Origin of the sequence: Chryseobacterium takakiae, from assembly GCF_900129385.1 — a bacterium.
In the GTDB taxonomy this organism is placed as follows: Bacteria; Bacteroidota; Bacteroidia; order Flavobacteriales; family Weeksellaceae; genus Chryseobacterium; species Chryseobacterium takakiae.
In genome coordinates, this window is the sequence record NZ_FQVO01000003.1 from 230687 (window position 1) to 285261 (window position 54575).

At 35.5% G+C, this 54575-nt stretch carries 69 protein-coding genes and 1 pseudogene (2 of these 70 running past the window's edge); 53 read left to right on the forward strand and 17 right to left on the reverse strand.

The window, feature by feature from the left end:
• Positions 1-1083, reverse strand: the 5' portion of a protein-coding gene (locus BUA76_RS06010; protein ID WP_072883896.1) for an N-acetylmuramoyl-L-alanine amidase family protein. The gene continues 204 nt to the left of window position 1, outside the view; only the first 1083 of its 1287 coding nucleotides appear in the window; the start codon lies at positions 1081-1083; its stop codon lies beyond the left edge, outside the window.
• 66 nt (positions 1084-1149) lie between these two features.
• Here BUA76_RS06010 and BUA76_RS06015 point away from each other — a divergent pair, with 66 nt between their 5' ends.
• The 3 genes from BUA76_RS06015 (at position 1150) to BUA76_RS06025 (ending at position 4639) form a co-directional block, all read left to right on the forward strand.
• Positions 1150-3738 (forward strand): putative LPS assembly protein LptD, encoded by a 2589-nt coding sequence (locus BUA76_RS06015; protein WP_143149868.1) that lies wholly within the window; start codon positions 1150-1152, stop codon positions 3736-3738.
• A gap of 68 nt (positions 3739-3806) precedes the next feature.
• Positions 3807-4187 carry a RidA family protein gene (locus BUA76_RS06020; protein ID WP_072883897.1) on the forward strand — a complete coding sequence of 127 codons (381 nt, stop codon included), beginning with the start codon at positions 3807-3809 and terminating at the stop codon, positions 4185-4187.
• The gene (locus BUA76_RS06025; protein WP_072883898.1) at positions 4187-4639 is read left to right on the forward strand and encodes a hypothetical protein; all 453 of its coding nucleotides are present in this window, start codon (positions 4187-4189) and stop codon (positions 4637-4639) included. The genes BUA76_RS06020 and BUA76_RS06025 overlap by 1 nt, the downstream gene beginning before the upstream one ends.
• Before the next feature lie 52 nt (positions 4640-4691).
• Here BUA76_RS06025 and BUA76_RS06030 read toward each other — a convergent pair whose 3' ends face one another.
• Positions 4692-6221, reverse strand: a complete 1530-nt coding sequence (locus tag BUA76_RS06030; RefSeq protein ID WP_072883899.1) for a trypsin-like peptidase domain-containing protein — start codon at positions 6219-6221, stop codon at positions 4692-4694.
• 339 nt (positions 6222-6560) lie between these two features.
• Here BUA76_RS06030 and trhO point away from each other — a divergent pair, with 339 nt between their 5' ends.
• On the forward strand, positions 6561-7925 hold the full coding sequence (gene trhO / locus BUA76_RS06035; protein ID WP_072883900.1) for an oxygen-dependent tRNA uridine(34) hydroxylase TrhO: 1365 nt from the start codon (positions 6561-6563) through the stop codon (positions 7923-7925).
• Between the two features lie 109 nt (positions 7926-8034).
• On the forward strand, positions 8035-8613 hold the full coding sequence (locus BUA76_RS06040) for a 5-formyltetrahydrofolate cyclo-ligase (protein WP_072883901.1): 579 nt from the start codon (positions 8035-8037) through the stop codon (positions 8611-8613).
• Here the strand turns inward: BUA76_RS06040 and BUA76_RS06045 are convergent.
• Both BUA76_RS06045 and BUA76_RS06050 read right to left on the reverse strand, forming a co-directional pair.
• A complete protein-coding gene (locus BUA76_RS06045) occupies positions 8559-9143 on the reverse strand; it encodes a hypothetical protein (protein ID WP_072883902.1) in 585 nt (194 codons plus the stop codon). The two genes, BUA76_RS06040 and BUA76_RS06045, sit on opposite strands and share 55 nt — an antisense overlap.
• Positions 9127-10290: a hypothetical protein gene (locus tag BUA76_RS06050; RefSeq protein ID WP_072883903.1), complete on the reverse strand. Its 1164-nt coding sequence runs from the start codon at positions 10288-10290 to the stop codon at positions 9127-9129. Before BUA76_RS06050 ends, BUA76_RS06045 begins: the two co-directional genes overlap by 17 nt.
• 185 nt (positions 10291-10475) lie before the next feature.
• Here BUA76_RS06050 and BUA76_RS06055 point away from each other — a divergent pair, with 185 nt between their 5' ends.
• A complete protein-coding gene (locus tag BUA76_RS06055) occupies positions 10476-10742 on the forward strand; it encodes a hypothetical protein (protein WP_072883904.1) in 267 nt (88 codons plus the stop codon).
• 94 nt (positions 10743-10836) lie between these two features.
• On the opposite strand, the gene BUA76_RS06060 is transcribed toward BUA76_RS06055, so the two are convergent.
• Together BUA76_RS06060 and rmuC are read right to left on the reverse strand one after the other, a co-directional pair.
• A complete protein-coding gene (locus BUA76_RS06060; protein ID WP_072883905.1) occupies positions 10837-11604 on the reverse strand; it encodes a TrmH family RNA methyltransferase in 768 nt (255 codons plus the stop codon).
• 108 nt (positions 11605-11712) lie between these two features.
• Positions 11713-13221 carry a DNA recombination protein RmuC gene (gene rmuC, locus BUA76_RS06065; RefSeq protein ID WP_072883906.1) on the reverse strand — a complete coding sequence of 503 codons (1509 nt, stop codon included), beginning with the start codon at positions 13219-13221 and terminating at the stop codon, positions 11713-11715.
• A gap of 169 nt (positions 13222-13390) precedes the next feature.
• On the opposite strand from rmuC, the gene BUA76_RS06070 reads away from it, so the two are divergent.
• Positions 13391-14050, forward strand: a complete 660-nt coding sequence (locus BUA76_RS06070; RefSeq protein ID WP_072883907.1) for an SGNH/GDSL hydrolase family protein — start codon at positions 13391-13393, stop codon at positions 14048-14050.
• A gap of 6 nt (positions 14051-14056) precedes the next feature.
• Here BUA76_RS06070 and BUA76_RS19530 read toward each other — a convergent pair.
• The 6 genes and pseudogenes from BUA76_RS19530 to BUA76_RS06100 form a co-directional block, all read right to left on the reverse strand.
• Positions 14057-14812 (reverse strand): annotated as a pseudogene (locus BUA76_RS19530) (DUF5995 family protein).
• A 29-nt stretch (positions 14813-14841) separates the two neighbouring features.
• Positions 14842-16563, reverse strand: coding sequence for a hypothetical protein (locus BUA76_RS06080; protein WP_072883908.1), 1722 nt, complete (start codon positions 16561-16563; stop codon positions 14842-14844).
• A complete protein-coding gene (locus BUA76_RS06085) occupies positions 16560-17390 on the reverse strand; it encodes a hypothetical protein (protein ID WP_143149869.1) in 831 nt (276 codons plus the stop codon). Before BUA76_RS06085 ends, BUA76_RS06080 begins: the two co-directional genes overlap by 4 nt.
• A 268-nt stretch (positions 17391-17658) precedes the next feature.
• Positions 17659-18171: a YciI family protein gene (locus BUA76_RS06090; RefSeq protein WP_072883910.1), complete on the reverse strand. Its 513-nt coding sequence runs from the start codon at positions 18169-18171 to the stop codon at positions 17659-17661.
• A 4-nt stretch (positions 18172-18175) separates the two neighbouring features.
• Complete coding sequence (pncB, locus tag BUA76_RS06095; protein ID WP_072883911.1) at positions 18176-19354, reverse strand: nicotinate phosphoribosyltransferase; 1179 nt, start codon at positions 19352-19354, stop codon at positions 18176-18178.
• An 89-nt stretch (positions 19355-19443) separates the two neighbouring features.
• A complete protein-coding gene (locus tag BUA76_RS06100) occupies positions 19444-19920 on the reverse strand; it encodes a Dps family protein (RefSeq protein WP_072883912.1) in 477 nt (158 codons plus the stop codon).
• Between the two features lie 152 nt (positions 19921-20072).
• Between BUA76_RS06100 and BUA76_RS06105 the strand changes: the two genes are divergently transcribed.
• The 8 genes from BUA76_RS06105 (at position 20073) to BUA76_RS06140 (ending at position 27578) form a co-directional block, all read left to right on the forward strand.
• A complete protein-coding gene (locus BUA76_RS06105) occupies positions 20073-21623 on the forward strand; it encodes a hypothetical protein (RefSeq protein ID WP_143149870.1) in 1551 nt (516 codons plus the stop codon).
• Between the two features lie 103 nt (positions 21624-21726).
• Positions 21727-22140: a 30S ribosomal protein S12 gene (gene rpsL, locus BUA76_RS06110; RefSeq protein ID WP_002983146.1), complete on the forward strand. Its 414-nt coding sequence runs from the start codon at positions 21727-21729 to the stop codon at positions 22138-22140.
• Between the two features lie 22 nt (positions 22141-22162).
• A complete protein-coding gene (gene rpsG / locus BUA76_RS06115) occupies positions 22163-22639 on the forward strand; it encodes a 30S ribosomal protein S7 (RefSeq protein WP_072883914.1) in 477 nt (158 codons plus the stop codon).
• Between the two features lie 6 nt (positions 22640-22645).
• Complete coding sequence (gene fusA, locus BUA76_RS06120; protein WP_072883915.1) at positions 22646-24763, forward strand: elongation factor G; 2118 nt, start codon at positions 22646-22648, stop codon at positions 24761-24763.
• Positions 24764-24780: 17 nt separating this feature from the next.
• Complete coding sequence (rpsJ, locus tag BUA76_RS06125; protein ID WP_002661363.1) at positions 24781-25086, forward strand: 30S ribosomal protein S10; 306 nt, start codon at positions 24781-24783, stop codon at positions 25084-25086.
• Positions 25087-25309: 223 nt separating this feature from the next.
• Positions 25310-26146, forward strand: a complete 837-nt coding sequence (locus BUA76_RS06130) for a GLPGLI family protein (RefSeq protein WP_072883916.1) — start codon at positions 25310-25312, stop codon at positions 26144-26146.
• A gap of 26 nt (positions 26147-26172) precedes the next feature.
• Positions 26173-27000, forward strand: a complete 828-nt coding sequence (locus tag BUA76_RS06135; RefSeq protein ID WP_072883917.1) for a GLPGLI family protein — start codon at positions 26173-26175, stop codon at positions 26998-27000.
• An 80-nt stretch (positions 27001-27080) separates the two neighbouring features.
• Positions 27081-27578, forward strand: coding sequence for a low affinity iron permease family protein (locus tag BUA76_RS06140; RefSeq protein ID WP_072883918.1), 498 nt, complete (start codon positions 27081-27083; stop codon positions 27576-27578).
• Positions 27579-27590: 12 nt separating this feature from the next.
• Here BUA76_RS06140 and BUA76_RS06145 read toward each other — a convergent pair whose 3' ends face one another.
• Genes BUA76_RS06145 through BUA76_RS19185 form a run of 3 tightly spaced genes read right to left on the reverse strand, consistent with a single transcriptional unit; the run spans position 27591 to position 31463 of the window.
• On the reverse strand, positions 27591-30293 hold the full coding sequence (locus tag BUA76_RS06145; RefSeq protein ID WP_072883919.1) for a hypothetical protein: 2703 nt from the start codon (positions 30291-30293) through the stop codon (positions 27591-27593).
• Positions 30294-30342: 49 nt separating this feature from the next.
• Complete coding sequence (locus tag BUA76_RS06150) at positions 30343-31320, reverse strand: hypothetical protein (protein WP_072883920.1); 978 nt, start codon at positions 31318-31320, stop codon at positions 30343-30345.
• A complete protein-coding gene (locus BUA76_RS19185) occupies positions 31320-31463 on the reverse strand; it encodes a hypothetical protein (RefSeq protein WP_178337306.1) in 144 nt (47 codons plus the stop codon). Before BUA76_RS19185 ends, BUA76_RS06150 begins: the two co-directional genes overlap by 1 nt.
• A gap of 313 nt (positions 31464-31776) precedes the next feature.
• Here BUA76_RS19185 and rplC point away from each other — a divergent pair, with 313 nt between their 5' ends.
• The 28 genes from rplC to rplQ all read left to right on the forward strand — a co-directional run bounded on the left by rplC (position 31777) and on the right by rplQ (position 45594).
• On the forward strand, positions 31777-32403 hold the full coding sequence (rplC, locus tag BUA76_RS06160; RefSeq protein ID WP_072883922.1) for a 50S ribosomal protein L3: 627 nt from the start codon (positions 31777-31779) through the stop codon (positions 32401-32403).
• The gene (rplD, locus tag BUA76_RS06165) at positions 32394-33023 is read left to right on the forward strand and encodes a 50S ribosomal protein L4 (RefSeq protein WP_072883923.1); all 630 of its coding nucleotides are present in this window, start codon (positions 32394-32396) and stop codon (positions 33021-33023) included. The genes rplC and rplD overlap by 10 nt, the downstream gene beginning before the upstream one ends.
• A gap of 3 nt (positions 33024-33026) precedes the next feature.
• A complete protein-coding gene (gene rplW, locus BUA76_RS06170) occupies positions 33027-33317 on the forward strand; it encodes a 50S ribosomal protein L23 (RefSeq protein WP_029297784.1) in 291 nt (96 codons plus the stop codon).
• Between the two features lie 21 nt (positions 33318-33338).
• Positions 33339-34160 carry a 50S ribosomal protein L2 gene (gene rplB / locus BUA76_RS06175; protein WP_072883924.1) on the forward strand — a complete coding sequence of 274 codons (822 nt, stop codon included), beginning with the start codon at positions 33339-33341 and terminating at the stop codon, positions 34158-34160.
• 2 nt (positions 34161-34162) lie between these two features.
• The gene (rpsS, locus tag BUA76_RS06180; RefSeq protein ID WP_002983209.1) at positions 34163-34441 is read left to right on the forward strand and encodes a 30S ribosomal protein S19; all 279 of its coding nucleotides are present in this window, start codon (positions 34163-34165) and stop codon (positions 34439-34441) included.
• Positions 34442-34443: 2 nt separating this feature from the next.
• Positions 34444-34842, forward strand: a complete 399-nt coding sequence (rplV, locus tag BUA76_RS06185) for a 50S ribosomal protein L22 (RefSeq protein ID WP_029297778.1) — start codon at positions 34444-34446, stop codon at positions 34840-34842.
• Positions 34843-34849: 7 nt separating this feature from the next.
• Positions 34850-35605 (forward strand): 30S ribosomal protein S3, encoded by a 756-nt coding sequence (gene rpsC / locus BUA76_RS06190; protein ID WP_072883925.1) that lies wholly within the window; start codon positions 34850-34852, stop codon positions 35603-35605.
• A 99-nt stretch (positions 35606-35704) separates the two neighbouring features.
• The gene (rplP, locus tag BUA76_RS06195) at positions 35705-36130 is read left to right on the forward strand and encodes a 50S ribosomal protein L16 (RefSeq protein WP_072883926.1); all 426 of its coding nucleotides are present in this window, start codon (positions 35705-35707) and stop codon (positions 36128-36130) included.
• Between the two features lie 12 nt (positions 36131-36142).
• On the forward strand, positions 36143-36328 hold the full coding sequence (gene rpmC / locus BUA76_RS06200) for a 50S ribosomal protein L29 (protein ID WP_027381309.1): 186 nt from the start codon (positions 36143-36145) through the stop codon (positions 36326-36328).
• Between the two features lie 12 nt (positions 36329-36340).
• Positions 36341-36595 (forward strand): 30S ribosomal protein S17, encoded by a 255-nt coding sequence (gene rpsQ, locus BUA76_RS06205; protein ID WP_029297775.1) that lies wholly within the window; start codon positions 36341-36343, stop codon positions 36593-36595.
• Positions 36596-36597: 2 nt separating this feature from the next.
• Positions 36598-36966 (forward strand): 50S ribosomal protein L14, encoded by a 369-nt coding sequence (gene rplN / locus BUA76_RS06210; RefSeq protein WP_007839504.1) that lies wholly within the window; start codon positions 36598-36600, stop codon positions 36964-36966.
• A gap of 20 nt (positions 36967-36986) precedes the next feature.
• The gene (gene rplX, locus BUA76_RS06215; protein ID WP_072883927.1) at positions 36987-37313 is read left to right on the forward strand and encodes a 50S ribosomal protein L24; all 327 of its coding nucleotides are present in this window, start codon (positions 36987-36989) and stop codon (positions 37311-37313) included.
• 13 nt (positions 37314-37326) lie between these two features.
• On the forward strand, positions 37327-37878 hold the full coding sequence (gene rplE, locus BUA76_RS06220) for a 50S ribosomal protein L5 (protein WP_072883928.1): 552 nt from the start codon (positions 37327-37329) through the stop codon (positions 37876-37878).
• 3 nt (positions 37879-37881) lie between these two features.
• The gene (gene rpsN, locus BUA76_RS06225; RefSeq protein ID WP_029297771.1) at positions 37882-38151 is read left to right on the forward strand and encodes a 30S ribosomal protein S14; all 270 of its coding nucleotides are present in this window, start codon (positions 37882-37884) and stop codon (positions 38149-38151) included.
• 147 nt (positions 38152-38298) lie between these two features.
• Positions 38299-38697 (forward strand): 30S ribosomal protein S8, encoded by a 399-nt coding sequence (gene rpsH / locus BUA76_RS06230; RefSeq protein ID WP_029297768.1) that lies wholly within the window; start codon positions 38299-38301, stop codon positions 38695-38697.
• A gap of 17 nt (positions 38698-38714) precedes the next feature.
• On the forward strand, positions 38715-39260 hold the full coding sequence (gene rplF / locus BUA76_RS06235) for a 50S ribosomal protein L6 (protein WP_072883929.1): 546 nt from the start codon (positions 38715-38717) through the stop codon (positions 39258-39260).
• Positions 39261-39275: 15 nt separating this feature from the next.
• Positions 39276-39629 (forward strand): 50S ribosomal protein L18, encoded by a 354-nt coding sequence (rplR, locus tag BUA76_RS06240; protein ID WP_072883930.1) that lies wholly within the window; start codon positions 39276-39278, stop codon positions 39627-39629.
• A gap of 18 nt (positions 39630-39647) precedes the next feature.
• A complete protein-coding gene (gene rpsE, locus BUA76_RS06245) occupies positions 39648-40169 on the forward strand; it encodes a 30S ribosomal protein S5 (protein ID WP_034712988.1) in 522 nt (173 codons plus the stop codon).
• Positions 40170-40180: 11 nt separating this feature from the next.
• The gene (gene rpmD / locus BUA76_RS06250; protein ID WP_029297759.1) at positions 40181-40357 is read left to right on the forward strand and encodes a 50S ribosomal protein L30; all 177 of its coding nucleotides are present in this window, start codon (positions 40181-40183) and stop codon (positions 40355-40357) included.
• Between the two features lie 19 nt (positions 40358-40376).
• Positions 40377-40826, forward strand: a complete 450-nt coding sequence (rplO, locus tag BUA76_RS06255; RefSeq protein ID WP_066434450.1) for a 50S ribosomal protein L15 — start codon at positions 40377-40379, stop codon at positions 40824-40826.
• A gap of 9 nt (positions 40827-40835) precedes the next feature.
• Entirely contained in the window at positions 40836-42215 is a 1380-nt protein-coding gene (secY, locus tag BUA76_RS06260) for a preprotein translocase subunit SecY (RefSeq protein ID WP_072883931.1), read from the forward strand.
• 3 nt (positions 42216-42218) lie between these two features.
• The gene (gene infA / locus BUA76_RS06265) at positions 42219-42434 is read left to right on the forward strand and encodes a translation initiation factor IF-1 (protein WP_029297754.1); all 216 of its coding nucleotides are present in this window, start codon (positions 42219-42221) and stop codon (positions 42432-42434) included.
• Positions 42435-42500: 66 nt separating this feature from the next.
• Positions 42501-42617, forward strand: a complete 117-nt coding sequence (gene rpmJ / locus BUA76_RS06270) for a 50S ribosomal protein L36 (protein WP_007839480.1) — start codon at positions 42501-42503, stop codon at positions 42615-42617.
• Between the two features lie 9 nt (positions 42618-42626).
• A complete protein-coding gene (rpsM, locus tag BUA76_RS06275) occupies positions 42627-43004 on the forward strand; it encodes a 30S ribosomal protein S13 (RefSeq protein WP_027381318.1) in 378 nt (125 codons plus the stop codon).
• A 12-nt stretch (positions 43005-43016) separates the two neighbouring features.
• The gene (rpsK, locus tag BUA76_RS06280; RefSeq protein ID WP_002983263.1) at positions 43017-43406 is read left to right on the forward strand and encodes a 30S ribosomal protein S11; all 390 of its coding nucleotides are present in this window, start codon (positions 43017-43019) and stop codon (positions 43404-43406) included.
• Positions 43407-43425: 19 nt separating this feature from the next.
• Positions 43426-44034: a 30S ribosomal protein S4 gene (rpsD, locus tag BUA76_RS06285; protein WP_029297746.1), complete on the forward strand. Its 609-nt coding sequence runs from the start codon at positions 43426-43428 to the stop codon at positions 44032-44034.
• Positions 44035-44067: 33 nt separating this feature from the next.
• On the forward strand, positions 44068-45063 hold the full coding sequence (locus tag BUA76_RS06290; protein WP_066434456.1) for a DNA-directed RNA polymerase subunit alpha: 996 nt from the start codon (positions 44068-44070) through the stop codon (positions 45061-45063).
• Positions 45064-45069: 6 nt separating this feature from the next.
• Positions 45070-45594 (forward strand): 50S ribosomal protein L17, encoded by a 525-nt coding sequence (gene rplQ / locus BUA76_RS06295; RefSeq protein WP_072883932.1) that lies wholly within the window; start codon positions 45070-45072, stop codon positions 45592-45594.
• A gap of 55 nt (positions 45595-45649) precedes the next feature.
• On the opposite strand, the gene BUA76_RS06300 is transcribed toward rplQ, so the two are convergent.
• Positions 45650-46069: a hypothetical protein gene (locus BUA76_RS06300; protein WP_072883933.1), complete on the reverse strand. Its 420-nt coding sequence runs from the start codon at positions 46067-46069 to the stop codon at positions 45650-45652.
• Between the two features lie 225 nt (positions 46070-46294).
• On the opposite strand from BUA76_RS06300, the gene BUA76_RS06305 reads away from it, so the two are divergent.
• The 10 genes from BUA76_RS06305 (at position 46295) to BUA76_RS06355 (ending at position 54345) form a co-directional block, all read left to right on the forward strand.
• On the forward strand, positions 46295-46483 hold the full coding sequence (locus tag BUA76_RS06305; protein ID WP_072883934.1) for a hypothetical protein: 189 nt from the start codon (positions 46295-46297) through the stop codon (positions 46481-46483).
• An 83-nt stretch (positions 46484-46566) separates the two neighbouring features.
• Positions 46567-47199: a response regulator gene (locus tag BUA76_RS06310; RefSeq protein ID WP_072883935.1), complete on the forward strand. Its 633-nt coding sequence runs from the start codon at positions 46567-46569 to the stop codon at positions 47197-47199.
• A gap of 6 nt (positions 47200-47205) precedes the next feature.
• Positions 47206-48051 (forward strand): hypothetical protein, encoded by an 846-nt coding sequence (locus BUA76_RS06315; RefSeq protein ID WP_072883936.1) that lies wholly within the window; start codon positions 47206-47208, stop codon positions 48049-48051.
• A 637-nt stretch (positions 48052-48688) separates the two neighbouring features.
• Positions 48689-49474, forward strand: a complete 786-nt coding sequence (locus tag BUA76_RS06325; protein WP_072883938.1) for a sensor histidine kinase — start codon at positions 48689-48691, stop codon at positions 49472-49474.
• A 103-nt stretch (positions 49475-49577) separates the two neighbouring features.
• Positions 49578-50138 (forward strand): hypothetical protein, encoded by a 561-nt coding sequence (locus tag BUA76_RS06330; RefSeq protein WP_072883939.1) that lies wholly within the window; start codon positions 49578-49580, stop codon positions 50136-50138.
• Between the two features lie 77 nt (positions 50139-50215).
• Complete coding sequence (locus BUA76_RS06335; RefSeq protein ID WP_072883940.1) at positions 50216-50416, forward strand: hypothetical protein; 201 nt, start codon at positions 50216-50218, stop codon at positions 50414-50416.
• The gene (locus BUA76_RS06340; RefSeq protein WP_072883941.1) at positions 50413-50970 is read left to right on the forward strand and encodes a hypothetical protein; all 558 of its coding nucleotides are present in this window, start codon (positions 50413-50415) and stop codon (positions 50968-50970) included. Before BUA76_RS06335 ends, BUA76_RS06340 begins: the two co-directional genes overlap by 4 nt.
• 167 nt (positions 50971-51137) lie before the next feature.
• Entirely contained in the window at positions 51138-52430 is a 1293-nt protein-coding gene (eno, locus tag BUA76_RS06345) for a phosphopyruvate hydratase (protein WP_066434478.1), read from the forward strand.
• Positions 52431-52516: 86 nt separating this feature from the next.
• Entirely contained in the window at positions 52517-53803 is a 1287-nt protein-coding gene (locus tag BUA76_RS06350; protein ID WP_072883942.1) for a citrate synthase, read from the forward strand.
• A gap of 113 nt (positions 53804-53916) precedes the next feature.
• Positions 53917-54345, forward strand: a complete 429-nt coding sequence (locus tag BUA76_RS06355; RefSeq protein WP_143149871.1) for a hypothetical protein — start codon at positions 53917-53919, stop codon at positions 54343-54345.
• Positions 54346-54367: 22 nt separating this feature from the next.
• On the opposite strand, the gene BUA76_RS06360 is transcribed toward BUA76_RS06355, so the two are convergent.
• A protein-coding gene (locus BUA76_RS06360) for a hypothetical protein (RefSeq protein ID WP_072883944.1) crosses the window boundary here: on the reverse strand, positions 54368-54575 show its 3' portion. It continues 251 nt past the right edge of the window; only the last 208 of its 459 coding nucleotides appear in the window; its start codon lies off the right edge, out of view; the stop codon is at positions 54368-54370.

Here is a 54575-nt window from a genome sequence, read left to right on the forward strand (position 1 = left end):
ATAATACCCTGTATTCAGTTTCTGATTCGGCATAAAACCTACCGCATATGCATTCCGGAATCCTGCATCTTTAGCAGTTTTAATGTTGATATCCCGCACGGAAGCCAGATTTGTAACACCGTAATAATATTTATACAGTCCGTTTTCTTTAATAGGAAGAATGTAGTTTAATCCTTTTAATGCAGGATCTCCGTCATTGTATTTTGTTGGAGAGCTCAGAAGTAAAATTCTGAAGTCATTTTTCAGGGCAACTTCCACAGGCTTTTCCGGTTCCGGCTTTTTCGTTGACGCAGCATATCCCGATTTACGGTCGACCGCTTTTTTGTAATCTATAACCGCTCTGTAAATACTTTCTGCAATTTCGGTCTGTCCTTTATCTGAAGCCAGGTAATGGCTTTCTTCAGGATGGTTGATAAAACCCGTCTCAATAAGAACGGAAGGCATCGCGTTCATACGAAGGACATGGAGGTTTTTCTGGAAAACACCGCGGGAAGTTCTTTTGTCTTTATTCACAAAATTGTCTTCCACAAGACCGCCTAGAAGTAGGCTGGATTCCAGGTATTTGCTTTGCTGAAGTTTTAATGCGATAAGGGATTCCGGAGAACTCGGATCGTAGGAACCGAAGGTCTGTTTATCTTTTTCATCCAAAAAAATCACATCGTTTTCCCTTTTGGCAACTTCAAGATTAGTGTCATTCTGATCCGGCCCCTGTACAAAAGTCTCCGTTCCGTAGGCGGTAGGTTTTTTGGAAGAATTGCAATGTATGGAAATAAAAAGATCCGCTTTGCTTCTGTTGGCCAGGTTGGTTCTGTCTGATAAGGAAGGGTATTCGTCTATTTTTCGGGTATAAATAACTTTGAAATCTTTATTTTTTTCGAGCATTGCCCCAACTTTTAAGGTAATGGCTAGTGTGATGTCTTTTTCAGCAATCCTGCCTATATCATCATAGGTTCTGTTGGCTCCGTGATCATTTCCCCCGTGTCCTGCATCCAGAACAATGGTGAATTTCTTTTGCGAAAAAATAAAGTTGATCGAAAGAAGAAGGAGAAATGATAAAATTATTTTAAAATTTACTTTGTGCATCCTACAGTTTTAAAAATTATATTAATTTTGAGCCTTAATTGTATATCAATAAATATAACAAATAAATTGGTCAAAACCGTCTCCAAAAATATATTACAAATTTTAATTATCCTAATTTTTAACAATTTTTTAGCACAGGAAGCTCCTGGAAAATTGACTAAAAATACGGTTAATGATACTATTCCCAAACAAGATACTGTTGTTCTGAAGAAAGAGCCGCTTGAAAGTGTTCTTCAGACTAAAGCAGATTATAACCGCAGGGATTTTCAGAAAAAAATGATTTATCTGAACAAAAATGCACAGGTGAAATATCAGGATGTTCAGATCGATGCAGATTATATTTCCATCGATGAAACCAAAAGTCTCATGTACGCGCGCGGGAAGCAGGATTCTTTAGGAAGATATATTGAGCCCGCTGTTATTACGCAGGCCGGAAAGAAATATGAAACCGACGAATTTCAGTACAATACAAAAACAAAAAAGGCAATTGCATTTAATGCAAGAACCGAAGAAAGTGAGGGCGTAATTGTTGCTGAAAAAACGAAAAAATACAATGATTCGGTCTTCGCCATGAGACGGGCGGATTATACAACCGATGATTATTTTATTAAAAAGAAAGATACTGCGGCAGACTATTTTTTGCGGGCATCCAATATCAAACTGGTAAAAACTAAGAATAAGTCTTCTATTATCTCCGGACCTATTCAGATGTATATCGAACAGGTTCCTACTCCGTTAATCATGCCATTTGCAATTTTGCCGTTTTCAGATAAAAGATCTGCAGGGATCCTGATTCCGAGTTTCGGGGAGAGACAGGATGTCGGCTTTTTCCTGAACGGACTGGGATATTATCAGCCGATTGGAGAGCATTTTGACCTTAAGATTCTGGCAGATATTTACACAAAAGGAAGCTGGAACTTACGTCCGGAAATGAATTATGTCAAAAAATACAGGTATTCCGGAAATTTCTCTGCGGATGTCGGAACTGCAGTAAGAGGTATTAAAGGATTGGATGATTACGGAAAAACAAGTACCTACAGAATTGCGTGGAGACATACTCAGGATACGAAATCAAATCCGTTCCTGAATTTTTCCGCATCGGTGGATATTGTAAGTACAAAATTCTACAACAATACCCTGAACAACAATTATATTTTAAATCAAAACGTATTAAATACCCAGCAAAACTCAACCGTAACGGTTACTAAGAGATTTTTAAGATTACCGGCAACCATTACGGCAACGGCATCTTATTCCCAGAACTTTGCTACCGGATTGTCGGATCTTCGTCTCCCGCAGATGAATGTGGCAATTAACCAGTTTTATCTTTTCGGCTCCAAAACCGGAACAAGAACAGGATTGCTGGAAAATATCACCGTAAATACCGGGATTAACCTTACCAATTTTGTTCAGACAGATGAAGGAGAGCTTTTTAAAGCGGCAATGTGGGATAAATTACAGACCGGACTGAAAAATAATATTGCTTTAGGAACCAATACCACCGTCGCAAAATATTTCACATTCAGTTTAGGAGCTAATATCGATAATGCTTTAACGACTAAAACCGTTAGAAAATATTACGATCCTATAGCAAACAAAGCCATCACAGCAACGGATAAAGGAGTGGCGGGATATTCTACATTTTCAACAACGGCGAGTATTCAGACGACTTTATACGGACAGGCCAATTTCAAAAAAGGTTCTGCAATTGAGGCTATCAGGCATATGATGACGCCAAGCATCGGGTTTACCTATTCTCCTGATTTCGGAGGTTCCGGTTTCGGTTATTACAGGAATTATTATGACGCCAACGGAGCGTTAACTCCTTATTCTATTTTTGAAGGCGGTATTGTGGGAACTCCAAGCAGTGGAATGGTGGGTGCGCTCGGATTCAATATCGGAAACAATATTGAAATGAAAGTGAAGTCTAAAAAAGATTCTACGGGAGTAAAAAAGATAAAAATTTTCGAATCTTTAAATCTTTCCGGAAATTATAATTTTGCTGCAAAAGACCATCCTTTTTCCATCATTACAATCAACGGGCAGTCTTCATTCTTTGATAATAAATTAAGTGTCAACACCAGTTTATCATTAGATCCTTATAAAATCATTTATCTTCCCGGTCAGGATGTCGGAATCAGAACCGAAGATTTGGGTGGCTTCAGCGTACAGGGGTTTAATGTGCAGCTGTCTTATCCTTTAAGCAGCGAAATTTTCGGCGAAAAAACAGATTATTCCAAAAAGTATCAGTCGAAGGGTGAAGTGAGAAATGAGAATTATTATTTTGATGACGATAATTATGCTCATTTTGATCAGGCCTGGACCCTGAATGTAAATGCAAATTATGCCTACACGAAAAGCTATGCTTCAAGAACGCCTACAAGACTTGCTTCGGTAGGTCTTGACGGGAGTATCAAGCTTACCCCATTCTGGAATATCAATGCCAGTACACACTACGATATGGTAACTAAAGAATTGGCATATACAAGGATTGGTTTTGCAAGGGACCAGCGAAGTTTTACCATTAATTTCAACTGGGTGCCTTTCGGGCAATATAAGGTGTATGATTTCTTTATAGGCATTAAAGCCAATATCTTAAGTGATGCCTTAAAATATAAAGACAGAAGTTTTACACAGCCGAATGCACCATTCTAGCATTAGATTTGATATTTGATTATAGAAATAGAATATAAATTTTATATTTGCACCCAAAATAAATTCTAATGAAAAAAATAATCAACACTGTAAATGCTCCTGCAGCAATCGGGCCTTATTCACAAGCCAATATGGCAAACGGAGTTTTGTATATTTCGGGTCAGATTCCTGTAGATTCTGCAACAGGTAAATTGGTGGAAGGGATTGAAAAGGAAACACATCAGGTAATGAAAAATCTTGAAGCTATTCTTACGGAAGCAGGAATGACATTTAAAAATGTGGTGAAGGCTACCATTTTCCTTAAAAGTATGGATGATTTTGCGGTAATGAATGATATTTATGCATCTTACCTTGATGCGGAAAGCTTCCCTGCCCGTGAAACGGTACAGGTGTCATGCCTGCCTAAAAATGTGGATATCGAAATTTCTATGATCGCTCATCAGGATTAATGAATTTTATAAGAAATACAATTGCGGTTATTGTAGGCCTCGGAATTGCAGGACTCATCATTACTCTTGGAATAAGAGTATTTCCGCAATGGATTACTTTTGAAGCTTTTGCTCCTTTTGAGCATTGGGAAAGATTTCTTCAAAGTATGCAGAATGATGACGCATTCTTTGGCTTTCTTTTATTTATTTCCGGACTGGGAACAACAGTAGGAGGCGTGGCTACGGCTATCATTGTAAAATATGCGAAGGTAGCTTATGCAATCCTTATCGGTTTTATTATGCTATTTCTGGCTATGCTGGATATTATTATTTTCCCGTACCATCCTACGTTCTATAAAATTTCCATTTTCTTAACTTTTTTCCCGTTTTCATGGATAGGAGGAAAAATTGTAGAGATTATTTATGAGCGAAAAAATAAAAGAAAAATCTCCGAAAAAGTAAATCAATCATAAAAAAAACGCTGCCGACGGCAGCGTTTTTTATGGTATAAATTGAAAATATTTATTAAGGCATTTTAAATCCTCTTGTATAAATCTGTCCATAAGCATCTACAAACTTCACAGATACATTCCCTGAATATTTATCAAGAATCTTTTCAACATCTTTTTGTGAATTCACAGGCTTGCCATTAATCTCAATAACAATGTAATTGTCTACAATTCCTATTTTGGCAATTTCACTTCCTTCCGTTACATTTTTGGCAACCACACCGCTGTTCAATCCGTAATCTGTTTTAAATCTTTCGCTCAGAGGATCGAATTCGGCTCCGATTTTTTCAGTAACACTAAGGTCTGCTTTAGTTCGCGTTGAAGTTCCGCCTTTCTGGTCTTTCAATGTTACGGTGGTCATGTTTTCTTTACCGTTTCTTACATACGTTACAGCCACTTTGTCACCAGGACGTTTGCTTCCGATTGCAATGGATAAGTCTGCAAAGTCTGTTACTGCAGTATTATCGATTTTCGTAATAACGTCGCCTACTTTTAATCCTGCATCTTCAGCGCCGCTGTTGTCCCCGAAACCGGTTACATATACTCCGGAACCGGCTTTAATATTGGTTTTTTTCTCTTTGTTATAAGCTGCTACCTGCAGATCATTGGATAAATCCAAAGACTGTACTCCAAGGAAACCTCGCTGTACAATACCAAATTTTTTGATATCCTCAACAATTTTTCTTGCTAAATTGGAAGGTACCGCAAAACCATATCCCTGGTAATATCCTGTTGTAGACTGGATCGCAGAGTTGATACCGATAAGGTCTCCATTCGTATTCACCAAAGCACCTCCTGAGTTTCCTGGGTTAATGGCGGCATCGGTCTGGATAAAGCTTTCAATTGGATTAGCTGCTTTCCCCTGTGAACTTAAAATTCCAATTCCTCTTCCTTTCGCTGAAACAATACCGGCAGTTACGGTAGAATTCAATCCAAGTGGGTTTCCTACGGCAAGCACCCATTGTCCTACTTCTATATTATCGGAATTTGCAAAATTCAGGTACGGCAGTCCTTTTTCTTCAATTTTCAGTAAGGAAATATCGGTATTCGGGTCTGTGCCTACTAAAGTCGCGATATACGATTTTTTGTTGCTTAAAACAACCTCCAGCTTATTAGCCCCTGCTACAACGTGGTTATTGGAAATAATATAACCGTCTGGAGAAATGATAACGCCTGAACCCATTCCTGAAGGCATGTTATCCGGAGCCTGTTGCTGTCGCTGTCGCTGCTGGCCTCTTCCGCCAAAAGGGTCTCCAAAGAAGAAATCAAAAAGATCCTGCTCAGAAGCACGGTTGGCAGTTCTGGACTGGTAATTTTTAATGGTTACTACGGCAGGAACAGTAGTCTTTGCTGCTTTTACAAAATCATCTCCAACAGCGGAAGAATTCATCCCCGCAAAGGTAACATCGGAAGCAGATTTGGTAAAGTATGATTTGTCTGCACTGTTGGAGTCATGATTAAAATATTGTAATGTTCCAACGGTAGTAGCTCCTGAGATCACTCCTACTACGGCAAATGGTAATAGTTTTTTTAAAGTACTCTTCATTATATATCTTTCTTATTTAATTATTATGAATTTTTTCTTTTTTATTGTGAACAAATTTAATGCTAAATAGGTATGCACTTAGTATGTAATGTTTCAATTTTAACTAAAATTTAACAGCAATTGTAATACTTTATATAGTTTCCCATAAATTTGAAATCTTAATTAACGAAACTTAAAAAAAACTTAATGACATTCTGACATATTGATGTCTTTATTGTCATAAAGTTAAATTTTTTTGATCTAATTAATACCACCAAAACAATACCATACCTCTATCTTTTTTTAGATATATAAATTCGTTATCTTTGCAAAAATTTTCTCACTTAAAACGTTTATAGCATGCAACTGTACAACACCTTAAGCGCAGAAGAAAGAGCTCGACTTATAGATGAGGCAGGAAAAGAGCGCCTTACATTATCTTTCTATGCGTATGCCAAAATTGAAGATCCCAAAAAGTTTCGCGACGATTTATTTATAGCTTGGAATGCCCTTGATGCATTAGGCCGTATTTATGTTGCCCACGAAGGAATCAATGCTCAGATGAGTGTTCCTGCGGATAATTTTGAGGCATTTCGTGAAACGCTTGAAGCTTATAATTTCATGAGAGGTATTCGTCTTAACGTGGCAGTAGAACAGGATAATCATTCATTTTTAAAATTAACGATCAAAGTCAGAAATAAAATCGTTGCCGATGGCTTGAACGATGAAACTTTTGATGTTACCAATAAAGGAGTTCATTTAAAGGCAAAAGAATTTAATGAATTGCTTGAAGATCCCAATACGATTGTCGTAGACTTCAGAAACCACTATGAAAGTGAAGTAGGTCATTTTGAAGGAGCCATTACTCCCGATGTTGAAAACTTCAGGGAAAGTCTGCCGATTATCAATGAGCAACTGCAGGATTTCAAAGAAGATAAGAACCTTTTGATGTATTGTACCGGGGGAATCCGTTGCGAAAAGGCAAGTGCTTATTTCAAACATCAGGGTTTCAAAAATGTGTTCCAGCTGGAAGGGGGAATTATTGAATACACCCGTCAAATCAAAGAAGAAGGGATTCAAAGTAAATTTATCGGTAAAAACTTTGTATTTGATCATAGGTTAGGAGAAAGAATTACCGACGATATTATCGCGCAGTGCCACCAGTGCGGAAAACCATGTGATAACCATACCAACTGTGCGAATGATGCCTGTCATTTGCTGTTTATTCAATGCGATGAGTGTAAAGAAGCTATGGAAAACTGCTGTTCAACAGAATGTCTTGAGACCATTCATTTGCCGTGGGAAGAGCAGGTGAAATTGAGAAAAGGACTGCAGGTGGGAAATAAAGTATTCAGAAAAGGAAAATCTGAAGCTTTGAAATTCAAAAAATCAGGGGACTTGCCGGGCAAACCATTGGCAAAGGCAGAAAAAATTGAAACGAAAGATATCCGCCAGAAGATTAAAGTCAAAAAAACATTAATCGGAAAAGCAGAGCATTATTATTCAAAATCTAAAATCGCTCAGTTCTTAATTGAGAATGGGGAGCTTGCTGTAGGGGATAGGGTTTTAATTTCCGGGCCTACAACAGGAGAGCAGGAAGTAACGATATCACAGATTTTTGTGAACGGAAGTTTTAGCGATATAGCAAAGACAGGTGACCAAATTACTTTCGAACTGCCTTTCAGAGTTCGTCTTTCTGATAAATTGTATAAAATTGTGGAGTAATGTTTAAAAACATTAAAGCTCCATAAGAGTTGTGTCTGTGTAGAACAATAATTTTAAAATAATAAAAATGGCGCTCCGTAGGAGCGCTATCTTTTTTATAAATTTAAACATGAAAAAGTCTGAGCTTAGAAAAAAATACCTTGAAAAAAGAATGTCTTTGTCTGATGAAGAAATATTTCAGCAGTCTGAAGAAATTTTTAGAAATTTCATTGGATATTTTAAACCTTTACCGGAACAAAAAGTACATATTTTCATTCCGATTCATAAATTCAGGGAAATTAATACCCGGTTTTTCATCGATTATTTTTTTAGCCGTAATATCAAAGTATTTGTACCGAAAGTAGTAGATACCAAGTTGATTTCTGTGGAAATTTTTAAAGATACAATATTCGAATATAATCAATGGAATATTTCAGAGCCTGTTTCCAACGAAGACTCCGGAATTTCCGATTTCGATTATATTATTACGCCATTGCTTTACGGCGACGGATGTGGCAATAGAATAGGATATGGCAAAGGTTTTTATGACCGTTTTTTTGAAAATATTTCTGCAAAATCAAAAAAAATCGGAGTTAATTATTTTAACCCCGATGAAATTATCGATGATGTCCGGGAAGAGGACGTTCCTTTGGATTATCTGGTTACTCCTACCGAGGTGCTGTCTTTCTTCAACAATGGATTGGAATAAAAGTTAAGAAAGAAAAATTTAAACTCCTTTTTTGTATTCGGCGTGGAAACAAGGATGTATTGTGCATTTTTCTCAAACGTTCCCAATGTTTTATTCTTATTGTCGAAATATTCTACACTAAACTTGGCAAAATCCAGCGTATCCTGATTGTGGATGTCTTTATATACTTCCAGATTATTTACTTTAACGGTTTTTACTTTCAAGCTGTCTAACTCATGAAAGAGATTTTTGAAAGTTAGGCTGTCCGGTTTATGGAAATAGCTCTGCATCTGAGAATAAATCAGGGTGTCAATTTCCGTATTTTTATTTCCTGATAAATACAGCGTTGAAAGGTCCAGAAGTTCCTGAACTTTTTGTTTGGTAATATAATTAATAGCCTGTGCGCTGTCCATCTGTACCGCAGGATAAGTTTTGGTATTGTTGCTGTTTCGAAGCTTATCCAGATCACTTAGTTCATTTTTTTTGTTGTTACAGGAAACAAATGCAAGAAGCAAAACTGTAAATATTAAAAAGTTATTTATTCTTTTCATCTGTTGCAATTTTAAATTTGATGGAGATGATTTTTCCGTTATTGTCTTTTTTCATTTCAATAACACTTAAATTTTTCAGGGAGGTTGTCGGTGTTGTTACCAGCGTAATGTATTTCTGTTTGTCTAGCCTTTCTATTCCATAAATGTTATTGTCATAAATCTGGTAAATAACAGCATTACTGCTGATTAAACTTTCCAGCTGGTTTCTTTTTCTTTTAAGTTCTTCCGGATCGCCGTTGGCGTCTTTAATGGAGAAATAATAGGCTGCCATCTTGTAATCATCCGGTTTTAATTCTATAATTTCTTCATCCGGTGCATTTTCGAGACTTCTGTTGATTTCCAGATATTCATAGAATGGGGAACTGATCTGCATTTTCAGGTTTTTGTCTTTTGTTGAATAATAAAAACATTCTCCCGGTTTGATTTTATAAAGAATCGGGGATTCGTTTTCCTTGATCACTTTAATTTCTATCGTGTTTACAACACCAACTCCTCTGTCTGCGTCAGTGAAACAATATTTATATGTTTTCGAAAAAATAACATCTTTAAATCCTAAAAGGCCAGTAAGAATGACAAGAAGAGATGTTACAAGTGCCCAAACGTTTTTTCTAATAAAACTTTTCTTTGGTTTTAGCGCATCGGTATTAATGGCGGTTTGTAACTCCTGATTTTGATTAATTGTTTGATTTTCAGTATTCGATTTTTGTAAATCTATATTGTCAGTTGCTTTTTGATCCTGTTTTTGACCGGAAATTTCGTTTGTTGAGTGAATAAGAGATTCTGAAACTGTTTTTTCTATTTCAATAAGATCTTCATCGGTAATTTCTTCCTCATCCTTTAGTAATTCTCCGGCAAAAAGATGTTGCTTTTTAAATTCATACCAAGACTCATAACCCGCATAAATACTTAATAAATTGAGCATGTCAATTCTGGGTAATTTGTTTACAGGAGAGTTTTTAAAATAGGTATAAAAAGATTTTTCGCTGATGTTTCCTTTCGCTTTTTTGCGAAGGTCTTCCTGAAAATAGATGATATCAATACCCTTCCATTTAGAAATATCATCATAGGAAGGGGTATGTTCTTTCAGATATTGAGCCTGTACATCCCTTTTCAGCTGCTCAAAGTGTAATAAATCTAAATCAGTCAATTTATTTTTAAATAATTAAATTATTGATTATCAGTTGTATTTATTTGTAAAACTATTTTACAAAGGTATTACAATTATTTTTCTTAAACAAATTTTCTATCTGCTATACCTTTGTCTCGTTCAAATAACCGAACAGAGAAAAAGATTTTATAAAACAATATTAACAAAATTAAATTTAATTTATTATGAAAAAGTCATTATTCGTAGCTGCTATCGCTGCTATCTCTTTAGTTGCTTGTAAAAAAACTGAAACTAATTCAACTGACGCTGCTAAAGATTCAGTAAACGCTACTGCTGATTCAGCTACTACAGCTATCGATTCTACAGCTGAAGCTACTAAAGATTCAGTAAACGCTAACGCTGAAGCTGCTAAAGATTCAGTTAAAGCTGATGCAAAAGTAGCTAAAGAAGAAGTTAAAGCTGAAGCTAAGAAAGAAGAAGCTGCTAAATAATTAAAGCACGCTTTTAAAATAAAAGAACCGCTCACTCAGTGATGCGGTTTTTTTATCTTTATACATCGTCAGCAGCCGATATTGTCTATACTATCTATGATCTTTTTTGTCTCAGTGCTTCATAGCAGGTAATGGCTACCGCATTGCTCAAATTTAAAGAGTCTATACTTCCGGCCATGGGAATAAGCGTGTTCTTTCCTTTTCCTATCCAGAATTCACTCAAGCCGGAGTGCTCCGTTCCAAAGATTACGGCTGTTTTTTGCCTGAAATTTCTTGTGTATAGATCTTTTGAACTTTCATCCATAATCGTGGTATAAATTTCATAACCGTTTTTATTCAGGAACTCTAAAGTCTCCTCATTGGCTGCCTGGAAAACATTCATCCCGAAAAGACACCCTACACTAGATCGTATAACATTGGGATTGTAAAAGTCTGTTTTCCCGTCGGAGACGATAAGCCCATCAATCCCGAAAGCTTCACAACTTCTTAAAATGGCACCTAAATTTCCGGGCTTTTCAACACCTTCCACTACAATGACGGTAGAGTCTGCTTTAGGCTTAAATGAAAATAGATCGGTTTCTTTCGTTTTGTAAATACCGATTATTCCTTCCGAACTTCCACGATATGCAATCTTCTCATACACTTTTTCGCTTACCAGATGGATTTTACCTTTTGGAAATACTTTCTGAAAGATATTTTCACAGATGAAAAACTCAACAGGTTCAAAACCGAAGGTTTGTGCCCGCTCATTTTCCTGCAGTCCTTCAACAGCAAAAACGCCGGATTTTTTACGAAATCTGTTGTCGGTAAGGAGTTTGGTGATGTACTTTACTTTGTCGTTCTGAAAGCTTTCTATTAACATACTGCAAAATTATGTAAAATCTTTTTAAGATCCTTCTCATAATTGTACATAACGAATACGCTCCGGCCGGAGCGTATTCGTTATGTAATTCTTTATGCTTTGTGAAGTTTACTCCCCTGAAATATCAAGATGGATCTGCGAGCTGTCAATGAGACTCTGAGGAAGTTCTTTTTTGTTTTTTATGCCCAATTGCTTCAGTTTCTGGGTTTGTATAACCAGATTGTCATTTCCTGTAGAAAGCTGTTTGAAAGCATCATTATAAACATTCTTGGCCAAATCAAGATTCTTACCTACTTTTTCCAGGTTATCGATAAAGCCTACAAATTTGTCATACAAACGGGCTCCGCGGTCTGCAATTTCCATAGAGTTCCGGTTCTGATATTCACGTTTCCAGAGATCTGAAATTAATTTTAACGAGGTGATCAGATTGCTTGGATTCAATAGTAAAATACGTCTTTCATAGGCATAGTTCCAGAGATCCTGGTCTGCCTGCATCGCAGCAATATATGCCGGTTCACTCGGAATAAACATCATTACGAAATCCAGGGATTTCCCGTAATCGTCATAGGCTTTCTGGCTCAGTTGGGTGATGTGATTTTTTATGGATGACAGGTGCTGGTTAAGCTTTATGCGGTATATGTCCTGATCTGTTTCGTCAACAAGTTCGGTAAAGGCAGTAAGAGAGACTTTTGAATCGATAATCACATTTCTTTCATCGGGGTATTTTACTACAGCATCCGGGCGCATTTTTTTTCCTGAAAATTCTGAAAACAATGCTTTGTTGTCCTCGTCTCTTAGTTCATGTTCCAGAAAATATTCCCTGCCTTTTACCAATCCGGATTTTTCCAGAATACTTTCCAGGATCATTTCTCCCCAGTTTCCCTGTGTTTTGCTTTCGCCTTTCAAGGCGCGTGTCAGTTTTTTGGCATCTTCTGAAATCTGCTGATTCAGCTCGGCAAGCTCTTTTACCTTTTCTGCAAGTGAGAAGCGTTCTTTGTTCTCTTTTTCATAAGCTTCATTAACCCTGTTTTTAAGGTCTGTAATTTTTTCCTGAAAAGGTTCCAGAATAGTTTTGAGATTGTGCTGATTTAAAGTGGTGAATTTCTCTGCTTTTTCTTCTAAAATTTTATTGGCTAAATTCTCAAACTGAAGTTTAGATTCCTCCTGAATTTTGGTTATTTCCTGTTTTTGGGTTTCAAGAGATTTCTGTAGGCTTTCATTGATTGCTATAAGTTCGGAGTTTTTGGCAAATAACGATTGTTTCTCTGCCAGAAGATTTTCGATTTGAGAAGTCTGTTTTAGCTGTACTAGTTTTTGATCTGTAAACTGTGTGTTTAATGAGGTGTATTCCGCTGAAATTTTTGCAAATTCGTTTTTTAAATCATTTAACAAATCAGCCTGCTGAAGATTCAGTTCTTTATCTTCCAGAATATTTTGATTCAGTTCCTGAATTTTGAGATTTGAATTTTCCAGGTCGGAATTGCTTTTAATGTATAAATTATTGAGCTCGTCAAAAGATTTTCTTGAAATCATTGACGATTTTAAAGCAAAATAAAGAATGACCGCACCGATAACTCCGCCCATGATGCATCCGATTATTAAATATATGATCTCCATTTTTCAAAATTACAAAAAGGAAAGCTGAATTCTTTTGCGGGAAACCGTAAGTTTTAATTCAGGAATAAATTTCTTAAATATTGGTTCATGGAAAGGTGGTAAACGTTTCAAAACGTATATTTGTAAATATTATTCATGATTCCATTAATTTAAATTTAAAATATTTTTAATGAAATTTTTAACGATCGCAGCCATTATGTTTTCAGCCGTTGTATCAGCACAGGATTTTGCCAATTATGCTAAATATGAAAAGCAAAACCAAGAGATTTTATCTCAACACATAGTTCCGAATACAGTGTTTATGGGAGATTCCATTACGGAAGGCTGGTTTTCTACGGATCCTTCATTCTTTACGAAAAATAACTTTGTCGGAAGAGGAATCAGCGGACAGGTGACTTCGCAGATGCTTTTGAGATTCAGGGAAGATGTTATTAATCTGAAGCCGAAACGTGTGATTATTCTTGCGGGAACAAACGATATTGCTGAAAATCAGGGTCCGATTTCTCTGGATAAAGTATTCGGAAATATTGTTTCGATGGTTGAGCTGGCAAAGGCAAACAATATTAAAGTGGTTTTATGCTCACTTCTACCGGCCTATGATTTCGGATGGAGAAAAAATATGCATCCGGCGGAAAAGGTTATTGCCCTCAATACGATGATTGAGAGGTATGCAAAAAAGCACAATATTCCGTATGTGGATTATCATTCAGAAATGAAAGATTCAAGAAACGGACTGGATAAAATCTATACGGAAGACGAAATTCATCCTACTGCAAAAGGGTACGAAAAGATGGAATCTATCCTGATTAAAAAGTTAGGGGTAAAATAAATCTGCTTACACATTTTTTGTTGAAGCAAGAATTTCAATATTTTTTACAACATCATTGCTTTCGCATTTCTTTAATTCTTTAAGCAAAGCCGATGTTGTCATTTTAGGGTTTACAATCTGCGTAGCTACTTTTGCGGCGGCATAATCAATAATCCCGATGACGGACTCCCGTAAAAAACCGGGCGTGTTTGAAGTGATGACTGCCGATGCCCACGAAGTTTCCCTGGCTTTTGAAATGGCAAAATCCAGAACGGCGTTGTCTTTTCCGTTTGAAATTTTGTCAATGAGGTCTACCGGATAGCAGATTTTATTTAATTAGTCCTGAACTTCCTGGTTGATCGACGCAATCACGTTGTTGATGTTTTCAAAGTCTTTCTTTAAAGGATTGATTTTCCGGTACGGCATGATGGAAGCTGCGGAAACGCCGAGATCGAGATTGATATGAGCATTCATCCCGAGGAAGATATGCTGGAGAATCAACAGGTTTTTATTCTTTGCCGCTTCAAAAGCAATATACCAGGAATGGGTGCACTTTTTTCCTTTGGAATATGCTTCCCATGCCTGGAGATAACGATTTGCAAAAGCAATATCAAGGAGTATCATTCTTGGATTGTCCACAAATTTTTTCTGTTGGATTCCTTTCAAAACCTGCGCGGTCATGATGCGGTACGTACAGGCAAAATATCCAACCGGACTTTGATTTTTCTTTGCCCAAAGGATAATATCGTCTAATTTTTTCAGAACTTCTTCAATGGTTTTCATAGTGTTTTTGTTTATTTGTTGGAAAAGAATTATTCTGTTTTGAAAAATTTATAACCGTTTTCGTTGTTTATTGTAAATTCTGATTTAAACAGGATTTTTATTTTAACATCTGCTAATTTTAAATAGTTATCAGGATCTGGTTGAGGCTCAGTTATTTCAATAAGTAATTCTTTATTATACCATTCTTCTTTTTGATAAATCTTATAATTAATTGAATTTATATCTATTACGAGTATTTTTTTATTAAAATTATAAATATTAATTATTGGTATTGTTTTATAAAATGAATGACAATAGGGAATTTCAGTTGAATTATATTCAATGTGATCTCTCAAAATCTCTAGTGATTTCCAATTTCCAAAGATTAATGGATTTGAAGGTTTGTCAAGCTGTCTTAAAAACCTATCAATTTGTGAGACCAAATTTTCATTTGATGTTGTTAGTCTATTTTTATTTTGCTGACGATGTAATTGTGAAAAAAAATCCTGATTAATAAAATTAGCTACCCTTGCTCCAATATCAGAAAGGCCTATAATGCTTTGGTAATAATCTCCATCAATAAATGCGAACCTAGACTTTTGCATATTAATATGTTCACCTAGCCCATTTTTTTCAACAATATTATTAGCATAATTAACTCTTCCAAAATATTTTAAAATATTTGGAATAATTGCATTTTTATTAAATAAATCTCCAACAGCATTTGTAAAATCTTCAATTTTGGCTTTTGAAAGAGGTGTTTCGATAATTTTTGTTAGGAATTGTTTTTCTTGATAATTTTTTAATTGTAAATAAATATCTTTGACTATCTTTTTGTATTCGGTATATATTTTCTCTGTGTTTTCTATATTATGATAAAAGAATTTTAGCCAAAGATCTAGTTCTCTTTCTATATTAATGAACTCTTCTTCTATTGTATCTAATTCAAATCTAAAAGTATCTTTGATGTTAACTTTTTCAATATTAAAATTATATGATAGCAAATTGAATTTAATTAAAAATACGACAAAACTAAATGAAAGCCATGTTCGTGGAGTTAATGCAAAGTAAGCTTCTCCAATTGGTGGCTTTTCCAAATACCAATCTGCTATTCCCCAAAGTCCATTATCTACTTCATCAAGTAAATCGTAATATGTATTGAATATGTATTCTTTTTTTTCGTAAATATTGGTATTCAAAATATTTTCAAGAATGCTTAAGTCGTACTGAGAAATATCAATTTTCTTTTGATTGTATAGGTAAAGCAGCCAAAAATAAATTGTTAAACTAAAGTAATATCGGTATTTTTTAGCCTCATCAAAACTTGAATTAAACATGGTTTCTTTCAAGCTTTTCATCAAAATATTGAAGTGTTCAACATTTCTGTTTTGCAAAATAACCCTTAATAAATTTACAAGGCCATAATATGAAATTTCTACAAAATCATTTTTTGTTTCGTAATATTCATAACTTCTTATGTTTTCTGAAAATCTAATTGTAAATATTTCTATCAAATTTTTTTGATGAAATTCTGTTAGGTAACTGTATATATTCGATGGAATTAATACTAGATCGACATACAGTTTTTTTGTATTATCTGATGTTAAAAAAAATAATGTATCCCTAATATAGAAAAGTAAATTATTAAATATTTTTATATCATTTTTCTCGGCACTACTAATTAAACCATTTTCTAAAGTTTTTATAATGCTATTAAGTTCATCTGGTAAAGTATTACCATATTTTTGGTTATATTTAGATGTAAAAATCATATTTGCGTTTTTGTATACAATTCAATTATTTCATTTATATTTTCAAAATCATCACTCAGTGATTCTATATTTCCGCTTTCAATATTTTTATTTAATCTTTTAACAAACAGCTTGAAAATTTGATCGTCTGTTATTTTAAAGTTTGGTTTGTTTTTAAAAATGTATAATTCTTTTATAGTAGATATATCTTCATTAGAAGAAGCAAAAAGATAGTCATTGTCTATTTCAAACATTGAATCAATATGGTAAGTGTAAATTTTTTGATTTGCTATGCGTTTTAATGTTTTTTCGGCTTTATCAATTTTGAAGTCTGTAAGATATTTTGTTGATGTAAAATTGATATAAATCTTATTTTTGTTCTGATCTTCAAAAGTCAAGAATCTTGACGATTTTGTGAACATCATTTTTTCAAAAAAAAGATCTAATGAATTATTGAAGTCCTTTTTTACTTTTTGTATATAAAATTTTGTTTTTATTTCTCTTATTAATTCTTCATTCAATATTTTTTTTCTGTCATTGCTTAAAATGAAAGTAAATACATTGTTATATAAATTAATTATTAATAGAATAAAAAAGATGAAAGAGTATCCCAAAAAGAGAAGAATGTCATGTTTAGTTCGAGGAATAGATTCTCCCCAGATATTTAGTAGGACTAAATAAAAGATTATAGAAAATCCTAAATAAGTAATAAATTTATATTTAACTTTTTTTTGAATGATATGCTCGAAATGATCTCTATCATCTTTTAAATGAGTCAATAATAAGTTAGTTATTGTTAGGTTTAATGTTACGAATGTAATGGCGCTACTTGTTAATATTTTCAACACATCATCATAATTAAATTTTACAAATCCTAAAAAATTATTATCAAAATAATCATATAAGAATATTATTGTTATTGGTATTAGGAATAAAATGATAAGTTGCTTGAAATTTAGTTTAGTAATTGGTTCTAATATACTATCCCACCAGTTTTTTTATTAACAAAATCTGGCATATCATTATCAATTTGGATTTGGATTTGTTTTAGAAGAGTCATCTGGTTAGTTAGTTAGTTAGTTAGTTAGTTAGTTAGTTAGTTAGTTAGTTAGTTAGTTAGTGATTCTCTTTCGCTATTTCCTTATGATGCTTCAGATACATCGGCAATGCCGCTGATCCGTACCACGGGAAAATCTCGTAGCTGAAAACCCCGGCCTGAACAGCAGGATCAGTCTTTACCCATTGCTCCGCTTCTTCTTTTGATTGGGTATTGAAGATAAACATGCCGCGGTAGTTTTCCTTGTTTTTTTCCAGAAACGGACCTGCAACAACAATTTTCTCTTCATCAGCAAGCTTACCGATGTTGGCTAGATGACCTTTCATCAATTCTGTCATTTTGGCTTTGTCTTCAATTTTAGCAGGACCGGTGGTGAGCATGACAATAACATAAGGTTTCATCCCGTACTGATCGGCACCGAGTTTTGTTGCAAGATTCTGGTTAAATGTATTTTCTGAATTGTTTCCGGTAGCATTGGCTCCGGGTTTTCCGGGTTCTCCGTCTTTGCCTCTGGTAACGATACAGGAAGAAAGAAGGGAAGAAAGGAACAACAGGAACAGGATTTTTTTCATTGTATTAATTTTTTATTCTTAAAAATTCTTTGGCAAGCTCAATCATTTTAGGATCTCCTGTATATTTTCCATGTTCGTCGGAAAGTTTTACGGTAGGAATCCATTCTTTGTTCGGAGCCTGAACACCAATTAATTTCATCACAATATTCATTGGTTTTAAGCCTACATCATTGGTGAGATTAGTGCCAATTCCGAAAGATACACCAATTTTTCCTTTGCAATAGTTTGTGATTTCCTCCACTTTTTCAAGATTCAGCCCATCGGAGAAAATAATATATTTAAATAAAGGATTGATGCCGTGTCTTTGGTAATGAGCAATGGTTTTGTCTGCAAATTCAAGTGGATCGCCGCTATCGTGACGTACACCGTCAAATAATTTGGCGAATTTTTTATCAAACTGCTGAAAAAAAACATCAGTGGTATAAGTGTCTGAAAGAGCTACTCCAAGATCTCCGCGGTAAACATCTACCCAATGCTCCAGAGCCAATTCGTTGGCCATCTTAAAACCATATTCTGCAGCGTGGAACATAAACCATTCATGGGCATGGGTTCCGATTGGTTTTACTCCGTATTTCATGGCGAAATGAACATTGGAACTTCCAATAAATGTTGAATTTTTATTTTGGGTTAAAGCTTCCGTTACCAGGTTTTGTACCCTGTGTGAATGTCTTCTCCGTGTTCCAAATTCTGCGAAATTAACTCCGAGTTTTTCTAAGGTTTTAGCTTTTTCGAGAGTTCTGTTCATCACGATTTCATTGGAATCTCTTTCCATATGGTTCATTTCGTAATGAAGTTCGCTGATTAAAGCAAGCAGGGGAACTTCCCAAAGTATTGTTCTGTACCAGAGTCCTTCCACGGTTACGGAAAGTTCGCTTCCTTCCTGGTGTATTTTTACTTCAGAAGGATCGTAGTGATAGCCTTCAAGGAAATCAAGGTAGGGTAGATCAATATACGGACAGGTTCTCGCCATGTATTTTTTTTCTTCTTTGGTAAGCTTGAGCTCTGCCATTTTATTAACGGCTTCCCGTAAAGCGGCATCAAAACCTTCCGGGAACTGGTGTTTTCCGCGGTTGATAAATTCATATTTTACCACAGAGCCTGGAAAAAGTTTTACCACAGCATTCTGCATGGTAATTTTATAGAAATCGTTATCCAGAATGGAATTTAATCGGACGTCATGCATAATTGTGTAATTTATACGCAAATATAATTAATAAAAATAAAATCACCTAAATGTAAGGTGATTTTTTTAATTGAAGATGTAAAATTTTATTATTTACCTAAGTAAGAATTATACATCCAGACTTCTTTTTCCTGTTCTGTGATGTAGTCGCTCATTTGGGAATTGGTTCCTTCATCTCCGGCTTCATCTGTAATATCCAGGAGCTCTCTTTGCAGATCAATCACCACTTTAAATGAATTGAGGATGTTTTCTACACTTTTGTTCGCGTCATTTACTTCCTGGCTTTCTTTAATGGTTGCTACTTTAAGATAGTCGGAATAGTTGTGAGCCGGTGTTGCGCCGAGCGTTAGAATTCTTTCGGCGATTTCATCAATCTTTAAGACAAGATTATTATACAGTTCCTCAAATTTCGGGTGAAGGGTGAAGAACTGATCTCCTTTGATATTCCAGTGAGAACCTCTTGTATTCTGATAGAATATGGAGTAATTGGCTAAAAGTACGTTCAGTTTTTCCGCTATTTTTTGGCAGTCTTCTTCCTGAAGTCCTATAATGTTTGCATTTTTCATATGAATGATAGTTTATTTTTATATGACAAATTTAAGTAAATATTATGCCGAAATGTTTATTTGGTGATTGATGATACTTATCTTTGAAATTCTTAGAATTAATGTATATGTTCAGTAAATCGAAGCTTGCCTTAAAAAGCTTTTTAGTTTCAATGACTGTTTTTACAATGGTATGTGCCGGATATTATTTATTGTCTGTTTCTAAAACAGATGGGTACTACCTGTATCTTATTGATGATGCCTATATACATCTGGCGATGGCTAAAAATTTCGCACTGTATGATGTCTGGGGAGTTACTCGGTATAAGTTTTCCTCAACTTCATCCTCACCGCTTTTTACCGGTCTTCTCAGTGTGCTGATCAGGCTTTTGGGAAATAATGATCAGCTATCTCTTTATTTTAATATTGTATTCGGTTTTGGGACAGTGTATTTTTTAAGCCGGTATTTTTCAGAAATATTCAGTAAAGCTAAATATATTGTCATTTCGGTACTTTTTACCTTGTTTTTTTCGGTGCTGCATCTACAGGTGCTGTCCGGGATGGAACATGTTTTCCATGTTTTCTTATTTGTACTGAATATATACTGTTTATCAACATTTAAAAATAAATATTCAATTGCAGGATTTTATCTGTCGTTATTATTGATGGGACTGGTGCGTTTCGAAAGCATGTTTTATTTTGTTATTCTTGCTTTTGTCTTTGCCTTAATGCAAAAATGGAAAGAAACCATTCTGATTTTAGTAACGGGATTTATTCCGATAGTACTTTTTTGTTGGTTTAATTATCAGCAGGATGGGTTTTTATTCCCGAATTCCGTTATTGTAAAAGGAACAAAATTCAGCTTTGATTCAAACTTTCCACATCAGTTAAAGGCCATTTTTTTAGATAACTTTTTGTTGAATATAAGCTTTTATAAAATCGGTTTTTTTCCTTTGGTGCTCAGTATTATTTTTATTGTAAGAGATTATAATAAAAAGAATTTCCACGAACTTGTTAAAAGCAACTTTCTTTTAATAGTGATCTCTATGCTGATGATTTGTCATTCCATGTTTGCAGACCTTAAAGGTATGTTCCGGTATGAGGCCTATATTTTAACGGGGTTTTCAATGGCTCTTATTCCTAAGCTTAAAGATCTTTTTGAGAATTTTAAAAGCTACATTAAAAATGAAAAAATAATTTCAGCGATTGTGCTGATGAATATTCTTTTGCTGATTTATAAATGTTCTTTCGCGCATCTGATGTTGGAAAACGGTGGGAAAAACATTTATGAACAGCAAATGCAGTCCGCAAAATTTCTGCATACCTATTATAATGAATCAAAAGTAGTGGCAAATGATATCGGTGCCATTACCTATTTTACTGACATTCATTTGTTGGATACTGCAGGCTTAGGCTCTGTGGAAACAATTGTTTTTAATGAAAATAAAAGAACTCCGGATACGGAATTCCAAAATTTTCTGAAGGATTATACGATCCATAATAAATATGATATTGTCATTATTTACGATGCATGGCTTCAAAACCATATCCCCACAAACTGGAAAAAAGCCGCTGAACTGAAAATAAAAAATCCGATTACCGTAGCAAGAGATAAGGTATCTATTTATGCTGTTGATAAGGATAACCTCGAAAAACTTAAAGAAAATGTAAGAAGCTTTAGATGGAATAAAAATGTTGAGGTAACAATCATGGCTCAACCGTAAGTGTCTGTTAATTAAATTTTAAATAAAATTATTATTTCTATATAACTGCTTGTTAATTAAAAAAATATTATTATTTTTGCACCCTAAAATAAAAAGCAATTAAATGCCTACTATTCAACAATTAGTAAGAAAAGGAAGAGCCACGCTTGCCAAGAAGAGCAAATCGGCTGCCCTTGATTCTTGTCCACAAAGACGAGGTGTATGTACGAGAGTATATACTACCACTCCTAAGAAACCGAACTCTGCACTAAGAAAAGTTGCAAGGGTAAGACTTTCTAATGGTAAAGAAGTCAACGCCTACATCCCGGGCGAAGGACATAATCTTCAAGAGCACTCGATAGTATTGGTAAGAGGCGGAAGGGTGAAAGACCTACCGGGAGTACGTTACCACATCGTAAGAGGTGCATTAGACACCGCTGGTGTTAATGGAAGAACACAGAGAAGATCGAAGTATGGAGCTAAGAGACCTAAACCAGGGCAAGCTGCAGCTGCACCAGCAAAAGGAAAGAAAAAATAATCATTAAATAAGGAATAAAACAATGAGAAAGACGAAAGCTAAAAAAAGACCGTTGTTACCAGATCCGAAATTTAATGATCAATTGGTAACTAGATTCGTAAACAACTTAATGCTTGACGGTAAAAAGTCAATCGCATTCAAAATTTTCTATGATGCGTTGGATATTGTAGAAACTAAAAAAGGAGATACTGAGAAAACAGCCCTTGAAATCTGGAAAGATGCATTAACGAACGTTATGCCTCACGTAGAAGTACGTTCCAGAAGAGTAGGTGGTGCTAACTTCCAGATCCCGATGCCAATCAGAGCAGATAGAAAAATTTCTATGGCAATGAAATGGTTAATCAAATATTCTAAAGCTAGAAATGATAAGTCTATGGCTTTGAAACTGGCTAACGAAGTAGTAGCTGCTTCAAGAGAAGAAGGTGCTGCATTCAAAAAGAAAACTGATACTCACAAAATGGCGGAAGCTAACAAGGCTTTCTCACACTTCAAATTCTAATCTGAAATGGGAAGAGATCTTAAATTTACAAGAAATATTGGTATTGCTGCTCACATTGATGCAGGTAAAACAACCACTACAGAAAGGATTTTATTCTATACAGGTGTAAACCACAAAATTGGAGAAGTTCACGATGGTGCTTCTACAATGGACTGGATGGAACAGGAAGCAGAAAGAGGTATTACCATTACTTCTGCTGCAACTACTTGTAACTGGAATTTCCCAACAGATCAAGGTAAGAAATTACCTGAAACAATGCCTTACCACTTCAATATTATCGATACACCGGGACACGTTGACTTCACCGTAGAGGTTAACAGATCTTTGAGAGTATTAGATGGTTTGGTATTCCTTTTCTCTGCCGTAGACGGTGTAGAGCCTCAGTCTGAAACAAACTGGAGATTGGCTGACAACTACAAAGTTGCGAGAATGGGATTCGTAAACAAAATGGACAGACAGGGTGCTGACTTCTTGAACGTTGTAAAACAAGTAAAAGAAATGTTAGGATCCAACGCCGTTCCAATCGTTTTACCAATCGGTGCTGAAGAGGATTTCAAAGGAGTTGTAGACTTAATTAAAAACAGAGCGATCATCTGGGATGAAGCTGGACAAGGTGCTACTTATGAAGTAGTTCCAATTCCGGAAGACATGAAAGATGAAGTTCTTGAATATAGAGAGAAATTAGTAGAAGCTGTAGCTGATTATGATGAAACTTTGATGGAGAAATTCTTCGAAGATCCGGATTCAATTTCTGAAGAGGAAATCAACGAAGCGCTTAGAAAAGCTACGATCGATCTTTCTATTATCCCAATGACTTGTGGTTCTTCTTTCAAAAACAAAGGGGTACAGTTCATGCTTGATGCTGTTTGTAAATATCTTCCTTCTCCATTGGATAAGGATAATATCAAAGGAACAGACCCAAGAACTGACGCTGATATCGAAAGAAAACCATCTGTTGATGAGCCTTTCGCTGCATTAGCATTCAAGATTGCTACTGACCCGTTCGTAGGTAGATTGGCATTCTTCAGAGCTTATTCAGGAAGACTTGATGCAGGTTCTTATGTATTGAATACCCGTTCAAACAACAAAGAAAGAATCTCAAGAATCTATCAGATGCACGCGAATAAGCAAAATCCGGTTGAATTTATCGAGGCTGGAGATATCGGTGCTGCTGTAGGATTTAAAGATATTAAAACAGGAGATACATTATCTGATGAAAAGAACCCAATCGTTCTTGAATCAATGATCTTCCCGGATCCGGTAATCGGTATCGCTGTTGAGCCTAAAACGAAAGCTGACCAGGATAAAATGGGTAACGCTTTGGCTAAATTAGCTGAAGAGGATCCAACGTTCCAGGTGAAGACTGACGAGGCTTCAGGACAAACTATCATCTCCGGTATGGGTGAGCTTCACTTGGATATCATCGTAGACCGTATGAGAAGAGAATTTAAAGTAGAAGTTAACCAAGGGCAGCCGCAAGTAGAATACAAAGAAGCGCTTACACAAAAAGCTAACCACAGAGAGGTTTATAAAAAACAGTCTGGAGGTAGAGGTAAGTTCGCGGATATCGTATTTGAAATCGGTCCTGCAGACGAAGGTAAAACAGGTCTTGAATTCATCAACGAAATTAAAGGGGGTAACATTCCTAAGGAATTCGTTCCTTCCGTTGAGAAAGGTTTCAGAGAAGCTATGAAGAATGGTCCTTTAGCCGGATTTGAGGTTGAATCTATGAAGGTTACCCTTAAAGACGGATCTTATCACCAGGTTGACTCGGATCAGTTATCTTTCGAATTGGCTGCGAAGTTAGGTTTCAAAGAATCTGGTAGAGCTGCTAAAGCGGTTATCATGGAACCGATCATGAAGCTGGAAGTAGTAACTCCTGAAGAGTACATGGGTGATATCGTAGGTGACCTTAACAGAAGAAGAGGTACGGTAAACGGTATGGATGACAGAAATAACGCTAAAGTTATCAAAGCTTTCGTTCCGCTTTCTGAAATGTTTGGTTATGTAACTTCTCTTAGAACGTTATCTTCAGGTAGAGCAACATCTTCTATGGAATTCGAGAAATATGAAGCTGCTCCTACAAACGTTGCTGAAGAAGTAATCGCTAAGGCTAAAGGTTAATATTAAATTAGATTAAAATGTCACAAAGAATCAGAATAAAACTTAAATCTTACGATTACAACCTGGTAGATAAATCTGCAGAGAAAATCGTAAAAACGGTAAAGGCTACAGGTGCTGTTGTAAACGGACCTATTCCATTGCCAACAAACAAGAGAATCTTCACTGTGTTGAGATCTCCACACGTAAACAAGAAGGCAAGAGAGCAGTTCCAGTTATCAGCTCACAAGAGACTAATGGATATCTACTCTTCTTCTTCTAAAACTGTTGATGCTCTAATGAAATTAGAACTTCCTTCAGGTGTAGACGTAGAAATTAAAGTGTGATAAATATGCTGGAAGATGGAAGTCTGAAGATGGAAGTTTTCTAGTCCTCACAATGGAGTTTCCAAACGCTGAGCGTAGTCGAAGCGTGCTATGATAAAAAGTCCCTTTTCGAAAGAAGAGGGATTTTTTATTGCATATAATAAAAATATATAATCAATTGTTAAAATTAGTATTATGTATTGCAAGGTTCTATTTTATATGTATATTTGTGGAAAATATTACTATGAATAAACTCTTCTATCTGATCACGCTATTGGCAGTATCTGTTACCGCGCAGACTCACCGTTTTATATATGATGTTGTTTACCGGCCGGATTCTGCGTCAACGGAAGTCCGCAAAGCCAATTACTATCTTGATATTAATCCTGATGAAGTATTTTATTATGAACGTCCTTTCTTTGTAAGCGATTCTATTGAAAAAGCTTCCGGTTTAAGAACATTCAGCGGTAAGGTTACTGATCTTATAAGTAAAAAAATTAAATCCGGGCAGTACATTCTGTACAGCATCCAGAGTTATGATATTTACCAGTTGAAAGATAAACCTAAAATCTTCTGGAAAATTGAAAAAGAGACTAAGAAGTCTTCCTCACTTCAGCTCCAGAAAGCAACGGGGAAATTCGGTGGAAGAAACTGGATCGCCTGGTTTTCAAAAGACATTCCTTTTCAGGAAGGCCCGTACAAATTTCACGGATTACCCGGACTGATCGTTGAAATTTATGATGATAAGGAGAATTATCATTTTTCATTAAACCAATCCGAAAATTTTACCGAAACACAATTCATAGAATTCTATAAAAACGCTAAAGCCAGAGGGGTGGAGATTCCGTACTCAAAATACCAGTCGATGTTGTTGAGCTACTATCATGATCCTATAAAATTTATCAACAGCGGCCAGATCGAGATTAATGAAGAACATAAATTAGGACTTGAAGACGGAAGAATAATTTATAAGCCCGAAGAGCTTCGGCAGTATGCACTTGAAGAACAGCAGCGAATTAAAAAATACAATAATCCAATTGAACTTGACAAAGCTGTTAATTATCCTGAAGTAAAAAAATAAGTCAGCAAAAACATACAACTATTACTATGAAAAAATTTCTACTTGCAATGATCTTGTTTAGCTTATCTTGCACTGCACAAACGCACCGATTCATTTACGAATATCATTTTAAAACCGATTCTACCGCATCCGAAAAGAGAAAAGTAAATATGGTGCTCGATGTGAATCCGGAAGATGTCAAATTTTATAACTATGATTTTGTTCTTACAGACTCTATCAATAAGACAAAAGGCGAAAACAATGTGGTTTGGGATGATACTCCTGCGCTTACAAGAAAGAAAAATTCGGCAGTAAATTCAAATTATATTATGGTTCAGAATATGTTTATTGTGGAAACCAGTGATAAAATAAGCTGGAATCTTGATAATGAGACAAAAATGACCGGAGGTTATAAGCTTCAGAAAGCAACGGCAAAATACGGAGGCAGAAACTGGACCGCCTGGTTTACTAAGGAGATCAGCCTGAATGAAGGTCCGTACAAATTTAATGGCCTTCCCGGAATGATTTTTGAGATTTATGATGATAAAGATAACTTCAGATTCTCATTGATAAAAAGCTATAAACTTTCCAAAACATACGAAACATTGGGAATTCTCGAAAAGTTCGGAGGCCAGAATCCTGTCAAAATTCCTGAATCCAGGCTTAAAAAAATGTTGCTTGATAATTATAACGACCCGCTACATACCTTTAAAGAACATTATAAAAACAACACCCATCCTGATGCCCGTTTTATGGTAATGGGAATCGAGGTGAAAAGCCCGGAACAGTTCAAGGAACTTTCTGAAATGATGCAGAAAAATATTAAAAAAAACAACAATCCCATAGAACTTGATAAAGCAATACACTATAACTAATCTTACAACCAGTTAATTTGACCCAAACTCTGCCACTTCGGCGGAGTTTTTGCTGCTTTTTTATTGAAAAAATTAATATAATGTCTAAGTCAGATCAAAGTATATTTGAAAGATTTTCAAATTGGGCAACAAAATTTACAGGAAGTTCCTATGCATTTATCGGAGCAACATTAATCGTAATTATCTGGGCTGCTTCAGGACCAGTTTTTAAATATTCTGAAACCTGGCAGCTCGTCATTAATACAGGGACGACCATTATCACTTTTCTGATGGTTTTTTTAATTCAGAAAGCGCAGAATAAAGATTCTAAAGCCATTCAGATTAAACTGAATGAGCTGATTGCCGCAAATGAAAAAGCAAGCAATAGAATAGTGGATATTGAAGATCTTACGGAAAAGGAGCTTGACCAGTTGCATTGTTACTATGAAAAACTTGCGGATTTTGCGGAAGAAGATACCGATATTCATTCATCGCATTCCATCGATGCCGCACAACGAAATCAGGATTATAAAGATGCATTGTTCAGAGAAAAACATGAAGAATGGCTGCGTGAACAAGAAAAAAAGGAATCCCAATGATTCCTTTTTTTATTACTTCATAAAGTAACTGAAATAAGTACAGCTTCCCATGAGATTTTTAGCTGTTTCCGTATCGGCATACTGAGATTTTAACAGAGAAAAATAAGTTCTGTATTTCTGGTTTTTAATCTGATCAAGCTGTTTCTGATAAGCGTCACTTTTCTCACTCCATTTCGGATCAGAGTAATCTACATTGGAAGGGTGTTTAGCTTCGTACTGATAATATTTACCCTGTTCGGCACTCGCCATTTGAAAAAGAATTCTTGCTTTCTGTTCTTTATTGGTCGACGTATTTAAAGCTCGTTTATAATAGTTGATGGCCAGATCAAAATTATCCGGTTCAATATAAATTCTGTCCGGAAATCCTTTATAATAATACTTGTATGGATTTGCCCTTTCCGAATTGTCAAAATAGTATTTTCCTCCGTTTGAATTATCAAGATCCATCACAAAAAGCTGTCTGTAATATCCGAGAATTGAAGTATTGTACAATACATTTCCTATTAACTGATTGGCCGCAGCAGATTTTTCATCTTTCCCGTTCCCTGCTTTTTTAAGTTGGATCAATGCATCCGCCAGCTCCAGTTTATTCATGTTGGGCCTAATAAATGGAAATGCCGAATAATCTTCCTTCTTCATGCTTTCTTCAGGTGCACTCTGATAACTTATCCAAACATTATGGCCAAAGACAAGATCAGGGATATTGCTGAATCCATTATATGCTCCTGCCGGATATTTCAACGGAGTAACTCTTTTCTCATCATAGTTCCATTCGGATCTTGGAATTCCGGAGAAGTTCTGCGCTTTTGCATAATATGATTTAGCTTTTTCAAAATCTGCCTGTCTCATGGCCCGGTCTCCATAAATTACAGCAAAAAATGCATCAATATTTCCTACATCGTTAATATTTTTAGCAATAATCTGTTGCTCAAACTGTGTTTTATTAGGTTTCCTGTAAAACTCTTCCACACTTTTCACAAGACTTGAGTTAGGACTGTACTGCAGATCGGAAAGCTTATTATTCATCAGGAAAGATTTGCCGTCTTCACCCTGAAGAAAATAACGGTTGGCAAGAACGTCTTTCAGAAAGTCTGCTGTAGAGGGAACTTCACCGTAATAATTGTATTCATCTGTTTCGGTGCTGTCTTTTTTTACCTCCGGTTTTTCTGCAAAATATTCTGAATAATCTTTCATTAAATGATCTTCGTAATCCGCATCAATTTTCGGCTGGGAAACAATATCATTCAGAACTTTCATTCTTTTAATCTCTTCTGTATATTCCGGATTGGAAGTTTTAATATTCTCAAGAATTTCGGTGCTTGCTTTATAATCTTTTTTCAGAAATTTCAGGTATGCATCTGCAATCTGCCAATATTCATCCTTGGATTTTTCTTTTGTTTTAGAAGTGAATTTTTCCAGGTCGTCCAGAAAATCCCTGGTTTTATCATCATACCAGTAATTATTTCTGGTGAAAACAGGAATTCTGTCCGGATTATCAAGAAGTTCATCGTCACTTTGATCTGCTTTTCCATCAGGAGAATTTTTATCTTTCTTACTGCTGAAAAGATTTTTGAAAAATCGTACTATTTTTTGCCAGAATGATAGTTCCTCTTTTTTAGGCTCTGCAGTTTCTGTTGCATTCTGTCTTGTGTTTTTATCTGCGGTATGTTTCTGAACGGCATTACTGTTATCGTCATTATAATAATAAATAGGAAGATAGCTTCTTTCTAACTCATTAATGCTTCTCACCGCCATTACTTTCAGGATCTCCGAATCCGGATTGATGTCAAACATCTTTTCCATTACGGGGATAGGATTATTAAAGTCTTCGTAGCCTAAAAGGAAATAAGCCATATTTTTATCTTCATCCGTTGCTGCGCGCTTAAGAATATTATTGAAAGAAGCAGTATCTGAAAGTTTCATGGAGACAAAAGCGGATTCTTTTCTGCTCTTGCTGTCCCGGAAAACCTGAAAAAAATTCCAGTTGGCTTCACTGTTCATTCCCAGGCCCCGCTGTGCTCCCGCAAGCTGGTCAAGGGCCATGATGTAAGGAGCTCCTTTCAATCTCAAAGGTTCTACATAGGCTTTAAATGCTTTTACCGCTGCGTCGTAATTTCTTGTGTAATGATTGAACCGTACGAGCTGATAGCCGTATCGCTGTTTTATTTCGGGATTTTTTGCAGCATTATATAATGAAGTCAATGCAGCAATGGTTTTATTGTAATCAAGATTGGTTGCGTTCTTTCCTGTTCCCGGCTCTCTATAATAAAAGGAATCTGCAGTTTCAATATAATTAATTTTCATATAAGGCTCCAGATATTTGGCCTCGATAAGATAATCGATTCCTTCAAGGTATTTTTGATAAAATCCCGGTCCTAATGCTACTAATAGCTGGTTGGTGGGCGATCCTTTTTTTAAAGCATTCAGGTCATTCATATTCATTTTATTGACCAGGTATTCCGTCTGCGCATAGCTTAATTGATTATTGAAATATCTTTTCCATGATTCAATATTTTCATCCGGAATCAGGGACGGTTTAAAATCAGTATAAAATCTGGTTGAATAGCTGTGAAGAAAAGGAAGGTAAGATTTATCCTTAATAATACTTTGTGTAAAAAGATTGAAATATTCATAATCCGGATCAGACCAGGCACAGGCTCCGGATTGTGTATAAAACAGCGAAACAACGGCGAGTGAAAGAAAATATTTTTTCATTGTATAGCGGTGTTTGGTTATCGTTTGAATCGTTAAGGTAATAGAAAAATTAAAAATTCAAATTTCGGTTATTAACAAATTTACGGTCAAGCTGATAATAAATAATAGAGTAACGGGAAATTTTTTTATCAAGAAAATCCGTAACCTCAGTGAGCTGATTGTCGGAAATAGATTCGATTTTAATCCTGAAACCTTTATTCATATAGTTTCCGAAATAAAAGCCGTCTTGGAGAATTTCAATTTCGTGATCGGAGATCTTTTTGAAATTTGAATTTTCAAGATCTTTTTCAGATAAAGCGTTAATCAGTTTATGCTTACCTAAATGATTGGTAACAATTCCCCAGGAATAAATGGGCAGCGCAACCTCTATGCTTTTAATGGGATATTTATCGATATCTTTTAAATAACTTTTAAGAATCTGGACATCCAGAATAGAATTTTTACCGGAATTTTCCAGCGGTGAGGAGGTAGAGTAGCACATAAGATAAACCTTATCAACCGGCGGAATGCCTGTCATGGATTTATCCCGTACCTGATGAAGACGGAGCGTGCAGGTGATTTCTTTGCCTGAGATTTTTTTCAGTTCTTTTAAAAAGGTAAAGTAATCATTACGCGTTCCCGCTGTCCAGTCACAGTCGATCTGTATTTCTGATGCTGAGTTCAGATGATAGTCTGTAATTTTCTTTTTTACCAGCTCATTGATGCTTCGGGCAAGAAAATTTATTTCATCTTTTTTGATGTAAAGAAAAGTGCGGTTGGTAATAAAAATAACGGGAACTATTTGTTGATGGACGATAAAACTTTTGTCTTGGATAATAATACCTACAGGCTGGAATTTTTCTCCGGATCTATCAACATCAAAAAAGCGGGTATAGAGATAAGGAACCGTAGTTTTATTCAACGCCATTTTTTCGTCGTCGTTGAGGCTAAGTTTTGTTTTCCAGTAATAGAAAGTGTACGGATGATCTTCCTTTGTGCTACAGGAAAATATGAGAAGCAGAATTAATAAGAATCTCAGTGATTTCATTATTGATACAAATCAATATCATCAAAGGTATAAGCAGAATTTATGGTTTCTACAGCATTGCTGATGTTTCTTTCAAAGAATTTAAAAGGACGATTGAATACATTCTTCAAATGCGGAATTAGTTGGTTGTACGTGTTTTTCATATCATCAGGAGGTTTAAATAAATTTAACCCAACAAAAATCAAACCGTAATTACTTTAATCGAAGAATGGTTATAATGAAAAGATTTTGTTATTCACAAATTATTCTTCCTAATTTTTCTTCCGATTTTACAAAAATGATCTAATTGATTAAAAATCAAAATATTTTGCACGAAATATTTGTCAGTTATAAAATTATTCATAAATTTGCACACTCATTTTAGGGGCGTAGTATGCCTACATCAAACGTAGAAATTACTTCAGACTTCCTGAAAATGACGATAAATAAAGGATAAATTTTATTATAACATAAACAATGTCAGGTATTATTGGTAAAAAAATCGGTATGACTTCTTTGTTTGACGAAGCAGGGAAAAATATTCCTTGTACAGTTATTCAAGCTGGTCCGTGCTCGGTTTTACAGGTCAGAACCATTGAAAAAGACGGTTATAAGTCAGTTCAATTAGGTTTCGATGACAAGAGTGAGAAGAACGTTGGTAAAGCGTTAGCTGGTCATTTTAAAAAGGCTGGTTCTGCTCCTAAAGCTAAATTGGTAGAATTCTACAGAGAGTTCGTTGATGAAGTGAAAGTAGGAGAAGAGGTAACGGTTAACTTATTTGCTGAAGGTGAATTTGTTGACGTAACAGGTACTTCTAAAGGTAAAGGTTTCCAAGGTGTTGTTAAAAGACATGGCTTTGGAGGTGTAATGCAGGCAACTCATGGTCAGCACAACAGACTTAGAGCTCCAGGTTCTATCGGTGCTGGATCAGACCCTTCAAGAGTATTCAAAGGGATGAGAATGGCTGGTAGAATGGGAGGTAAGCAGGTAACTGTACAAAACCTTCAGGTATTAAAAGTGGATCAAGATCAGAATCTTTTAGTAGTAAAAGGTGCTGTTCCGGGAGCTAAAAATTCTTATGTAATTATCAGAAAATGGAACTAGTAGTATTAAATACATCAGGAAAAGAGACCGGAAGAAAAGTAACTCTGGACGAAACAGTATTCGGAATAGAGCCAAATCAGCACGCGGTTTACTTAGAAGTTAAACAGTACCTTGCTGCACAAAGACAAGGGACTCATAAAGCAAAAGAAAGAAGCGAAATCACTGCTTCTACTAAAAAACTTAAGAAGCAAAAAGGATCTGGTTCTGCCAGATACGGGGATATCAAATCTCCTGTGTTCAGAGGAGGAGGTAGAGTATTCGGACCAAAACCAAGAGACTACAGATTCAAATTGAACAAAGCTCTTAAGAGATTAGCTAAAAAATCTGTTTTATCTCAGAAAATGAGAGATAACAGCATCAGAGTTTTAGAAGATATGAGCCTAAACGCTCCTAAGACTAAAGATTTCATCACTGTATTAGATGCGTTGACATTAAACGGTAAAAAATCTTTGTTTATTCTTCCTGAAGCTAACAAGAATGTGTATTTATCTTCAAGAAACTTACCTAAAACTAAAGTAATGAACTACAACGAAGTAAGTTCTTATGATTTAGTAAATGCAGGTGAGATCGTATTCTTTGAAGGTGCAGTTGAAAAATTCCAGGAAAATTTAAAGAAATAAATCATGTCAGTTATTATTAAACCAGTTATTTCAGAAAAGGCTAATTACCTTACGGATTTAAGAGGTACTTATTCTTTCTTGGTAGATACCAAAGCGAATAAGATCCAGATTAAAAAAGCTGTGGAAGCAGCTTACGGTGTAAAAGTAGCAGACGTAAATACAATGATTTATGCTCCTAGAGTTTCTGCGAAATATACTAAGAAAGGTCTTCAGGTTGGAAAGACAAATAAATTGAAAAAAGCGGTAATCAAACTTGCTGAAGGGGAGGTTATCGATATTTTTGCTGTAAATTAATTATAATTATAAATAATAGTAATGTCTGTTAGAAAATTAAAACCTATCACCCCGGGACAGAGATTCAGAATTGTAAACAATTTTGAGGAAATTACTACCAACAAACCAGAGAAATCTCTTACAGTTGGTATTAAAAAGTCAGGTGGACGTAACCAAACAGGTAAAATGACCATGCGTTACACCGGAGGTGGACACAAAAAGAAATACAGAATTATTGACTTCAAAAGAAACAAAGCAAACGTTGAAGCAACTGTAAAATCTGTAGAATACGATCCAAACAGAACTGCATTTATCGCTTTATTAGAGTACGCAGACGGAGAGAAGAGATATATCATCGCTCCAAACGGTATCAAAGTAGATCAGAAAGTGGTTTCAGGTGAGAACGTAGAACCAAACGTAGGAAACGCAATGAAATTGAAAAATATTCCATTGGGTACTGTGATTTCTTGTGTTGAAATGAAGCCTGGTCAAGGTGCTATTTTAGCAAGAAGTGCTGGTTCTTCAGCTCAATTAACTTCAAGAGACGGGAAATATGCGATCATCAAATTGCCTTCAGGAGAATCTAGAATGATCCTTACTGAATGTATGGCAATGATCGGTTCAGTTTCCAACTCTGATCACCAATTAACTGTATCAGGTAAAGCAGGTAGAAGCAGATGGTTAGGTAGAAGACCAAGAACAAGAGCGGTTGTAATGAACCCTGTAGATCACCCAATGGGTGGTGGTGAAGGACGTTCTTCTGGAGGTCACCCAAGATCTAGAAACGGTAAACCGGCTAAAGGTTACAAAACTAGAAAGAAAAACAAAGTGTCTAACCGTTACATCGTATCTAAAAGAAAATAATTATGGCAAGATCACTTAAAAAAGGACCGTTCATTCATCATACTTTAGATAAGAAGGTTCAGGCAAATATAGAGTCTGGTAAGAAGACAGTTATCAAAACTTGGTCTAGAGCATCGATGATCTCTCCGGACTTCGTAGGACAAACTATTGCTGTACACAACGGGAAATCTTTTATCCCTGTATATGTTACAGAAAACATGGTAGGTCACAAGTTAGGCGAATTTTCTCCAACAAGATCTTTCAGAGGTCATGGTGGTAACAAAAACAAAGGAAGCAGATAATCATGGGATCAAGAAAACAAGATAGTTCAATCGCAAGAAAAGAAGCTAACAAGGACGTTGTTAAAGCTTCATTAAATAACTGCCCATCTTCTCCTAGAAAAATGAGATTAGTTGCTGATATCATTAGAGGAGAGCAAGTAGATAAAGCTCTTTATATCCTTAAATATTCTAAGAAAGAAGCTTCTAACAAATTAGAAAAATTACTTCTTTCTGCAATTGCCAACTGGCAGGTAAAAAACGAAGGAGCTGACATTGAGGAAGCAAACCTTATCGTTAAAGAAATATTCGTGGATAGTGCAAGACAATTGAAGAGACTAAGACCAGCTCCACAAGGTAGAGGGTATAGAATCAGAAAAAGATCTAACCACGTTACATTAATCTTAGGTAATAAAGAAAATTAATCAAGGTATGGGACAGAAGACAAATCCAATTGGTAACAGATTAGGTATCATCAGAGGATGGGATTCTAACTGGTTTGGCGGAAACGATTATGGAGACAGAATCGCGGAAGACTACAAAATCAGAAGATACCTTGAAGCTAGATTATCTAAAGGTGGGATTTCAAGAATTTATATTGAAAGAACATTAAAATTAGTAACAGTTACAATTACTACCGCCAGACCGGGACTTATCATCGGGAAAGGAGGTCAGGAAGTTGATAAACTGAAAGAAGAGTTGAAAAAATTGACTAAAAAGGATATTCAGATCAACATCTTCGAAATCAAAAGACCTGAGCTTGATGCAGTATTAGTTGCAGACAGCATTGCTAAGCAAATCGAAAACAGAATCTCTTACAGAAGAGCTGTGAAGATGGCGATGGCAGGTACAATGAGAATGGGTGCAGAAGGTATCAAAGTTCAGATCTCCGGTAGATTGAACGGTGCTGAAATGGCAAGATCAGAATCTTTCAAAGAAGGAAGAATTCCATTGTCTACCTTCAGAGCAGATATCGATTACCACATAGGTGAGGCATTGACTCAGTACGGAAAACTAGGGGTTAAAGTTTGGATCATGAAAGGTGAAGTTTACGGTAAAAGAGAACTTTCTCCATTAGTGGGACAACAGAAAAAAGGTGGTCAGTCTGACAGAAGAGATAACAGAGGAGGAGACAGAGACAACAGAAGACCTAGAAAAAACAACAATAATAATAACAATAATAATTAAAAATTTTAGATTAGAACATTTTGAATTTTAAATTACCGTTACTTTTTTAAAATAAAAAAAATCTAAAATCTAAAATCTAAAATCTAAAATTTAGAAATTATGTTACAACCAAAAAGAACCAAGTTCCGTAGAGTACATAAGATGAAAATGAAGGGGAGTGCCCAGAGAGGTAGTCAACTTGCTTATGGAACTTTCGGAATCAAGGCGACAGAAGGTGCTTGGATCACTGCAAGACAGATTGAAGCTGCTCGTATCGCTGCGACAAGATATATGAAGAGAGAAGGCCAGCTATGGATCAAAATCTTCCCGGATAAACCAATTACTAAAAAGCCAGCCGAAGTAAGGATGGGTAAAGGTAAAGGTGCCGTGGAATATTGGGTAGCTGTAGTAAAACCAGGTAAAATTATGTTCGAAGTAGGAGGTGTTCCTTACGAAGTAGCGAAAGAAGCACTTAGACTTGCAGCACAAAAATTACCAGTTGTTACTAAATTTGTAGTTGCTAACGATTTTGTAAAACCTCTTTAATCTTTGAATACAATGAAAAAAGCTGATATTAAAAATTTAAGCGCGGGTGATATTCAAGCTCAATTAACTGAAGCAAAAGCTCAATATTCTAAATTGAAGTTGGCTCATGCAATCAGCCCAATTGAAAACCCGATCCAAATCAGAGATTTGAGAAAAACAATCGCTAGACTAAACACTGAGTTAACTAACAAACAATAATTTCATTTTAAAATGGATAGAAATTTAAGAAAAGAAAGAATCGGAGTGGTTTCCAGCAATAAAATGGAAAAAACTATTGTTGTTAGTGAAACTACGAGAGTGAAGCACCCGATGTACGGTAAATTCGTATTGAAAACGAAAAAATATACTGCACACGACGAGAACAACGAATGCGCAGAAGGAGATACAGTTTTAATCCAGGAAACTAGACCTTTGAGCAAAAACAAAAGATGGAGATTAGTAAGAATCATTGAAAAAGCTAAGTAATAATGTTACAAACAGAATCAAGATTAAAAGTTGCTGATAACACAGGTGCTAAAGAAGTATTGGTTATCAGAGTTCTGGGAGGAACCAGAAGAAGATATGCTTCAGTTGGTGATAAAATCGTTGTTACTATCAAAGATTCTACACCATCAGGAAACGCTAAAAAAGGTCAGGTATCTAAAGCTGTAGTAGTAAGAACTAAAAAAGCAGTAAGAAGAAAAGATGGTTCATACATCAAATTCGAAGACAATGCTTGTGTATTACTAAACGCAGCGGGAGAAATGAGAGGAACCCGTGTTTTCGGACCAGTTGCTCGTGAGTTGAGAGACAAAGAATATATGAAAATCATTTCATTAGCTCCTGAAGTACTTTAATATTTAAAATTTTAAAAAAAATGTCAAAGTTAAAAATAAAAAGAGGAGATAACGTAATCATTACCACTGGTAAAAAAGATATCAAAGGTAAAACTGGTGAAGTTATTGAAGTGATCAAAAAAGAAGGTAGAGACCCTAGAGTTGTGGTTGCAGGACTTAATATCGTGAAAAAACACGTTAAGCCTTCAGCTTCAAATCCTCAAGGAGGAATCGTTGAAAGAGAAGCTTCTATTCATATCTCAAACGTAGCTTTAGTTGGTAAAGACGGAAAAGCTATCAAAGTAGGTTACAAAATCGAAGGAGATAAGAAAGTTAGAATCAACAAAAAAACGGGTGAAACTTTATAATTTTAAATAACACATGGAATATATAGCAAGACCCAAAAAAGCATATAAAGAAACGATTGTTCCTGCAATGATGGAAGAATTCGGATACAAATCTGTAATGCAGGTACCAAGACTTGAGAAAATTGTTTTATCTCAAGGTTTAGGAGATGCTACAGCAGACAAAAAGATCATCGATTATGCTGTTGAAGAATTAACGAACATCACTGGTCAGAAGGCTGTTGGTACAATCTCTAAGAAAGACGAAGCTGCTTTCAAATTGAGAAAAGGAATGCCGGTAGGAGCTAAAGTTACTTTAAGAGCTAACAAAATGTATGAGTTCTTAGACAGATTAACTTCTTCTGCATTACCACGAATCAGAGATTTCTCTGGTATCAAAGCAGACGGATTTGATGGGAGAGGTAACTATAACTTAGGGATCACTGAACAAATCATCTTCCCTGAGATCGTAATTGACAAAGTGAAAAAAATCCAGGGGATGGACATCACTTTCGTTACCACTGCGAAAACAGATAAAGAAGCTAAAGCATTATTAACTCACTTCGGTTTACCATTCAAAAAGAACTAAGAAATGGCTAAAGAATCAATGAAAGCGCGTGAGCGCAAAAGAGAAGCACTAGTTGCTAAATACGCTGCTAAAAGACAGGCTCTTAAAGAAGCAGGTGATTACGAAGGACTTCAAAAATTGCCTAAAAACGCTTCACCTGTAAGATTACATAACAGATGTAAATTAACAGGAAGACCAAGAGGATACATGAGAACGTTCGGTATTTCCAGAGTAACTTTCAGAGAAATGGCAAACAACGGTCTTATCCCGGGAGTGAAAAAAGCTAGTTGGTAATAATTACTAATTAAAAATCGGGACAATTAAGTTGTCTGGATACTAAAGATAAATAATATCAGACTGAAGATTTCTGAGGTCTGATATTTTACTCTTCAAGTCCTTACAATACTGATTGTTCTTTAACCAATAATTTATAAAAGAAAAATGGTAACAGATCCAATTTCAGATTTCCTAACAAGAGTAAGGAACGCACAAAGCGCAGGCCACAAAGTGGTGGAAATTCCTGCATCGAAAATCAAAAAGGAGATTACTAAGATCTTATTTGATCAGGGGTATATCTTAAACTACAAGTTTGAAGATAGCGCTGTTCAGGGAACGATCAAAATCGCTTTAAAGTACGACAAGCAAACCAACAAACCGGCTATCAAGTCTATTCAGAGAGCTTCAAGACCAGGTTTGAGACAGTACAAAGGTTCTACAGAACTTCCAAGAGTACTAAATGGTTTGGGTATTTCTATCATCTCTACTTCTAAAGGAGTAATGACTGACAAGAAAGCTAGAGAAGAAAAAGTAGGCGGTGAAGTAATCTGCTATGTTTATTAATTTTTAATCACAGGAAAATGTCAAGAATTGGTAAAGCAATTATAACAGTTCCAGCAGGAGTTACAATCACTGAAAACAATGGTGTGGTAACTGTAAAAGGTCCTAAAGGAGAACTTTCTCAGGAGCTTACAGGCGGAATTACTATAGAACAGAAAGATGGTGAACTGAACGTAAACAGACCATCTGATGCTAAACAACACAAAGCGCTTCACGGTTTATACAGAGCGTTAATCAACAACATGATTGTTGGTGTAAACACAGGTTTCGAAAAGAAACTGGAATTAGTAGGGGTAGGATACAGAGCTTCACACGCAGGTCAAAAACTTGAGTTGGCTTTAGGATTCTCTCACGGTATTGTACTGGAACTTCCAAACGAAGTTAAAGTAGATACATTGACTGAAAAAGGTAAAAACCCAATTATTACTTTAACGTCTCACGATAACCAACTTCTAGGGATGGTAGCTGCAAAGATCCGTTCTTTCAGAAAGCCTGAACCATACAAAGGGAAAGGGGTAAGATTCGTAGGAGAAATTGTTAGACGTAAAGCTGGTAAATCTGCTTAATAAATTATAAGTATTATGGCATTAACTAAAGTAGAAAAAAGAATAAGAATCAAAAGAAGAGTAAGAGGGAAAATCTCCGGATCTTCTGAATTGCCAAGATTATCTGTATACAAAAGTAATAAGGAAATTTACGCTCAGTTAATCGATGATAACAGTGGAAAAACTTTAGCATCTGCTTCTTCAAGAGAGAAAGGCGTTGAAGCTAACGGAACTAAGACTGAAGTTTCTGTTGCCGTAGGTAAGGCTATCGCTGCCAAAGCTATTGCTGCAGGAATCGAAAATATTGTATTTGATAGAAACGGATTCGTATATCACGGGAGAATCAAAGCTCTTGCTGACGGTGCGAGAGAAGGAGGACTTAAATTCTAATCATTAAATTTCGGAAATATGTTAGGACTAGATAATATAGAAAGAGTAAAACCGGGAGGATTAGAACTTAAAGATCGTCTCGTAGCTGTTAACAGAGTAACAAAAGTAACTAAAGGAGGTAGAGCTTTCGGATTTTCTGCAATCGTTGTTGTAGGAAACGAAGAAGGAGTTATCGGTTACGGTTTAGGAAAATCTAAAGAGGTTGCTTCTGCAATTGCAAAAGCAGTTGAAGACGCAAAGAAAAACCTTGTGAAAGTTCCTGTAATGAACCACACAATCCCTCACCAGACTACTGCCAGATACGGAGGTGCAGACATCTTCTTAAGACCTGCTTCTCACGGTACAGGGCTTATCGCCGGTGGTGCGGTAAGAGCGGTATTGGAATCTGCTGGTATTCACGATATCCTTTCAAAATCTAAAGGATCTTCAAACCCTCACAACGTGGTGAAAGCTACTTTCAAAGCGTTATTGGATATCAGAAGACCTGAAGAAATTGCTAGAATGAGAGGAGTTTCACTAAGTAAAGTGTTTAACGGTTAATAAACAAAACAATGGCAACAATCAAAGTAAAGCAAGTAAGAAGCGCTATTGGAAGAACAAAAACCCAAAAGAGAACGCTTGAAGCATTAGGACTAAAGAAACTTCACCAAGTTGTAGAACACGAAGCTACGCCCTCTATCTTAGGAATGATAGCTGCAGTTAGTCACTTACTTGAAGTTCAAAAATAATTTTTAAAATAATTTTAAAATGAATTTAAACAACATAAAGCCAGCTGCAGGATCTACTTTCAACTCAAAAAGAATTGGTAGAGGACAAGGTAGCGGAAAAGGTGGTACTTCTACAAAAGGGCACAAAGGACAAAAATCAAGAGCCGGATATTCTCAGAAAATCGGTTTTGAAGGAGGTCAGATGCCTTTACAAAGAAGATTACCTAAATTCGGATTCAAAAACGTAAACAGAAAAGAGTTTAGAGCTATTAACCTTGATTCTATCCAGACTTTAATTGAAAACAAATCCATCACAGGAGATATTACAAAAGAAGTTTTGGTAGCAAACGGTTTGGCAACTAAAAACGAATTAGTGAAAATTATGGGTAGAGGAGAATTGAAATCTGCGGTTTCTATCTCAGCTGACAAATTCACTAAATCTGCTGAAGAGCTTATCGCTAAAGCAGGTGGAAAAGCAATTACCTTATAATAATTACTAATGAAAGAATTTATACAAACCCTCAAAAATATTTGGAGTCTTAAAGAACTTAGAGATAAAATTATCTTTACTTTAGGAATTATCCTTGTGTATAGATTCGCATCTTATATCTCTTTACCTGCAATTAACCTTGCAGAAGTGGGAGATCTCTTAGAGCATTATAAAAATCAAGGCGGTAACAAGCAAGGAGCAGGTCTCCTTGGCTTGCTTTCGTCGTTTACGGGGGGAGCTTTCAGCCACGCTTCCGTAATGGCGTTAGGGATCATGCCTTATATTTCTGCTTCTATTATTGTTCAGTTGATGGGGATGGCTATTCCTTATCTTCAGAAGCTTCAGAAAGATGGAGAGTCCGGTAGAAATACATTGAACCAGATAACTAGATGGTTAACAATAGGGGTTTGTCTTGTACAGGCACCTTCTTATTTAACTTCTATTACTCAATTATTCTTACCATATGCTCAGTTCTCATCTGCATATTATGTAGAGCCAAATTCCATTATGTTCTGGTTACCAAGTATTGTTATTCTGGTTGCCGGTTCAGTATTCGCAATGTGGTTGGGTGAGAAAATCACCGACAAAGGTATCGGGAACGGTATCTCTATCCTTATTATGGTGGGGATCCTTTCAAGATTACCGGAAGCATTTGTGCAGGAAATGGCAGTTCAGAACGGAAAAGGAGGAATGGGGTCTATCATGATCCTTATTGAAGTGATTTTCTGGATGTTGGTAGTTCTTTTGGCAGTGGTATTATCCGTTGCTGTGAGAAAAATCCCAATCCAGTATGTAAGCAGAGCTCAGGCAAGAGGAGGTGTAAACAGAAATCTTATGCAGGGAGCAAGACAGTGGATTCCATTGAAAGTAAATGCTGCCGGTGTAATGCCGATCATTTTCGCGCAGGCGTTAATGTTCGTACCGGGACTTTTAACTAAAGTGGATGAATCCAATACTTTTCTTGCTGGTTTCAAGAATGTTTTTAGCTGGCAGTACAACGTATTGTTTGCGCTATTGATTATTATTTTCTCATTCTTCTATACTGCGATCACAATTCCGGTAAACCAAATGGCTGATGACTTGAAGAGAAACGGAGGTTTAGTACCGAAAGTAAGACCAGGAAAAGATACCGCTGATTATTTAGATGATATTTTATCAAAAATTACCTTGCCAGGTGCAATTTTTTTATCTATCTTTGCAGTCCTTCCGGCAATTGTACACGGAAGCTTTGTTCAGACAGATGCGTTCGCCTTATTTTTCGGGGGGACATCACTATTGATTATGGTGGGAGTAATTTTAGATACTGTTCAACAGATTAATACCTATCTGCTGAACCATCATTATGATGGCTTAATGCAGTCTAAATTATCAAGAACGACTGGATATTAATTTATGGCAAAACAAAAACATATTGAACAGGACGGCGTTATTACGGAAGCACTTTCGAATGCGCAGTTCCGTGTTGAGCTGGAAAACGGGCATGTTCTCATCGCTCACATCTCCGGTAAAATGCGTATGCACTATATTAAGTTATTACCTGGTGATAAGGTAAAATTAGAAATGTCTCCTTACGATTTATCGAAGGGGAGAATTACATTTAGATATTAAAAACAATCTGCCAAATGAAGCATATGTTTCATTTGGCTATTGTTAAAAAAATAAATATTTTCAAAAATGAAAGTAAGAGCATCAATTAAAAAAAGAAGCGCTGATTGCAAAATCGTACGCAGAAAAGGTGTACTATTCGTAATCAACAAGAAGAACCCAAAATTTAAACAAAGACAAGGCTAACATTAAATTATGGCGAGAATTTCAGGTATTGATTTACCAAAAAACAAAAGAGGTGTTATCGGTTTAACTTACATCTACGGAATTGGAAGAAGTACTTCTTCAGAAATCCTTAAAGCTGCCGGTATCAGCGAAGACAAGAAAGTCAACGAATGGAATGACGATGAATTGGCTGCAATCAGAAACTATATCTCTGAAAACATTAAAGTAGAAGGAGAATTAAGATCTGAAGTGCAATTGAACATTAAGCGATTAATGGACATAGGATGCCAACGAGGAATACGTCACAGACTTGGATTACCTTTAAGAGGCCAGAGAACGAAAAACAACTCTAGAACCCGTAAAGGAAAGAGAAAAACTGTTGCTAACAAGAAAAAAGCTAGTAAATAATCGTTAGGAATTATGGCAAAACAAACTAAAGTAGTTAAGAAAAGAAAAGTAAAAGTTGAGGCTATTGGTGAAGCGCATATTCAGGCTTCTTTCAATAACATCATCATTTCTTTAACAAATAAAAACGGAGAGGTTATCTCTTGGGCTTCTGCCGGTAAAATGGGTTTCAGAGGTTCTAAAAAGAATACTCCATTTGCTGCTCAGATGGCAGCTGAAAATTGCTCTGCTGTAGCTCACGAAGCTGGATTAAGAAGAGTAAAGGTGTTTGTGAAAGGTCCAGGTGCAGGTAGAGAATCTGCCATCAGATCTATTCACAATTCAGGAATTGAAGTTAGCGAAATCATTGATGTGACTCCTATGCCGCACAATGGATGTAGACCACCAAAAAGAAGAAGAGTTTAATTTTTAGAATTTATCCATTATGGCAAGATATATTGGTCCTAAAACTAAGATTGCGAGAAAGTTTGGTGCTGCAATCTACGGAGATGACAAAAACTTCGAGAAAAGAAAAAACCAACCGCCGGGACAACACGGTCCTAACAAAAGAAGAGGTGCTAAAAAATCTGAATACGCAGTTCAGCTGGCTGAAAAACAAAAAGCTAAATACACTTACGGTATCTTAGAAAGACAGTTTGCTAACTTATTCGACAAAGCACACAGAAGTAAAGGAGTAACAGGTGAAGTTCTATTACAACTTTGCGAATCAAGATTGGATAACGTAGTATACAGATTAGGATTTGCTAAAACCAGATCTGCTGCAAGACAATTGGTTTCTCACAGACACATTACCGTGAACGGAGAGCTGGTAAATATTCCATCTTATTTGCTTAAAGCAGGTGATGTAATTGCTGTAAGAGAAAAGTCTAAGTCTCTTGAAGTTGTTACCAATGCATTGGCTTCTAAAGCAAATTATGAGTGGTTACAATTCAACGATGAGAAGAAAGAAGGTACTTTCGTTTCTGCTCCTGAGAGAATCCAAATTCCGGAAGACATCAAGGAACAGCTTATCGTCGAACTTTACTCTAAATAATTTTTTAATCAAATTTTTGCTCAACCCAATAATATGGCAATTTTACAATTCATAAAACCCGATAAAGTAATTTTACTTAACTCTGATGAATTTAGAGGTCAATTTGAATTCAGACCACTAGAACCAGGTTTCGGGCTTACAATCGGTAATGCTTTGAGAAGAGTGTTGCTTTCTTCTCTGGAAGGTTATGCTATTTCATCTATCAAAATAGAAGGTGTAGAGCACGAATTTTCAACTATTCCAGGAGTAATCGAAGATGTTACCGAAATTATTCTTAACCTTAAGCAGGTAAGATTAAAAGCTACGGCAGAAAACCAGTCCAACGAGCAGGTTAATGCCAAAGTATCAGGTCAGACGGTTATTACTGCTGGTGATTTAGGAAAATCAATCAACGGATTTGAGGTGCTAAACCCGGATTTGGTGATCTGTAACCTAAACAGTGATGTAACTTTCGAAATTACTTTCAATATTGAAAAAGGCAGAGGATATGTTCCTTCTGAACAAAATAAGTCAAACAATGCACCGGTAGGTACTATTGCAATCGACTCTATTTTCACCCCAATCAAGAAAGTACAGTATAGCATTGAAAATTATCGTGTAGAGCAAAAAACAGACTACGAAAAACTTGTATTAGATATAGAAACTGACGGATCTATCAGTCCTCAGAATGCTTTAACAGAAGCTTCCAAGATATTAATTTATCACTTCATGCTGTTCTCTGATGAGAGAATCACGCTTGAAACTGAAGCTGTAAAAGCATCTATCCAATATGATGAAGAAACTCTTCATACAAGACAACTTCTTAAGTCTAAATTAGCAGATATGGATCTTTCCGTAAGAGCCCTTAACTGTCTGAAGGCGGCTGAAGTAGAAACTCTTGGAGAATTGGTTTCTTACAGTAAGTCTGATTTGATGAAATTCAGAAATTTTGGTAAAAAATCTTTGACAGAACTAGAAGAATTAGTGCATTCAAAAGGTCTTAACTTCGGTTTCGACGTTGCAAAATATAAGTTAGACGCTGATAAATAATTAATAATGAGACACGGTAAAAAATTCAATCACTTAGGAAGAACAGCTTCTCACAGAAGTGCTTTACTTTCTAATATGGCTTGTTCTCTAATTGAGCATAAAAGAATCAACACTACTGTAGCTAAAGCAAAAGCTTTACGAGTATATGTTGAGCCTCTATTAACAAAAGCAAAAGAAGATACTACACACAATAGAAGAATTGTTTTTTCATATCTTCAAAATAAAGAAGCAGTTGCAGAATTGTTCAGAACTGTAGCACCTAAAATCGCTGAGAGAAACGGTGGATACACAAGAATCATCAAAACTGGTTTCAGACCTGGTGATGCTGCTGATACTGCTCTTATCGAATTGGTAGACTTCAACGAGCTTTATAATCCTAATGCTGAAGAGAAGAAAACAACAAGAAGAAGCAGAAGATCTGCAACAGCTAAAAAAGAAGCTGTAGTAGCTGAAGCTCCTGTAGTAGAAGAAAAAGCTGCTGAGCCAACGGCTGAAGCTGCGAACTCTACAGAGGAAAAAACTGAAGAATAATATTTCATTTTCAGATAAAAAAAACCGTTCAGATCCTGAACGGTTTTTTTATTGCTTAGATTTTAGTTTTTACCAGCTCAATGATATTATTGCCCTGATCAAGAATCAGGCTGTCACCTTTTACCCTAGCTTTCATGTCCATTTTCTCATAAACGGCCTCATTGCCTTTAGAATCAACTTTGTTCAGAATGAAAGTTTTATTATTGCTTCTGATACTCATTGTTTTTTCTTTATAGTCAAAGACGACCTTTGCAAGACTTCCATCAGTCGCCTTATATACAAAATCTGTTTTTACATATTTTTTTCCGTTAACGTCAGTTTCATACTGAATATTAGGATCTGCTTTACCGCTGTCCGTCATGGATTGTTCGGTACCGTCTGATTGCAATACGGCTTTATTCCCCGTTTCACTTTTTTTACAGCCTGTAAAAGATAGCGCAATCACTGTAACTACGCCCCAAAGTCCCTTTTTCATGATGTTAATTTTTTTTAATGTATTGATTGTTAAATATTTTCAGATATATTTATTTTTTTGCTAAATTTAGTAAAAACAAAAACTAAACCAACCATCATGAATTCAATCTCTCTAAAATTACACAAACGTGTAATTGTTTGCCCTCAATATGATTCTGAACTTTACAGTAATAAATCAGGAAAGCCGAAAACTGTATAGAGTAGGCATATCTTAAAACTTATTACTATGTTAACAGAAGCAGACATCAAAAATGTTTCATTGGAAAAAAGTCCGGAAAGCGTTAATTTTTGTGCAATATGGCCATCTGCAAAAACGGGGCTTCAGGTTCTCGCAGGAATTATTAAAAATCCGGTTGTAAAAGGTGTGATTGGAATGATTGTTACACTCGGCGACAGCCTTTGTCCTTCCAACTAATAATGAAGGGGCTTTTCTGTGTTTGTGCATAAAGCCCTTCATTAAGAAAATAAACTCTGAATTATAATTTAAACCTTACCGGAATGAAAATCAGCATTGCCATCGTAGAAGATGAAAAAAACTACAATAATGCGTTAAAAAAAATCATCAATTACCAGGATGATATGAGAGTAGTTGCCCAGTATTTTGATGGTCTTGATGCATTAGAAAATCTCCCTGATATTTCTCCAGATGTCGTAATGATGGATATTCAGCTACAGGATATGTTAGGTATCGAGATCATTGGAAAAATTAAAAAACAACTCCCGGATACACAATTTATCATGTGTACGAGTTTTGAAGACGATGAAAAAGTTTTCAATTCTTTAAAAGCCGGAGCAATGGGGTATTTGGTAAAAGGAGAAAGCATGGATAAGATTCTCTCATCCATCCGGGATGTCTACAATGGTGGTGCTCCCATGAGTTTTTCCATCGCCAGAAAAGTATTAAGCCATTTTGAAAAAAAGCTGCCTGAAATTAAAGGTTTTGATGAACTTACACAACGTGAAAAAGAAATTCTCGAGCTTTTATCTCAAGGTTTGCTTTACAAAGAAATTGGAGATAAGAAATTTATCAGTATTGATACCGTGAAAAAACACGTCGGAAACATTTACAGAAAACTCCACGTCAGCAACAAAGTGGAGGCAATTAATAAATTTAACCATTTTAAAAACTAAGAAATTATGAAAAAAATTAATTTTCTTTTGAGTCTGGGAATAATACTTTTACTTTTTTCATGTAAAAAAACTGATGAAAAACCTACAGCAGATAGTATTAATACTGGTCAACCGGTTGTTGCAAGAACTGAATATTGCCACCCACCAATTCCAGAACTACTTTCTGAAATTATGATTAAAGATTTTAAGAAAAATGTCTTAGATCTAAAAATCATTAACGAATCTGAATTGGTTATCAATAAAAATATTTATGAAAGTATAATAAATAATTTCCCTTCTGATTCAGATGTATTAAACTGTACTTTCGGGGAATGCGATGCTAAGCTTAACCTAAATGGTAAATATTCTGAATTATCCCCTCTTAATAATAAATTATTAATTTTATTTAATTATGATGGATCGAAAATAAATACAAAATATCATCTTATCGCTAATGGAAAAGATATAATTATTGATGAATCTGATGCAGATCTGATGCATAATTTATACAATAGTAACACGAGAAGCAAACTAGATGCATATGCAAAAAAGTACGGAAAAAATACAATGAAAGTTAAAATCCCTAAATATTGTTTACAAGAATATATTAAAAACTCTACTAGTAATTCTAATTTAAAAGAATATCGTTTTATTTTGGGTAAAATTCCTCATTGGAATGAATATTTAGAAACTTTTTTACAAACAAAATCAGTAAAAAAAAGTATTCCTACAAAAGAAATGACAAGATTGAAAGATAAATATATAAATAATGAAGGTCAGATTACATTTATAACAAATGCATATGATGTAGATGGAAATTTAATTGATAATTTATCATATTATGACCTAAACTCACTTTCACCTCCCAACTAATGATTTCAAAACTGGATATTTTAAACAAAATTTATGAAATTGTAGTTCTGGTTAATCTTTTACTTTCAATATATATATTGATGAAAGGTAAATCTGGACAGCAATTTCATTTTTACGTATATATATCAGTGGTGACGATAATAGATATTATATTTCCGATTCTTAAATTAGAAAATGTAATGAATTCTAATTATTTATTTTTCATTTTTATATTAATATCTTATTTATATTTTTTTTATTTCTTTAGAAAAAATTTCAAAGAAAAAATTTACAGAAGTATTTGGACGATAGTTTTTAGTGTGTTTTTTGGAATGACACTTATTCACCAAATACGATATAATTTCGACGAACTGACTTCTTTTACGCTTGCTTTATTACCGTTGTTTTGCATTTTTGGGAGTATGGGTTGGTTTGTATATATTTTAAATCAAAAAGTAGAAGGTCCTATTTTTGATAAAAAGTCATTTTGGATCAGTTGCGGTCTACTGATTTGGTCTGTATTCTTTTTGTTCAGAGGTCTTCCAATGTATTATTTTAATAATCTTGATCCAGATTTTTTAAAGGGTATTTCAATGATATTTACTATTGTCAATATTATAACGTATTTGCTTTTCTTTCGAAGCCAATTTTGTGAAAAATGAAAAATCTTCCTGAAGAAATAAAAATAGTTTACATCATTGCAATCTTAGTAATGATGTTATTTGTGGGTTTTATAATTTTTACAGTATTAATGTACAATAGAAAACAATTATTATACATTAAAGAAAAACAGCTCAAAGAATCTGAATACCAAAATCAGCTCCTCCAGAAAGAGCTCGAAAAACAAAAGCTCATCGAAAAAGAACGGGAAAGAATCTCCCACGATATGCACGATGATCTTGGTGCCGGAATCTCAGCATTGAAACTGCAGGCAGAATTTTTAAAACAGCGGGCTGATAATGATGGTCTGAGAAATGATATTGACGAACTTCTCAAAACCTCGGAAGAAATGAACATTTCCATGAGAGAAATGCTTTGGAGTCTCAATTCAGGAAATGATACACTCGGAAGCTTTATCAATTATGCCAAAATCTATACACAGAATTTTCTTAAGAAAACAACCATTCTGATCATTACAGAAAACGAAAATATAGTTGAAGAAACAACCATTTCAACAGAACAGAGAAGAAATTTGTTCTTGTGTCTGAAAGAAGCTTTGAATAATATTTATAAGCACAGTCAGGCCAACCAGATCACCTTATCATTTCTTCAAAAAGATAATGAATTCATTATGAAAATTTCCGACAACGGAATTGGAATTAACCATAAAAATCCGGCAGGAAATGGCCTTCGGAATATGAAGCGGAGAATGGAGGAACAGAATGGACATTGTGAAATTACTAATGGAAACGGAACTCATCTGTTTTTCAAAATGTATTTGTGAGAAAAGCAAAATTTTATTAGTATTTTTATAAATCACCTTTTGGTGTAATGGACATAGATTACTTTTTAAAATAACTTTGAAGTATAATTAAAAATTAATAACCATGAAAATTTTATTCGAATATGCTCTTCCTACAGCCATCTTTATATTTGGAATGTGGCTTGCTGTTAAAACAGATTTATTAAAAGATACGCAAACAGGCAATAATGAGACAGAAAAAACATTCAGCTTTTCCAGAAGTCAATTGTTTTACTGGACAATGATTGTGATAATATGTTTGTGCGCTGGTATGGGAAACAATGGTAACTTTGATTTGCTTTTGAAACTGAAAGAACCTTCAATTTTACTTTTATTAGGAATTAGTGTGGGAACTGCAAGTGTAGCAACGTATATTGATAATGAAATACCCAACCCTAAAAAAAATACGGATAGCAAGGGTTTTATAAAAGATATACTATCAGATGCCGGCGGAATAAGCGTACACCGCTACCAGGCTTTATTGTTTAATATTATTTTCGGGTTGGTATTTGTCTGCCAATTCATTACCAATACTACAGAGTTCCCTGTTTTTGATAATTATGCTTTAGCTTTAATGGGGACGAGCAGTGCAGGCTACTTACTTGTCAAAACAAATGAAAAATCATACAAAAGTATTTCTCAATAAGTATAGATTGCTAACACAGTAGTTGTAAAATAAATATACTTTATCAATTAAAACAAACCACTTAAACCAATAAAATCATGAAAATAATTGTTGACTATTTATTAGAATGGAATATATCTTCCAAAAAAGGAAAGGTCATATTGAAACTTAAAAATGCAGATCCGGAAATTATAGAAGATCTGAACTACCAGGATTTTTCAGCATTAGCCATAGTGCTTGAAAAAGGAAATGCAAGATTTGATGATACGGAAAACTCAATTTATAATGTAATGCCATGAAAATAATATTTTATCTACTCGTAATTTTGTCATGTATTTCATGTAATATAAGACATAAAGCCACACTGAAAGAATTGCAGAATAAAGGATCAAATTATCAGATGTCCTATGACGCTACCCGCAGAGGCGCTGTTATAAGTCTTGATAATAATGGAAAAATTGATAAGATTTTATCAGAAGTTCAGCCTGATGCCGCTATAGCAACCACAACGGATATTACCAGTAAACTTACAGGCAAATTGAAAACCGGAGACAGCGTATCCGCCGAACAAATAACAAAAATAGCTGAAACATTATCCAAACTGGGAGAGAGAACGGCACCGGTAAACATGCTGAGAGACGCATTGTACAGGCTGGAAGAACATTGTGTAAATTTTCCTGAACAATGCAAAGATGAAAAATATTTTAACAGCTTTGATAAAGTTGTAGATTTAATAGTCAAATTACAAGGCGAAATTTCAGAAACAGCTGCTAATGAGGCTAGAGCGGAAGAAGCCAAAACCTTGAGAGCACTCACTCCGCAAGAGAGGGATAAATATAATTTAAATAAATAATGGAATAAACACCATTTGTAAGGGATGCTTATTTTGATAACAACAACTCTGTTTTAAATTCAGAAATTAACTAAAATTTAACTCTGAATAAACGTATAAATTACGTGTCATTTGCTTCAAAAAGTTAAAAATTGATTAAATTTGTCTGAACTATAAAAAAACGAACAATGAGTTACATTTCTTACATAGAAGCGAGACAAATTTTAGATTCAAGAGGAAATCCTACAGTAGAAGTAGATGTATTTACAGAAAGCGGCGCTATGGGTCGTGCAGCAGTACCTTCGGGAGCATCTACAGGAGAGCATGAAGCAGTGGAACTGCGTGACGGCGGTTCAGAATATATGGGGAAAGGTGTTCTTAAAGCTGTTGAGAATGTAAGAGAAGTAATCGCGCCTGAACTGGTAGGGCTTCCGGTGTATGATCAGAATCTTATCGATCAGATCATGATTGATCTTGATGGAACAAACAATAAAGGAAATCTGGGTGCCAACGCCATCTTAGGAGTGTCTTTAGCGGCGGCTAAAGCGGCGGCGGCAGAACTGAAAATGCCTTTATACAAATATGTAGGTGGAGTAAATGCCAATACCCTTCCGGTTCCGATGATGAACGTTATTAATGGAGGTTCTCACTCAGATGCACCTATTGCATTTCAGGAATTTATGATCATGCCGGTGAAAGCAGATTCTTTCTCCCACGCATTGAGAAAAGGAACTGAAATTTTCCATAACCTAAAATCCATACTTCACTCAAGAGGCCTCTCAACTGCCGTAGGTGATGAAGGTGGTTTCGCACCAACATTCTCAGGAACTGAAGATGCTCTTGATACCCTACTTCAGGCTATCGAAAAAGCGGGATATAAGCCTGGTGACGACATCATGTTGGCACTTGACTGCGCTGCTTCAGAATTCTACAAAGACGGAATTTACGATTACAGAAAATTCCAGACTCCGGATGCCGCTCAGTTCTCAAGCAGTGAGCAGGTTTCTTACCTTGCTGAACTGGCTGCGAAATACCCGATTATTTCTATCGAAGACGGAATGCAGGAAAACGACTGGGAAGGTTGGAAAATGTTAACGGATAAAATCGGTGACAGAGTACAGTTAGTAGGAGACGATTTATTCGTAACAAACGTTGAAAGACTGTCTAGAGGTGTTAAAGAAGGTATCGCCAACTCAATTTTGGTTAAAGTAAATCAGATTGGTTCTCTTTCTGAAACGATGGCTGCAGTACAAATGGCACAAAATAACAGATTCACATCCGTTATGTCCCACAGATCAGGGGAAACAGAAGATTCTACTATTGCTGATCTTGCAGTAGCAATGAACTGCGGCCAAATTAAAACCGGATCTGCTTCAAGATCAGACAGAATGGCAAAATACAACCAGCTGTTGAGAATTGAAGAGGCACTTGGTGAAACTGCAGTATTCCCTGGATTGGATGCATTTAAAATCAAAAGATAATTAATTGAAATTATAAATAACGGCAAGCGAAATTTTTAGTTTGCCGTGTTTTGTAATAAATAGTATATTTAGAAAAAAAATAAATAATGTCAGACAACAAAGTAATATTGAATTACGATGGTAATTCATATGAATATCCAATTGTGGATAGTACTATCGGAGACAGAGGAATCGATATTTCAAAATTAAGAGACCAGACGGGTCTGATCACACTTGATTTAGGGTATAAAAATACCGGGGCTACACTTAGTGACATCACGTACTTAGATGGAGATAAAGGAGAATTATTCTACAGAGGATATCCTATCGAGCAGATTGCCGATAAATCAAACTTCACAGAAGTAATGTACCTTTTATTGCACGGGGAATTGCCGAATCAGGATCAGTTTAATTCTTTCGAATCAAATATTAAAAAATATAACTTCGTAGCAGAGGAGATGAAAAAAATCATCGATGCTTTCCCTCGTTCTGCTCACCCTATGGGAGTTCTTTCTTCTTTAACTTCCGCTTTAACGGCCTTTAATCCAAAATCCGTTAATGTAAATTCTAAAGAAGAAATGGATCATGCTGCAGAATTGCTTATTGCAAAATTCTCTCACCTTTGTGCATGGACGTACAGAAAAACGCAGGGATTACCGCTTAACCACGGTGACAACAACCTGAATTATGTAGAAAATTTCTACAAAATGACCTTCAGAATGCCAAATCAAGATTTTGAAATTGATCCTGTGGTTGTTCAGGCTTTGGATAAATTATTAATTCTTCACGCAGATCACGAGCAAAACTGTTCTACATCTACTGTAAGAATGGTTGGTTCTGCTCACACAGGTCTTTTCGCTTCTATCTCAGCTGGGGTTTCTGCGCTTTGGGGGCCGCTTCACGGTGGTGCAAACCAGGCAGTGATCGAAATGCTTGAGCTTATTGAAAAAGATGGTGGCGATGTAAACAAATGGGTAGCAAAAGCTAAAGATAAAAACGACAGTTTCCGTTTAATGGGCTTCGGACACAGAGTGTACAAAAACTTCGATCCAAGAGCGAAAATCATTAAAAAAGCGGCAGACGATATTCTTAACGCATTGGGAATTCAGGATAAGGCATTGGATATCGCAATGCAGTTAGAAAGAGTGGCTTTGGAAGACGAATATTTCGTAGAAAGAAAGCTATATCCGAATGTAGACTTCTATTCAGGAATTATCTACAGAGCACTAGGAATTCCTACGGAAATGTTCACAGTAATGTTTGCTTTGGGAAGACTTCCGGGATGGATTTCTCAGTGGAAAGAAATGAGATTGAAAGGAGATCCTATCGGAAGACCAAGACAGGTATATCAGGGCGCTCAAAAGAGAGACTACATTGATATGGTGAACAGATAATCATTCATCTTATTATAAATAAGTCCCAAAGCTTGCTTTGGGATTTTTTATTTCAAGGAATTTTTTTAACTTAAAGCATGGAAAATGAGAAATTAAATTCGCTTAAGAAGACAATGAGGATTAATATTATTCTCTACATCATCTACGGGCTTTTCCTCATGATTGAAACATTCGATTTCCTTGAAATGCTGCATTCCAAACCTGCTGATTATTCACCCACCTACAGCTTGGTAAACGTTATCTTTTACCAGATGGAGATGTTCATTTGTTTCCTTTGTGCTTTTACTCTGATTATTCTTGTATCAACAAAACAATCTGTAAAGATGCTGCTTTTTATCAGCCTTAGCCTTTTCATTTTTAGAATCGGAACAGTGTATTATCTATATTTTTACGAAACTGAAGAAAGGTGGGTGCCCTTTATCTATAAAAGAGCCAATGATTTCAGCATGCTTTTCAGAAGAACTTTAGTTCCGGGGCAGTTGATAGTCGGTGTAATTTCTTTTTGGTATTCAATCAAGGTTTTAAGAGCAGACAAAAAATAAAATTACTGCAATTTATTATTGATTATTTTAGTGGCTTTTTGAAGTTTTCCGCACGAGTATTCTGAATACTTATTGCTGTCCCTACACCGTGAATCATGACCATTGAAGCTGTTCCGGTTTCAATAAAGTATTTTAAAATAGCGCCATTTTCAAGTTCTGCTGAACCAAAAGTAAGCGCTTCCTTTTTACTTTTAAATTCTCCGTACAATCTATTTTTTGCGTTCGTCAGA

What these genes read in the sequence shown, in the direction of transcription:
- BUA76_RS06020 (WP_072883897.1), top strand. Translation starts at nt 3,807, where the DNA reads ATGAAAAAAATAATCAACACTGTAAATGCTCCTGCAGCAATCGGGCCT.
- BUA76_RS06025 (WP_072883898.1), top strand. Translation starts at nt 4,187, where the DNA reads ATGAATTTTATAAGAAATACAATTGCGGTTATTGTAGGCCTCGGAATT.
- BUA76_RS06030 (WP_072883899.1), bottom strand. Translation starts at nt 6,221, where the DNA reads ATGAAGAGTACTTTAAAAAAACTATTACCATTTGCCGTAGTAGGAGTG.
- trhO (WP_072883900.1), top strand. Translation starts at nt 6,561, where the DNA reads ATGCAACTGTACAACACCTTAAGCGCAGAAGAAAGAGCTCGACTTATA.
- BUA76_RS06040 (WP_072883901.1), top strand. Translation starts at nt 8,035, where the DNA reads ATGAAAAAGTCTGAGCTTAGAAAAAAATACCTTGAAAAAAGAATGTCT.
- BUA76_RS06045 (WP_072883902.1), bottom strand. Translation starts at nt 9,143, where the DNA reads ATGAAAAGAATAAATAACTTTTTAATATTTACAGTTTTGCTTCTTGCA.
- BUA76_RS06055 (WP_072883904.1), top strand. Translation starts at nt 10,476, where the DNA reads ATGAAAAAGTCATTATTCGTAGCTGCTATCGCTGCTATCTCTTTAGTT.
- BUA76_RS06060 (WP_072883905.1), bottom strand. Translation starts at nt 11,604, where the DNA reads ATGTTAATAGAAAGCTTTCAGAACGACAAAGTAAAGTACATCACCAAA.
- rmuC (WP_072883906.1), bottom strand. Translation starts at nt 13,221, where the DNA reads ATGGAGATCATATATTTAATAATCGGATGCATCATGGGCGGAGTTATC.
- BUA76_RS06070 (WP_072883907.1), top strand. Translation starts at nt 13,391, where the DNA reads ATGAAATTTTTAACGATCGCAGCCATTATGTTTTCAGCCGTTGTATCA.
- BUA76_RS06080 (WP_072883908.1), bottom strand. Translation starts at nt 16,563, where the DNA reads ATGATTTTTACATCTAAATATAACCAAAAATATGGTAATACTTTACCA.
- BUA76_RS06090 (WP_072883910.1), bottom strand. Translation starts at nt 18,171, where the DNA reads ATGAAAAAAATCCTGTTCCTGTTGTTCCTTTCTTCCCTTCTTTCTTCC.
- pncB (WP_072883911.1), bottom strand. Translation starts at nt 19,354, where the DNA reads ATGCATGACGTCCGATTAAATTCCATTCTGGATAACGATTTCTATAAA.
- BUA76_RS06100 (WP_072883912.1), bottom strand. Translation starts at nt 19,920, where the DNA reads ATGAAAAATGCAAACATTATAGGACTTCAGGAAGAAGACTGCCAAAAA.
- BUA76_RS06105 (WP_143149870.1), top strand. Translation starts at nt 20,073, where the DNA reads ATGACTGTTTTTACAATGGTATGTGCCGGATATTATTTATTGTCTGTT.
- rpsL (WP_002983146.1), top strand. Translation starts at nt 21,727, where the DNA reads ATGCCTACTATTCAACAATTAGTAAGAAAAGGAAGAGCCACGCTTGCC.
- rpsG (WP_072883914.1), top strand. Translation starts at nt 22,163, where the DNA reads ATGAGAAAGACGAAAGCTAAAAAAAGACCGTTGTTACCAGATCCGAAA.
- fusA (WP_072883915.1), top strand. Translation starts at nt 22,646, where the DNA reads ATGGGAAGAGATCTTAAATTTACAAGAAATATTGGTATTGCTGCTCAC.
- rpsJ (WP_002661363.1), top strand. Translation starts at nt 24,781, where the DNA reads ATGTCACAAAGAATCAGAATAAAACTTAAATCTTACGATTACAACCTG.
- BUA76_RS06130 (WP_072883916.1), top strand. Translation starts at nt 25,310, where the DNA reads ATGAATAAACTCTTCTATCTGATCACGCTATTGGCAGTATCTGTTACC.
- BUA76_RS06135 (WP_072883917.1), top strand. Translation starts at nt 26,173, where the DNA reads ATGAAAAAATTTCTACTTGCAATGATCTTGTTTAGCTTATCTTGCACT.
- BUA76_RS06140 (WP_072883918.1), top strand. Translation starts at nt 27,081, where the DNA reads ATGTCTAAGTCAGATCAAAGTATATTTGAAAGATTTTCAAATTGGGCA.
- BUA76_RS06145 (WP_072883919.1), bottom strand. Translation starts at nt 30,293, where the DNA reads ATGAAAAAATATTTTCTTTCACTCGCCGTTGTTTCGCTGTTTTATACA.
- BUA76_RS06150 (WP_072883920.1), bottom strand. Translation starts at nt 31,320, where the DNA reads ATGAAATCACTGAGATTCTTATTAATTCTGCTTCTCATATTTTCCTGT.
- BUA76_RS19185 (WP_178337306.1), bottom strand. Translation starts at nt 31,463, where the DNA reads ATGAAAAACACGTACAACCAACTAATTCCGCATTTGAAGAATGTATTC.
- rplC (WP_072883922.1), top strand. Translation starts at nt 31,777, where the DNA reads ATGTCAGGTATTATTGGTAAAAAAATCGGTATGACTTCTTTGTTTGAC.
- rplD (WP_072883923.1), top strand. Translation starts at nt 32,394, where the DNA reads ATGGAACTAGTAGTATTAAATACATCAGGAAAAGAGACCGGAAGAAAA.
- rplW (WP_029297784.1), top strand. Translation starts at nt 33,027, where the DNA reads ATGTCAGTTATTATTAAACCAGTTATTTCAGAAAAGGCTAATTACCTT.
- rplB (WP_072883924.1), top strand. Translation starts at nt 33,339, where the DNA reads ATGTCTGTTAGAAAATTAAAACCTATCACCCCGGGACAGAGATTCAGA.
- rpsS (WP_002983209.1), top strand. Translation starts at nt 34,163, where the DNA reads ATGGCAAGATCACTTAAAAAAGGACCGTTCATTCATCATACTTTAGAT.
- rplV (WP_029297778.1), top strand. Translation starts at nt 34,444, where the DNA reads ATGGGATCAAGAAAACAAGATAGTTCAATCGCAAGAAAAGAAGCTAAC.
- rpsC (WP_072883925.1), top strand. Translation starts at nt 34,850, where the DNA reads ATGGGACAGAAGACAAATCCAATTGGTAACAGATTAGGTATCATCAGA.
- rplP (WP_072883926.1), top strand. Translation starts at nt 35,705, where the DNA reads ATGTTACAACCAAAAAGAACCAAGTTCCGTAGAGTACATAAGATGAAA.
- rpmC (WP_027381309.1), top strand. Translation starts at nt 36,143, where the DNA reads ATGAAAAAAGCTGATATTAAAAATTTAAGCGCGGGTGATATTCAAGCT.
- rpsQ (WP_029297775.1), top strand. Translation starts at nt 36,341, where the DNA reads ATGGATAGAAATTTAAGAAAAGAAAGAATCGGAGTGGTTTCCAGCAAT.
- rplN (WP_007839504.1), top strand. Translation starts at nt 36,598, where the DNA reads ATGTTACAAACAGAATCAAGATTAAAAGTTGCTGATAACACAGGTGCT.
- rplX (WP_072883927.1), top strand. Translation starts at nt 36,987, where the DNA reads ATGTCAAAGTTAAAAATAAAAAGAGGAGATAACGTAATCATTACCACT.
- rplE (WP_072883928.1), top strand. Translation starts at nt 37,327, where the DNA reads ATGGAATATATAGCAAGACCCAAAAAAGCATATAAAGAAACGATTGTT.
- rpsN (WP_029297771.1), top strand. Translation starts at nt 37,882, where the DNA reads ATGGCTAAAGAATCAATGAAAGCGCGTGAGCGCAAAAGAGAAGCACTA.
- rpsH (WP_029297768.1), top strand. Translation starts at nt 38,299, where the DNA reads ATGGTAACAGATCCAATTTCAGATTTCCTAACAAGAGTAAGGAACGCA.
- rplF (WP_072883929.1), top strand. Translation starts at nt 38,715, where the DNA reads ATGTCAAGAATTGGTAAAGCAATTATAACAGTTCCAGCAGGAGTTACA.
- rplR (WP_072883930.1), top strand. Translation starts at nt 39,276, where the DNA reads ATGGCATTAACTAAAGTAGAAAAAAGAATAAGAATCAAAAGAAGAGTA.
- rpsE (WP_034712988.1), top strand. Translation starts at nt 39,648, where the DNA reads ATGTTAGGACTAGATAATATAGAAAGAGTAAAACCGGGAGGATTAGAA.
- rpmD (WP_029297759.1), top strand. Translation starts at nt 40,181, where the DNA reads ATGGCAACAATCAAAGTAAAGCAAGTAAGAAGCGCTATTGGAAGAACA.
- rplO (WP_066434450.1), top strand. Translation starts at nt 40,377, where the DNA reads ATGAATTTAAACAACATAAAGCCAGCTGCAGGATCTACTTTCAACTCA.
- secY (WP_072883931.1), top strand. Translation starts at nt 40,836, where the DNA reads ATGAAAGAATTTATACAAACCCTCAAAAATATTTGGAGTCTTAAAGAA.
- infA (WP_029297754.1), top strand. Translation starts at nt 42,219, where the DNA reads ATGGCAAAACAAAAACATATTGAACAGGACGGCGTTATTACGGAAGCA.
- rpmJ (WP_007839480.1), top strand. Translation starts at nt 42,501, where the DNA reads ATGAAAGTAAGAGCATCAATTAAAAAAAGAAGCGCTGATTGCAAAATC.
- rpsM (WP_027381318.1), top strand. Translation starts at nt 42,627, where the DNA reads ATGGCGAGAATTTCAGGTATTGATTTACCAAAAAACAAAAGAGGTGTT.
- rpsK (WP_002983263.1), top strand. Translation starts at nt 43,017, where the DNA reads ATGGCAAAACAAACTAAAGTAGTTAAGAAAAGAAAAGTAAAAGTTGAG.
- rpsD (WP_029297746.1), top strand. Translation starts at nt 43,426, where the DNA reads ATGGCAAGATATATTGGTCCTAAAACTAAGATTGCGAGAAAGTTTGGT.
- BUA76_RS06290 (WP_066434456.1), top strand. Translation starts at nt 44,068, where the DNA reads ATGGCAATTTTACAATTCATAAAACCCGATAAAGTAATTTTACTTAAC.
- rplQ (WP_072883932.1), top strand. Translation starts at nt 45,070, where the DNA reads ATGAGACACGGTAAAAAATTCAATCACTTAGGAAGAACAGCTTCTCAC.
- BUA76_RS06300 (WP_072883933.1), bottom strand. Translation starts at nt 46,069, where the DNA reads ATGAAAAAGGGACTTTGGGGCGTAGTTACAGTGATTGCGCTATCTTTT.
- BUA76_RS06305 (WP_072883934.1), top strand. Translation starts at nt 46,295, where the DNA reads ATGTTAACAGAAGCAGACATCAAAAATGTTTCATTGGAAAAAAGTCCG.
- BUA76_RS06310 (WP_072883935.1), top strand. Translation starts at nt 46,567, where the DNA reads ATGAAAATCAGCATTGCCATCGTAGAAGATGAAAAAAACTACAATAAT.
- BUA76_RS06315 (WP_072883936.1), top strand. Translation starts at nt 47,206, where the DNA reads ATGAAAAAAATTAATTTTCTTTTGAGTCTGGGAATAATACTTTTACTT.
- BUA76_RS06325 (WP_072883938.1), top strand. Translation starts at nt 48,689, where the DNA reads ATGAAAAATCTTCCTGAAGAAATAAAAATAGTTTACATCATTGCAATC.
- BUA76_RS06330 (WP_072883939.1), top strand. Translation starts at nt 49,578, where the DNA reads ATGAAAATTTTATTCGAATATGCTCTTCCTACAGCCATCTTTATATTT.
- BUA76_RS06335 (WP_072883940.1), top strand. Translation starts at nt 50,216, where the DNA reads ATGAAAATAATTGTTGACTATTTATTAGAATGGAATATATCTTCCAAA.
- BUA76_RS06340 (WP_072883941.1), top strand. Translation starts at nt 50,413, where the DNA reads ATGAAAATAATATTTTATCTACTCGTAATTTTGTCATGTATTTCATGT.
- eno (WP_066434478.1), top strand. Translation starts at nt 51,138, where the DNA reads ATGAGTTACATTTCTTACATAGAAGCGAGACAAATTTTAGATTCAAGA.
- BUA76_RS06350 (WP_072883942.1), top strand. Translation starts at nt 52,517, where the DNA reads ATGTCAGACAACAAAGTAATATTGAATTACGATGGTAATTCATATGAA.
- BUA76_RS06355 (WP_143149871.1), top strand. Translation starts at nt 53,917, where the DNA reads ATGAGGATTAATATTATTCTCTACATCATCTACGGGCTTTTCCTCATG.